At 56.3% G+C, this 57,671-nt stretch carries 36 protein-coding genes (2 of these 36 running past the window's edge); 12 read left to right on the forward strand and 24 right to left on the reverse strand.

Going from position 1 to position 57,671, the window contains the following annotated elements:
• From FHS09_RS10170 to mpl, 4 genes are all read right to left on the reverse strand, one after another.
• Window positions 1–910, reverse strand: partial view of an efflux RND transporter permease subunit gene (locus FHS09_RS10170; protein WP_183459442.1) — the beginning only. 1,664 nt of this gene lie to the left of the window's left edge; only the first 910 of its 2,574 coding nucleotides appear in the window; its start codon is at window positions 908–910; its stop codon lies off the left edge, out of view.
• Between the two features lie 266 nt (window positions 911–1,176).
• Window positions 1,177–1,446, reverse strand: coding sequence for an Rdx family protein (locus tag FHS09_RS10175; RefSeq protein ID WP_183459444.1), 270 nt, complete (start codon window positions 1,444–1,446; stop codon window positions 1,177–1,179).
• Window positions 1,446–2,066 (reverse strand): UbiX family flavin prenyltransferase, encoded by a 621-nt coding sequence (locus FHS09_RS10180; RefSeq protein WP_183459446.1) that lies wholly within the window; start codon window positions 2,064–2,066, stop codon window positions 1,446–1,448. The genes FHS09_RS10175 and FHS09_RS10180 overlap by 1 nt, the downstream gene beginning before the upstream one ends.
• Window positions 2,067–2,094: 28 nt before the next feature.
• Window positions 2,095–3,483 carry a UDP-N-acetylmuramate:L-alanyl-gamma-D-glutamyl-meso-diaminopimelate ligase gene (gene mpl, locus FHS09_RS10185; protein WP_183459448.1) on the reverse strand — a complete coding sequence of 463 codons (1,389 nt, stop codon included), beginning with the start codon at window positions 3,481–3,483 and terminating at the stop codon, window positions 2,095–2,097.
• A 314-nt stretch (window positions 3,484–3,797) separates the two neighbouring features.
• On the opposite strand from mpl, the gene FHS09_RS10190 reads away from it, so the two are divergent.
• Window positions 3,798–5,060 (forward strand): 6-phosphofructokinase, encoded by a 1,263-nt coding sequence (locus FHS09_RS10190; protein WP_183459450.1) that lies wholly within the window; start codon window positions 3,798–3,800, stop codon window positions 5,058–5,060.
• A 43-nt stretch (window positions 5,061–5,103) separates the two neighbouring features.
• Here FHS09_RS10190 and FHS09_RS10195 read toward each other — a convergent pair whose 3' ends face one another.
• The 16 genes from FHS09_RS10195 to FHS09_RS10270 all read right to left on the reverse strand — a co-directional run bounded on the left by FHS09_RS10195 (window position 5,104) and on the right by FHS09_RS10270 (window position 33,772).
• On the reverse strand, window positions 5,104–6,831 hold the full coding sequence (locus tag FHS09_RS10195) for a purine-cytosine permease family protein (protein ID WP_183459452.1): 1,728 nt from the start codon (window positions 6,829–6,831) through the stop codon (window positions 5,104–5,106).
• A gap of 324 nt (window positions 6,832–7,155) precedes the next feature.
• Entirely contained in the window at window positions 7,156–8,958 is a 1,803-nt protein-coding gene (locus tag FHS09_RS10200) for a glycoside hydrolase family 2 protein (protein ID WP_183459454.1), read from the reverse strand.
• Between the two features lie 171 nt (window positions 8,959–9,129).
• Window positions 9,130–9,495, reverse strand: coding sequence for an L-rhamnose mutarotase (gene rhaM, locus FHS09_RS10205; RefSeq protein WP_246394825.1), 366 nt, complete (start codon window positions 9,493–9,495; stop codon window positions 9,130–9,132).
• 108 nt (window positions 9,496–9,603) lie between these two features.
• Window positions 9,604–12,597 (reverse strand): TonB-dependent receptor, encoded by a 2,994-nt coding sequence (locus tag FHS09_RS10210; protein WP_183459456.1) that lies wholly within the window; start codon window positions 12,595–12,597, stop codon window positions 9,604–9,606.
• Between the two features lie 679 nt (window positions 12,598–13,276).
• Entirely contained in the window at window positions 13,277–14,980 is a 1,704-nt protein-coding gene (locus FHS09_RS10215) for a rhamnogalacturonan lyase B N-terminal domain-containing protein (protein WP_221191928.1), read from the reverse strand.
• Window positions 14,981–15,148: 168 nt separating this feature from the next.
• On the reverse strand, window positions 15,149–16,852 hold the full coding sequence (locus FHS09_RS10220; RefSeq protein WP_183459458.1) for a rhamnogalacturonan lyase B N-terminal domain-containing protein: 1,704 nt from the start codon (window positions 16,850–16,852) through the stop codon (window positions 15,149–15,151).
• A gap of 54 nt (window positions 16,853–16,906) precedes the next feature.
• Window positions 16,907–17,221: an L-rhamnose mutarotase gene (gene rhaM / locus FHS09_RS10225; protein ID WP_183459461.1), complete on the reverse strand. Its 315-nt coding sequence runs from the start codon at window positions 17,219–17,221 to the stop codon at window positions 16,907–16,909.
• 135 nt (window positions 17,222–17,356) lie between these two features.
• A complete protein-coding gene (locus tag FHS09_RS10230; RefSeq protein ID WP_183459463.1) occupies window positions 17,357–20,374 on the reverse strand; it encodes a TonB-dependent receptor in 3,018 nt (1,005 codons plus the stop codon).
• Window positions 20,375–20,655: 281 nt separating this feature from the next.
• A complete protein-coding gene (locus FHS09_RS10235; protein WP_183459465.1) occupies window positions 20,656–21,873 on the reverse strand; it encodes a rhamnogalacturonan acetylesterase in 1,218 nt (405 codons plus the stop codon).
• 127 nt (window positions 21,874–22,000) lie between these two features.
• Complete coding sequence (locus FHS09_RS10240) at window positions 22,001–24,139, reverse strand: beta-galactosidase (RefSeq protein ID WP_183459467.1); 2,139 nt, start codon at window positions 24,137–24,139, stop codon at window positions 22,001–22,003.
• Window positions 24,140–24,148: 9 nt separating this feature from the next.
• Complete coding sequence (locus FHS09_RS10245) at window positions 24,149–24,895, reverse strand: DUF1961 family protein (protein WP_183459469.1); 747 nt, start codon at window positions 24,893–24,895, stop codon at window positions 24,149–24,151.
• 20 nt (window positions 24,896–24,915) lie between these two features.
• Entirely contained in the window at window positions 24,916–26,451 is a 1,536-nt protein-coding gene (locus FHS09_RS10250; protein WP_183459471.1) for a rhamnogalacturonan acetylesterase, read from the reverse strand.
• 244 nt (window positions 26,452–26,695) lie between these two features.
• Window positions 26,696–28,246: an MFS transporter gene (locus FHS09_RS10255; RefSeq protein WP_183459473.1), complete on the reverse strand. Its 1,551-nt coding sequence runs from the start codon at window positions 28,244–28,246 to the stop codon at window positions 26,696–26,698.
• A gap of 104 nt (window positions 28,247–28,350) precedes the next feature.
• On the reverse strand, window positions 28,351–29,457 hold the full coding sequence (gene bglB, locus FHS09_RS10260; protein WP_183459475.1) for a beta-galactosidase BglB: 1,107 nt from the start codon (window positions 29,455–29,457) through the stop codon (window positions 28,351–28,353).
• A gap of 28 nt (window positions 29,458–29,485) precedes the next feature.
• A complete protein-coding gene (locus FHS09_RS10265) occupies window positions 29,486–32,206 on the reverse strand; it encodes an exo-rhamnogalacturonan lyase family protein (protein WP_246394827.1) in 2,721 nt (906 codons plus the stop codon).
• Between the two features lie 162 nt (window positions 32,207–32,368).
• Window positions 32,369–33,772 carry an FGGY-family carbohydrate kinase gene (locus FHS09_RS10270; protein ID WP_183459477.1) on the reverse strand — a complete coding sequence of 468 codons (1,404 nt, stop codon included), beginning with the start codon at window positions 33,770–33,772 and terminating at the stop codon, window positions 32,369–32,371.
• 363 nt (window positions 33,773–34,135) lie between these two features.
• Between FHS09_RS10270 and FHS09_RS10275 the strand changes: the two genes are divergently transcribed.
• The 10 genes from FHS09_RS10275 (at window position 34,136) to FHS09_RS10320 (ending at window position 49,613) form a co-directional block, all read left to right on the forward strand.
• Complete coding sequence (locus FHS09_RS10275) at window positions 34,136–36,250, forward strand: bifunctional rhamnulose-1-phosphate aldolase/short-chain dehydrogenase (RefSeq protein ID WP_183459479.1); 2,115 nt, start codon at window positions 34,136–34,138, stop codon at window positions 36,248–36,250.
• A gap of 44 nt (window positions 36,251–36,294) precedes the next feature.
• Window positions 36,295–37,587: an L-rhamnose catabolism isomerase gene (gene rhaI, locus FHS09_RS10280; RefSeq protein ID WP_183459481.1), complete on the forward strand. Its 1,293-nt coding sequence runs from the start codon at window positions 36,295–36,297 to the stop codon at window positions 37,585–37,587.
• 395 nt (window positions 37,588–37,982) lie between these two features.
• A complete protein-coding gene (locus tag FHS09_RS10285; protein WP_183459483.1) occupies window positions 37,983–38,801 on the forward strand; it encodes a (Fe-S)-binding protein in 819 nt (272 codons plus the stop codon).
• Complete coding sequence (locus FHS09_RS10290; RefSeq protein WP_183459485.1) at window positions 38,794–40,254, forward strand: LutB/LldF family L-lactate oxidation iron-sulfur protein; 1,461 nt, start codon at window positions 38,794–38,796, stop codon at window positions 40,252–40,254. Before FHS09_RS10285 ends, FHS09_RS10290 begins: the two co-directional genes overlap by 8 nt.
• Window positions 40,255–40,444: 190 nt before the next feature.
• Entirely contained in the window at window positions 40,445–41,089 is a 645-nt protein-coding gene (locus tag FHS09_RS10295) for a LutC/YkgG family protein (RefSeq protein WP_183459487.1), read from the forward strand.
• Window positions 41,090–41,349: 260 nt separating this feature from the next.
• Window positions 41,350–42,174: a DeoR family transcriptional regulator gene (locus FHS09_RS10300; RefSeq protein WP_183459489.1), complete on the forward strand. Its 825-nt coding sequence runs from the start codon at window positions 41,350–41,352 to the stop codon at window positions 42,172–42,174.
• Window positions 42,175–42,587: 413 nt separating this feature from the next.
• Window positions 42,588–43,670, forward strand: a complete 1,083-nt coding sequence (locus tag FHS09_RS10305; RefSeq protein WP_183459491.1) for a hypothetical protein — start codon at window positions 42,588–42,590, stop codon at window positions 43,668–43,670.
• Between the two features lie 26 nt (window positions 43,671–43,696).
• Entirely contained in the window at window positions 43,697–44,506 is an 810-nt protein-coding gene (locus tag FHS09_RS10310) for a MotA/TolQ/ExbB proton channel family protein (RefSeq protein ID WP_183459493.1), read from the forward strand.
• The gene (locus tag FHS09_RS10315; RefSeq protein WP_183459495.1) at window positions 44,503–45,144 is read left to right on the forward strand and encodes an OmpA/MotB family protein; all 642 of its coding nucleotides are present in this window, start codon (window positions 44,503–44,505) and stop codon (window positions 45,142–45,144) included. The genes FHS09_RS10310 and FHS09_RS10315 overlap by 4 nt, the downstream gene beginning before the upstream one ends.
• Window positions 45,145–45,299: 155 nt before the next feature.
• On the forward strand, window positions 45,300–49,613 hold the full coding sequence (locus FHS09_RS10320) for an AAA domain-containing protein (protein WP_183459497.1): 4,314 nt from the start codon (window positions 45,300–45,302) through the stop codon (window positions 49,611–49,613).
• A 309-nt stretch (window positions 49,614–49,922) separates the two neighbouring features.
• Here the strand turns inward: FHS09_RS10320 and FHS09_RS10325 are convergent, their stop codons facing one another.
• Complete coding sequence (locus tag FHS09_RS10325; protein WP_183459498.1) at window positions 49,923–52,130, reverse strand: PQQ-dependent sugar dehydrogenase; 2,208 nt, start codon at window positions 52,128–52,130, stop codon at window positions 49,923–49,925.
• 252 nt (window positions 52,131–52,382) lie between these two features.
• Here FHS09_RS10325 and FHS09_RS10330 point away from each other — a divergent pair, with 252 nt between their 5' ends.
• Window positions 52,383–53,078 carry an esterase/lipase family protein gene (locus tag FHS09_RS10330; RefSeq protein ID WP_183459499.1) on the forward strand — a complete coding sequence of 232 codons (696 nt, stop codon included), beginning with the start codon at window positions 52,383–52,385 and terminating at the stop codon, window positions 53,076–53,078.
• A gap of 337 nt (window positions 53,079–53,415) precedes the next feature.
• Here FHS09_RS10330 and FHS09_RS10335 read toward each other — a convergent pair whose 3' ends face one another.
• From FHS09_RS10335 to FHS09_RS10345, 3 genes are all read right to left on the reverse strand, one after another.
• A complete protein-coding gene (locus tag FHS09_RS10335) occupies window positions 53,416–55,602 on the reverse strand; it encodes a TonB-dependent receptor (protein WP_183459500.1) in 2,187 nt (728 codons plus the stop codon).
• 54 nt (window positions 55,603–55,656) lie between these two features.
• Window positions 55,657–56,910 carry a serine hydrolase domain-containing protein gene (locus FHS09_RS10340; RefSeq protein ID WP_183459501.1) on the reverse strand — a complete coding sequence of 418 codons (1,254 nt, stop codon included), beginning with the start codon at window positions 56,908–56,910 and terminating at the stop codon, window positions 55,657–55,659.
• Window positions 56,911–57,107: 197 nt separating this feature from the next.
• Window positions 57,108–57,671, reverse strand: the end of a protein-coding gene (locus tag FHS09_RS10345; RefSeq protein ID WP_183459502.1) for a helix-turn-helix transcriptional regulator. It continues 585 nt past the right edge of the window; the window shows 564 of its 1,149 coding nt (coding positions 586–1,149); its start codon lies beyond the right edge, outside the window; its stop codon occupies window positions 57,108–57,110.

Here is a 57,671-nt window from a genome sequence, read left to right on the forward strand (position 1 = left end):
CCAGCATCGTCACCGCGGTGACCACGCAGGTAGTCAGGGGCAACAAAACCCAGCGCGCCTGCCGGAAAATAACCAGCAGGGTGACGATAATAAACAGCAGGATACCGCTGCCGAACACCACCAGGTCGCTCTTGATAAAGGAGACCATATCGGCGGTAATCATCGATACGCCGCCGAGGAACAGCTCGGCGTTGTCCTTGTAACCTGTGAGGATTTCGCGAACCTCTTCCACCCGCTCGCGGGAGCGCTGCTCCCCCTGGGTGCGATGCTGCAGGTAAGTGACACTTACTTCTTCCAGACGCGCGACTTCTTCTCCGCTCAGCCCTTCATCACTATTGCGTTTGCGGCGCAGGGCGTCACGCTCGCGCACCAGTTCCAGGCCGCGGCGGTCCAGTTCCAGGTTGAGCAGCAGCGCGGTGGTCTGGCCGTCCGGGCTCAGGATCAGTTCGCGGTAGATGGGGCTGGAGAGAAATTCCTGGCGCGCCAGCTTTCTGTCCGTACCTGGGGTGGAGAGGGTGCGGATGCCGTCGGCGATATCGGTGATCGCCGGTTTGGGGCTGTACAGCAACGGAACATCTAGAATGGTCTGTACACTGGTTATGCCTTCCACTTGCGCCAGTTCATCGCGCAGGCGACGCAGGGTGGCCAGGGAATCGTCGTCGAACAGGTCGCCGTTTTTGTAGCGGTAGGTGACCACCAGGAAGTCGCCGGAGGAATAGCGCTCGGCGATCTCGCGGAAGTAATCCAGGGAGTCGTCGGTTTCCAGGGTAAGGGAATCGGCGGAGGCGTCCAGCTTGAAGCGCGGCAACCCCGCGGCCGCGACCAGAGTGAGCAGCGCGACGATCACCAGCACGGTTTTCGGATGCTCAATTACCAGTTTTTCGTAGCAGGTCTTTAAAGCTGACAACATAGGATTTCGCTTTTATAAAACAAAAATTATTCAAAAATTCTTCGGGTTTTGATCGGCACGTCGCCGCGCTCTATTTAGTGCTGACCATCTCCCTGTAGGAGCGGCCCATGGCCGCGATCGATGTCCGATTTATTCTGCGAAGTCAGATCGCGGCCAAGGGCAAATTTTTGCTCCTGCAAAATCTGCATTTCCGCTGGGCGGCACCCCGCCATCCCTGGCGGTCGCCGCTCCTACAATGCGACCTTTGCACTTCGGAGCAATCCGCTTCAACGATCGATATGACCCAGGTCGCGTTCCGGAAACAGCAGGTCGCGCACGCGTTTTTTCAGTTCCTTGGGGCCGGGAAACCCCCCGTCTCGCTTGCGCTCCCAGATCAACTGGTCGTCGACGAAAATTTCAAACACACCGCCACTACCCGGCTTGAGCGCCACCTGCTCCAGGTCGTCGGCAAAAGTGTAGAGCAGTTCCTGGGCCATCCAACTGGCCCGCAGCATCCAGTTGCACTGCACGCAGTAATGAATCGTTACCGTAGCCATCAATCTTCCCCCCATTTGGGCAGCAGTTTCTGTTCGATACCCAGTTGGTCCAACAGCCGTGCGACCACGAAGTCCACCAAGTCCTCCACCGACTTCGGCTTTTGATAGAAGCCGGGGCTGGCCGGCAGTATCACCGCGCCCATGCGCGTGAGCTTGAGCATATTTTCCAGGTGGATTTCCGAGTAAGGCGCCTCCCTCGGCACCAGGATCAGCTGCCGGCGCTCTTTCAACGCCACATCCGCGGCGCGCTCGACCAGGTTGTTGGAGGCCCCGCAGGCGATCGCCGACAGGGTGCCGCCGCTGGCCGGGCAGATCACCATACTGGCGGCGCTGCCGGACCCGGAGGCTACCGGGGAAAACCAGTCCCGCTTGCCGAACAGCTGCAACTGGCCCTCCCGGGCGTCGAAGCGGCGGTGGAAGAATTCCTCCAGTTCCTCGTCCCCCTGCTGAGGCAATCGGCAGTCGGTCTCGGTGTCGATCACCACTTTGGCAGCATCGGAGAGCAACAGCCAGACCCGGCAGTCGGCGGCCAGCAGGCATTGCAGCAGACGCAGGCCGTACTGGGCGCCGGAGGCGCCGGTTATGGCCAGGGTGACTGTTTTGGCAAAAGGGGATGTCACCGATAGGCTTCCTGGTTCATATAGGGGGCTAGGCGTTCCGGCCGTACTTCTGTTCCAGAGCTCCCAGTAAGCGCTGGTGAATGCCGCCAAAACCGCCGTTGCTCATCACCACAATATGGCTGCCGGGGGCGGCCAGATTAACCGCGGATTCTACCCCAGCCTCGATATTGCCGAAAATCTTCGCCGGCACGGTGGAATGGTGAACCACTTCACCCAGGGACCAGTCCATCCCCTCCGGTTCGTACCAGAGCACCAGGTCGGCGCCGGCGCAGGCGTGGGCCAGCTGTTGACGGTGACACCCCATGCGCATGGTATTGGAACGCGGCTCGATCAGGGCGATGATCTTTTCGTCTCCCACCTTCGCGCGCAGGCCGTTGAGGGTGGATTCGATGGCGGTGGGATGGTGAGCGAAATCGTCGTAGACGCGGATTCCCCCAACCTCTCCCAAGCACTCCATGCGGCGCTTGACACCCTCGAACAACCCCAGCGCCTGCCCAGCCAAGCTGGGGGGGACACCCACGTGGCGCGCGGCAGCCATGGCGGAGAGTCCGTTGCGTACATTGTGGAGCCCGGTCTGCTGCCACTCCACCCGCGCCACCTCGGCGCCACGGAAGTTCACCGCAAAGCTGCCACCATCCGGGGCGATATCCACCGCGCACCAATCGGCCAGGTGGACGCCCTCCCCGCCCTCGGCAGAAACCCGCTGAAGTTCGCTCCAGCAGCCCTGTTCCAGCACCTCCTCCACCGGCCTGTCGGCGGCGGCCACGATCAGGCCGTTGCCCGGCACGGTGCGCACCAGGTGGTGGAACTGGTGCTGGATGTCCGCCAGGTCGCGGAAGATGTCTGCGTGGTCGAATTCCAGGTTATTGATGATCAGGGTGCGCGGCCGGTAGTGCACGAACTTGGAGCGCTTGTCGAAAAAAGCGGTGTCGTACTCGTCCGCCTCCACCACGAAGAAGGGAGTATCCCCCAGGCGCGCGGATACGCCGAAGTTGTTCGGCACGCCGCCGATCAGGAAACCGGGATGCATATCCGCATGCTCCAGTATCCAGGCCAGCATGCTCGCGGTAGTCGTCTTGCCGTGGGTGCCGGAAACCGCCAGTACCCAGCGGCCGCCGAGAAAGTGATCACAAAGCCACTGCGCGCCGGAGGTATAAGACAGGCCCCGCTCCAACACCGCCTCCACAGCCGGATTGCCGCGGGACAGGGCGTTGCCGATGATCACCAGGTCCGGTGCCGGCTCCAGTTGAGCCGGATCGTAGCCCTCGGTGAGCTGGATTCCGGCATGCTGCAACTGGGTACTCATGGGCGGATAGACATTGGCGTCACTGCCGGTGACCCGGTGCCCCTCGGCCACCGCCAACTGTGCCAGGCTGCCCATAAAAGTGCCGCAGATGCCTAGAATATGGATGTGCATGCCAGTTATGCCTACTCCTACTGATTGCGGCGCAAGCTTACCATGGCACTTAAGCGCAGTAATTGCCAAATCCCGCGTTTTCGGTGCAATTGCAACGTCATTCCATTAGACTGCGCGCCGAATTTGCCAGCCTCTAGGTAGTTCAGGCGGTAAATTCGGTGACAATGCTCACTGCCACAGATTCCAGGGTAAGACGAAAATGCGCAGGATTAGCAGGGCTAATTCAAGCTTTTTTCAACGTAGCACAGGGCCTGTGGAGAAGAGACCTGGTATCGAACTTACCGCTTGAACCACTAGCCCGCCATAGGATAGATATGTCGAAGAAGAACGCTTTTTATGCCCAATCCGGCGGCGTCACGGCCGTGATCAATGCCTCCGCCTGCGGTGTGATTGAGGCCGTACGCGAACACCACGACCGGATCGGCAACGTGTACGCGGGGCTGAACGGCATTGTGGGCGCACTGCGCGAAGAGCTGATCGACGTGAGCCAGGAGAGTGCGGACAACATCACCGCCTTGCGCCACACTCCCTCCGGTGCCTTCGGCTCCTGCCGCTACAAGCTGAAGAGCCTGGAAGAAAACCGGGCGGAATACGAACGCCTGATCGAGGTGTTCAAGGCTCACGATATCGGCTATTTTTTATACAATGGCGGTGGTGACTCCGCAGACACCTGCCTGAAGGTCTCCCAGTTATCGGAGAAGATGGGCTATCCCATCCAGGCCATCCATATTCCCAAAACCGTGGACAACGACCTGCCGCTGACCGACAACTGCCCCGGCTTCGGCTCGGTGGCCAAGTACATAGCGGTCTCTACCAGGGAGGCATCGCTGGACGTAGCCTCTATGTGCGCCACTTCCACCAAGGTCTTCGTCTTCGAAGTAATGGGCCGCCACGCCGGCTGGATCGCCGCCGCCAGCGCCCTGGCCCAGGACCAGCAGGGCGATGCCCCCCATATCATCCTGTTCCCGGAAGTGGCCTTCGACAAAGAGAAGTTCCTGGCCAAGGTACAACAGACCGTGGAGGAGAAAGGCCACTGCGTCGTCGTTGCCTCCGAGGGCACCCAGTACGCCGACGGCACTTTCCTCGCCGACTCCGGCACCACCGACGCCTTCGGCCACAAGCAGCTTGGCGGCGTGGCGCCGACCCTGGTCAATATGATCAAGCAGGAACTGGGCCTCAAATACCACTGGGCGCTGGCGGACTACCTGCAGCGTTCCGCGCGCCATATCGCCTCCGCCACCGACGTGGCCCAGGCCTATGCCGTGGGCCGGGCCGCGGTGGAAATGGCCGTGGCCGGTAAGAGCGGCGTGATGCCCATCATCGTGCGGGATTCCGGCCCGGAATACAGCTGGTCCGTAGGCGAGGCCCCGCTGATCGAAGTGGCCAATAGGGAAAAGATGATGCCTCGGGACTATATCAGCGAGGACGGCTTCGGCGTCACCCAGGCCGCGCTCGACTACCTGCTGCCACTGATCCAGGGCGAGGACTACCCGCCGTATAAGAATGGCGTGCCGCAGTATGCCCGCTTGAAGAAGGTGTTGGTGGAGAAGAAGCTGAAGGAAAATTTCGGCATGTAACCAGCCGGCCGACATGAGTCGGCCACGTCCCCGATCCAGAGCGTCAAGTATGCACGCCTTGCCGGTCAGCAGCCTCGCTGGCCGGCTCATCCTGCTCGGCCGCTGAGTCGAGTTTTTCCCTCTCCCCCGCCCAGATCGTTGCCGCCATAAAATAAATGACGGAAGGCAGGATCAGCCAATCCCGGAAAACCTCCAGTGAGCTGCCGACAAAGACCAGCAACGCCATGACCGCACAAGTCCCCAACGACAGCAACGCGATGCCGCGCGCCAGCTGCAACTTCAGGTGTGCAGCTCCCTTACTGCCCGGCTCGGGCCCCCGCGCCTCCAGTTGCTGAAGATAGCGCAGTTCCCGCTCACGCCGATCTGTTTCAGCCTGTTCGAAGCGCGCAGCCTGCCCGGCATAGTCGCGACGCGCACCCATCAGCGCAGCCAATGCCAGATACAAAACCGTGGCCACCAGCCAGGTAGGCAATAACAGGAAAAACAGGTGAAGACCCAGGCGCTCCAATATCCAGGCCGCCAACAGCGCACCACCCCACGCGATGACTGCGGGCCGGTTGAGGGGCAGCTGGCTGTACCTGACCCAATAGCGGGTCAGCCCCAGTTTCGGAAACATCCAGTGCTCGGCCACGATCACCGCGCCCACAGGCGCCAGAACCAGTCCCATAACGCCAACAAAATCCATCAACTTGCTGAACACAAACGGGAAACAGGCGACCAGGGTGGTTACAACACCTGTAATGGCGGTCACCAAGGTGCGATTCCAGCGCGGGTTGAGGGATTGAAAAGCCAGTCCGGCCCGGTAAATGGTGGGGTTGGACGTGGTCCAGCCGGCAATGATCACGGCCACGATGCCAGCCGCGCCCAGTGCCCGGTAAGCCACCTCCCCGGCATCGATCCGGGTGATCGGAGCCTGCAGCAGCAGGGCCGCGCCCGCCCCCATAATGCCGGCGAAAACCCAGGCCAGGTAGTGACCAATGAACATACCCAGAACCGAAAAGTAGCCGTAACTGGACTTGCGTGCGAAACGCAACAGGGTCATATCGGACAGGCCGCCGTGCATGGCGAGATTGCAGATCCAGGCGAAGGCGGCCACATGCCAAACGGTGAGCCCACTGCCGCCAACGCGCCAGATATGCGCATCGGCGACACGGATAAAGCCCTCAAACGCGCCTGCCTCCGCCGCACCCGGCGTGCTGCTATACAACACTGGCAGCAGGGCCAGGGCCCCTGCCGCAAACATCAGTATCATCCAGGGCGCGCAGACTTCGGCAAAGCGGGCCACCTGCCGGAAACCCTTAATGGCAACGAACGTCACCACGGCGCCCACCGCCAGTGCAATCAACACGAACCCGGGACTCGATGGGTACCAGTGAACCTGCGGTGGGATATCGAACAATATCCGCACCGCCGAGGCGGAAACCGTAATCATGGCGCCAGCGAGCACGCAAAATAGCGCACCGTTGACCACGCTATAGAGCTTGAGAATGCCCGGCCCGCCAATCCGGCTCAGGTAAGCGTACAGGGTAAGGCGGGTCTGGGTGGCGATGGGCGCACAGATCAGCCCCCAGGTGAGCACCGCCAATAAATTCCCCCACAGCAGTCCCCACAGAACATCGCCGGCGCTTACGCCCCAGGCGACAAACATGGCACCAATGACAAACTCGGTTCCCGCCACATGCTCACCGGCATAGCTTGCGGCAAACCGCCGCGCGGGCGCCAGTTGCTTCGGCCTTACCGGAACCGCCTCGAACTCATCTACGCCTGACATTCGACATCCTCTTTTCTATAAATATCGTTATTACCCGGCGAGATTGGCGGTCGGTGGAGGTATAAATTGGCGCTAAGGGCCTGGCTGGCCCTGTTACGGGGGCTTTTGCGGAACACGGGATGGGCGCCCCGCTTAATCCATCCCTGGATGGCTTGTCCGCGAGGTTCCTCTCGCAGAAAAACGGCAGGAGCCGCTTTGGACGCCGAAGGCGCCCGGAGGGCGAGGACCAGGGATGGTCCTGAATCATTGTCCCGCAAAAAGCTCCCGGCATCAGGCCCTTCGCATCACGGTTATTGCTTAACTTAGTGCCATTCGGTGGAGATATCAGTTCCCTGCGCGAAAAAGACTCTCCGAGTCTGAAGCCGGCTGTTTGGCCTTCTCCTCATACCAATCTTTCATAACATACCAAGCTTTCTTTTTTACACCATTTTCGGAAAGCAGGCCTTTACGATTCCAGTAGTCCTGGATGTTCGCCAGCGGCCGTCGGGGCGAAAGGAAGTCCTTCAGAATCCATGGCGACACGCCGCGAAGATCCTTCATGTTATCCAGCATCTCCAGATTGTAGCGGTAGACAAGTGCCTGATTTTCTTCAGTGAAAACCTGATGTTCGTCACCGTGGAATCCCTGCAGGGCACCCGCACCAAACTCGCTCACGATAACGGGTTTGTTGTAATCGGATACCCAGCGGTAGTTGGCGCATTCCTCCGGAGTATCTTCATACCATCCGCAATAGGTATTGATGCCAATCACATCCACCTTTTCTGCGAAGGGATCATCAATACGGCGACCGTATTCCGTGGTACTCTGGGTATTGATTGCAGCGGTCACCAGACGGGTCGGGTCCAAGCTGTGCACCTTATCCACCAGCTTTCCCAGGAATTCAGTGCGGACTTCGTCTTTCGGGGTTTCGTTGGCAATGGACCACAGAATAATAGCGGCGCGGTTCTTGTCCCGAGTCAGCATTTCCGTGTACTGGGTTTCCGCCTTTTTATAAACCTCTTCACTACCAAACTGGATATCCCAGTAAACCGGAATTTCCGCCCACACTAATAGCCCCATTTCATCGGCGATACGAAGCATGGCTTCATTGTGCGGATAGTGGGCCAGGCGCACGTAGTTACAGCCGAGCTCCTTGGCCCAGCTCAGCAGGGTTCGCGCATCTTCTTCACTCCAGGCTCGGCCGGCGCCTTTGGGGCTCTCCTCGTGGATGGAAATGCCACGTAGGAATACAGGCTCACCATTCAAGAGAATTTCTATACCGTCGATATCAACGGTACGGAAACCAATGCGATCGACAACCTCCCTACCTTTGAATGCAATCTCGATCCCATAGAGTTTGGGGTCTTCCGGCGTCCACAGTTTCGGATCAGCCGGAATGATTACTTCTGCCTTACCGTCTTTATCCAATGCAACGGTGGCGTTGATATCCAGCTCAGGAACCCGAAATTGCACTTTGGATTTTTTGCTATAGTCACCAGTCGCTTTGAAGTACGCCTTGATGGCAGGATCTGAACCCGGCCCATAAACTACGGAGTAGTCAGAAATATAACCATTCTCCAGCTCAAGCAGCTTGACGGAACGTGTGATACCGCCATAGTTCCACCAGTCAGTACTCATGGTTGGAATATAATCCGACTCCCTGCGATTGTTAACTTTTACCACCAGGGAGTTGTCGCCGCCTTTCAAATTGTCATTGACATCAAACTGGAATGGGGTAAATCCGCCTTCATGCTCACCAAGGAACTCGCCGTTGAGATATACTTTGGCAATATAGTTAACTGCCCCGAAGTAAAGTACGTAATTCTTGTTCTTACGCTTATCTACAGTAAATTTCCGGTGATACCAGACAGACCCCTCATATCTGAATAATTCTTTACCCTGAGTATTCCAGTCTCCCGGAACCTGTAGCTTCATACTGCTGGAAAAATTATATTCAACCAATTGTGAAGGACTTCTCGGGATAGTGTTTGTGAAGAACTTTCTTTTATCTCCGACATCAAACGCATCGATAATCACATCCCACTCGCCATTCAGGCTCTGGTAATCCCGGGATGCCGTATTCTGAACAAGCTCTACCGCAAACGCGGAAGGCAACCAGCCGATGAGCAAAATAATCCAGTACTTCATGTTCTCTCTCTACTTACTAAGTAAGACGGAAGGGAAGGACATCCATATCCCGGGACCGTACTAGACAGGAATACCGATTGCGAGTATACAAGGGTGTATATGCCGAAAGAGGTATCCCTTCGTTCCGACTGGTCGCAGGTATCCGCTCTCTTCCCAATTTGTCCAGCCCGGCTAATCCAGGTGAAAAACCGGCTGCAGTTGAGTCGTCTTCGGGCTCTTATCCGCCGCTGTATCCATGATATCGGCCATGTAGGCCCACCATTTTTGCATAGCCGTCCTTTGAGGAAGCTCATCCATTCCATGGTTTTCGGTGCGCTTTAGTACGGCGAACAATTGAAGTGTCTGCCGATGAAGATAAATGGAATAGTCTTCAATTCCAGCCGACTTTAATTCTTCGACCAGTTCAGGCCATATTTCGTCGTGCCGCTTCTTGTACTCCATTTCGAAGCCTGCTTTCAGCTGCATTACAAATGCAATTTTCTTCATAGCAATAAACCGAATAAATTCCAATAAATCCCTGACCAGGAAACCGCCCATAAATATTATGGCTGACAACAGCTTCTGGAAAAAATCCTATAGATGGCGCCGATAAATCCGGCCGGTGATACTTCACTGGCCGGCGAGATCCCTACCGGGACCGGGTCGTTACATCTTATAGGAAAACCCTAGCGCGAACTCTCGGCCAGAATACTGCAGGTCGGACAGGCGGCGTTCCCCGGCCGTTGCCACCTTAGCCTCCTTCAGAAGATTTCTTCCGTCGACAAAGAACTTGAGGTTAGTATTCGGCAGGGCGTAAGCCATTTTGGCATCCAGGTAGCCCGCATCCTCCACGAATACCGGGTTGCCAGATCGGTCAGAGGGGGCAGCCAGATACTCATCGCGATAGTTATAAGCCAGGCGGAAACTCACCGCCTCCCCTTCCCAAAACGTCGTCACGTTATAGCTGTCTTCGGACTGGGACGGGAAAGGCAACTCCTCACCGGTCAACTGGTTAAATAGGCCGACCTCTTCAGCGGTCATATGGGTGTAGTTGACGCTGCCACCCAGGCCGCTGAAAGGGTATGGCAACATGGAGAAAACCGTCGATGCCTGCAGCTCGACACCCTTGGTCGTTACGCCGCTGCCATTGATCTTCTGCCTGACATCCCACTGGCGACCATCGTCGAAGAAATCGGCGTTTTCACGTGTTTCCGCATCAAGTATCCAACTGGTAATGTCCTTGGCAAAGTAGGCGGCAGAAACAATCGAGTCCTGGTTCGGATACCAGTTCAAGGCAATATCCATCTGTTTGGCGCGATACGGATCGAGTGCCGGGTTGCCGCCTGAACAGACGTTTGACGTTTGATCGACTTGCGATTGGCGGGTTGTATAAATCGTACAGGTTGCATTAACGTTCAAGTCACCTGTTCTCGGCCTCGCCATAACCTTGGCCATGCCAAAATACAACACCAATTCACCGGGAACGATTTCCAGATTCATGTTGATGCTCGGCAGGAAGTCGCTGTACTCCCTGCTGACAGTTTTTCTGCCGACAAAGGCATCCGGATGGTCCGGATCTTCAACTCCCGGAAGATCTTGGCCGGTAACCGGATCGACGAGGATGTTGCCATCTTCGTCCACTTGATCGACAATGATCCGCTCCCGGACATCACCGTTAGTGTCGGTCTTTGTGACAACATAGCGCGCGCCGATATTGCCCCAGAATGGCATGCCGCCGAATTCCGTTTCAAAGTCCGATTGCAGATAAACAGCCTGGGTATCCACGCTGATATCGTAATTACCGGTGCGCACATCCAGGTCTTCGCGAGTAGTATTGTCTGCGCTGACTTCCCGGATGGCCGCAATAAAGTCGTCGGTATCAACCGCCTGGTAGTTTCCGATAGTGTTCACGCCCAGGTCGTAACCGGAAAATAGCCTTGGCGATCTATTGGTGTTTCCGCTAATAAGGGCGATCTGATCGGCCATTGTCCATTCAGCACCGTTATAAGTACTACCAACATCGCGAATGATGTTGTGTTGATAGTCGGCATTTTCTGTCGAATTGGAAGTCGCCTGAATACCGCTGCGAAGCGTTTTCACAAAGGCTGTATCGAAGTTGTACGTAACATCCAATTTAACGTTGGACTCAGATGCTTCATCCAAATGGGGCGCATACTTGAAGCGAGACCTGGATCGGTAGCTGGCCGGGCTGTTGACATCGAAGACGTCCGAGGTATTCGTGGGATCTTCCGCATTGTAAAAATAGCCGGTATTGAAATCCCATTCCGGCGCACCTCGATTGTCGAGCGCAACTTGAACACCGGCGATACCATCGGCGGTAATGTGTGTGTCGCGGGAATCTATCTCCTGCTCAGAGGTAGAATAGGCGGCCAAGCCACTGATATCCCAGGCTCCGCGACTGAATTCAAAGCCGGTATCGAAGATACTGGTCTCCTGGTCCCAGGCAAAATTGAGCGTTCGGTTGGTCACAGAGGCAAGCTGAGACTCGAAGTAAGTCACATTGTGATTTTCGTCCACTCGCACGGAATCCGCATTTACCCGTGCGGCAGAGTGGGTTTCCAAATGCAGGTTGAGATCCGTCGCCTCCTTGTCACGCTTGTTGTAGGTGTAGCCGGCGTGCACGGAAAGTTCATCACTGATATTGTACTGAAAGGTAGTATTTGCACTGAGACGCTTTTCATCGCGCGACCATATTCCATATCTCGGCAACCTGGGGGAATAATCCCACCACTGCATTTCACATTCCGCCTGCCCGCCGCAGTTTTCTATGTCAGTGATTGATGCGTAGTTCTCATCGACAACAGTCTTTTCAGGGGAGTTGTCATAATCGGCTACGCGGTGCCATTCGGTGTTGCGCAGCGCGTGGATCATAGTGGTCTTTTCAGAGCTGGTTACATTGACTAGTGCACCAAAATCCTCACTGAATTTCATTACGCCGGTCAAATTGACTCTGGGGTCCGAAGCATCGCTTAAGTCGTTGTACTGCTGTTCACCGGATACAGACAGAAAGTTGCTTTCAAATTCATTGGGTTTGCGCGTGTTGATTTTAATAGTACCGCCAATACCCCCTTCCGTATGGCGCGCCTCGGATCCCTTGATCACATCGAGAGACTTGACCAGCTCGGAAGCCATATCGCGGAAGTCGACCGCGCGGCTACCTCCCATGCCCATCGCCGATACGCCATTGACTTCCACCCGCGACAAGTCCGGATCTACACCCCGGATGCTGACCTGTGCGCCCTCACCGAAATCCCGGGCCAACTGTATGCCAGCTATTCTCTGCAAGGCCTCGCCGACGTTTTTATCGGGAAATTCACCGATATCTTCCGCAACCAGCGAGTCGCTCATGGTGCCGGCGGATTTTTTGCGCGCAATAGCGCTGCGCTGGCTGAAGCGATGGCCTGACACCACTACTTCCTCCATTGAGGCTTCTTCCATTGAGGCTTCTTCCACTGCCGCGCTGTCGGCCTGCCTCTCGTCCTTCTTGAGTTCCTCTTGGGCGAACGCCATGGGGGCCGCCAGAAGGCTCAAAGAGATTCCGGTAAGAGCCAAGGTGCGTATGCGTTTGGATAAAGGTGTGAAAATGAAGGGAAGCTTTTCTGTGGAGGCTCCTACCCCAGTGTGATTAATTAGTGTCATCTCACCAACTCCGTTTATCTTATTTATATTACGGAGAGAAAATACTAGGAGCATGCCCGCCCAGTGTCAATCATATTAAGTCATTTTTTTAAATAAATCAGTCACGATGTTGATCGAACCTGACTGATTCAGCTCTCTATTCTTGTAAGCAATAACTGGCATTGCTTTTATAACCCTTTTGCATCAGTTAGGACTAAAGCATATGTCATGGCCTCGTCCAGCTCGATGAAGCCAGATAGCCTTACACTGCTGTTCTCGTCCAGCATTTACCTGCATAGTTTCCGTTTCATACGCTAGGCGGCGTTTCAGGAGATCTCCAAGTGGCGGGCCAGTTTCATAATTAGAGACATCCTTTTTGTCTTGGGTGATGAGGTAGGTGGCCTGAAACCACACTGAGGGATAAGTAGCTGGAGTAGAATATCGTGCCAGCGGTGATCGAACTTCCGACGGCCTCCCGCTGTCAAGATATTCCATCTGCCGCAAACCTGACGAGGCGTAAGCTTGTTCATGGATAATTGCACTTAAGCTAAAGAACAGAGAAAATATCAATAATAAATTTATCGAAATTCGTATAGTTCGCATGGATTACACCCTCGGCTTTTATCAAGATAGCTATTGTTTTTACCGGCATGCGGTCTCCTGAAAAGCAAAGAGGGGTCAACTTCGGCTTCTAGGATCATCATTCGAGCAGATCAAGACTGTCGACACTGTAGCCGGCGGACAGGAAGCCCGAGGCCCCGGAGCCGCTGATCACGGTGATCATCAATGCATTCCATTCGCCCGGGTTCTGCTTCCAGGCGGAGGCGGGAATGTCGAAGGAGTAGATCGTATTGTTGCAGCGGTAGCTGCCGGTCGTCAGCGAGCGGGTCCTGGGTTGACTCGATGGCGGCTGGAAGTCGGACGTCCAGCCGTTGACCGAAATATTGGGCCGGCCGCCGGCATAGGCGCAGGTCAACCCTATGCGCAGGGTGTGGGCGGTGGCGATCTGATCGCTGTTCAACTTGAAGTAGACGATGTGATCGTTGTTGACGTCCTTCCACATATACGCGGGGAAGCCGGCGGCGGCGCTTACACCCACGATGTAATTGGATGGGTCCCAGGTATCGATCCGCACATCGGAAGGGTGCATCGTGGTCAGCTTGTCACCGTTGAGAAACTCCCGCGGTGCCCCGTCCCAGTCTCCGATACGCCAGATTGCGGGCGCCTCGCTGGGGTCGGCCCCCACGCCAAAGGAATTCAGAATCGTCGTCCCGCCGGCGGCTACCGTTACCTCCCGGACGTCCACCTCCAGTTCATTCTTATAGACGGTCATGGTATAGGTACCCGGGCGCATGCCGCCCCTGCTGTAGTAGCCACCATTTTGCGGATCGGCGTCGGCCCAGTACTGCGCCGTAGCGTTGGCGAAACCCACTGTGTAGTCGTAGCCCGAGTCCATGCCATTGAAGCCGACCCCAGCCACCCGGCCGCGCTCGGAGGGCGCGGCGTATCCCTGCAGCCCCATATCGGCAAACCAATCGGTATCGGGCCGGCTGCCGGGTGCTTCCCCTCCGGTCACCACGAAGGTGTAGCTGTTCAGGATGCCGGGCCTGAAAGCCTCCGTCTGGGCCTGGCCGTAATTGACGATATAGGTCAGCTCCTGATTGGTGCTCGTGGTCTGGTTGAGCAGGCTGCGGTAAAAGGGCCCGCCGGAACCGCCTTCATGATCGTCGCGAAAGATCCACATGCCGACGTTGTTTCCGGTAGCGCCTATATAGCTCCAGTCCTTGAGACGCTGGTTGGAGTAGTGCTTGGAGCGGGTCTCGCCGTTGGTCAGGGCAAAAATATCGCCCGACTCCACCGTTGAAACCGTGGTGCTAATGTCGGAAGGCTCGGGCCCATTAGGCAGCAGCGCGGAACTCAGGCGCATGATATAGCGCACCTGACCGTGGACGTCTGGCTGCGAGGTGAAATGGGTTGCCATATAGATATGCGGCTGGTCGCGACGGGCCATGTAGTAGTGGGTAAGATCGCCGGCCTCGACGGTGACCTTGATAGTGTCACTGCCGACGGTGTCAGCGCTCACCGTAACCGCGGAGACGCCGGAATAGAGCCAGTCGAAGCCCGAGTTGATCTGGGAGCCGCGCGACTGGTTCTGGTATTCCGCGCCCGCGTATACCAGCGAGGCGATATCGCCGGCGGACTGGGTACTGACGCCGTTGTCCGTCCGACGCACCTTGAAAACCAGGCCGGCACCGGTATCGACCGTATAGAAATCAGTGCTTGAACTCAGGCCAAAGTCCGCCCGGGAGAGACCGGAGAACAACAGCAGCATCGGGAGCAGTAGCTGCCAACGGGCTTTACCCTGTGAGGGAAAAGACACTTCGGGTACAGAGTATTTATTCATTATTTTTCTCCTTACCGTGGAGGGGTGGGTTTGCCCGCTTCGCAGGCCAAACAACAAAATTGTCTGGAACAATTTTGCACAGCCGGGGACTGCCCGCGAAGCGGATGAGGCACAGGGATGTGCCTCATAAAAAAAACCCCGCTTCGGCTTTGAGGCGGGGGCTTTTTGTCATTCAAGTAGATCGAGACTGTCGACACTGTAGCCGGCGGACAGGAACCCCGAGGCGCCGGAGCCGCTGATCGCCGTGATCGTCAGCTCATTCCATTCATCCGGGTCCGGCTTAAAGGCGGAAGCGGGAATGTCGAAGGAGTAGATCGTATTGTTGCAGCGGTAGGAGCCAGTCGTCAGAGAGCGGCTCCTGGGCTGGCTCGATGGCCACTGGAAGGTGGAGGTCCAGTCGTTGACCTTGATATTGGGCCGGCCGCCGGCAAAGGCGCAAGTCAACCCTATGCGCAGAATGTGGCCGGCAGCAATCTGTTCGCTATCCAGTTTGAACCGAACAACATGGTCATTGTTGATGTCCTTCCACATATACGCGGGGAAGTCAGCGGCAGTGCTTTCCCCGACGATATAGTCGGAAGGGTCCCAGGTCTCTATACGCACATCCGAGGGGTGCATTTTCGTCAGCTTGTCGCCGTTGAGAAATTCCAGCGGTGTGCCGTCCCAGTCTCCGATACGCCAGATTACGGGCGCCTCGCTGGGGTCGGCCTCGATGGAAATGGATGGGAGAACATTGGTTTCGCCTGCGGTTACCGTCACCTCCCGGATACCCACCTCCAGTTCATTCTTGTAGATGGTCATGGTATAGGTGCCCGGGCGCATGTCTTTCCGGCTGTAGTGGCCACCATTTATGGGATTGACATCGGCCCAATACTGCGCGGTGGCGTTGGCAAAGCCAACCGTATATTCATAGTCCGGATTCATGCCCTCAATTCCGACCCCGGCAATTCGGCCGCGCTCGGAGCGCGGGGCGTATCCCTTCAGTCCCATGTCGGCAAACCATTGGGTTTTGGGCCGGCCGTAGGGCGCCTCTCCCCCGGTCACCACGAAGGTATAGCTGTTCAGGATCCCGGGCCTGAAAGCCTCGGTCTGGGCCTGACCGTAATTGACGATATAGGTCAACTCCTGATCGTTATTCGTGGTCTGGTTGAGCAGGCTGCGGTAAAAGGGCCCGCCGGAACCGCCCTCATGATCGTCGCGAATAATCCACATGCCGACACCGCTCCCGGTGGCACCTATATGGGTCCAGTCCTTCAGGCGTTGGTTGGAGTAGTGCTTGGAGCGCGTTTCGCCATTGGGCAGAGCAAAGATATCCCGAGCCTCCACCGTGGAAACCGTACCGCGCAGATCCGAGGGCTCGGGTCCGTTCGGCAGCAGCGCCGAACTCAGGCGCATGATATAGCGCACCAAGCCGTGGACATTCGGCTCCGAAGTGAAATGGGTCCCCATATATATATGCGGGTAGCCGCGGCGGGCCATATAGTAGTGGGTGAGGTCACCAGCCTCGACTGTGACCTTGATAGTATCTTCGCCGACGGTTTCAGCGCTCACATCGACTGCAGAGACTCCGCGATAGAGCCAGTCGAAGCCCGAGTTGATCTGGGAGCCGCGCACCCAGTTCTGGTATTCGACGCCCTCGTATACCAGCGAGGAGATATCACCAGGGGACCAGGTGTTAACTCCAGGATCATTCCTGCGAACCGTGAAGACCAGGCCAGCACCGGTATCGACCGTATAGAAATCAGTGCTTTCGCTTAGGCCGAAGTCCGCCCGGGCGAGACCTGAGAATAACAGCAGGACTGCCGGCAGCAGGGGCTGCCAACGGATTTTGCCCCGAGAGGAAGGTATTTCGCTTGAAGTATTTCTGTTCATTATTTTTCCTTATCTTGAGTTGCGATTCCCCCGGAATTACTGGAGGGGTATCTGCTAATCCAAATGAAAAACCCGCTGTAGTTGAATTATCTTCGGGCTATTGCCCGGGTCCGTTTCCATGATATCGGCCATATGGCTCCACCACTTTTGCATAATCGCCTTTTGTGGCAGCTCATCCATAGTGTGGTTTTTCCTGCGTTTAAGCACGGCGAACAACTGCAGAGTCTCCGGATGAAGGTAGATGGAATAGTCCTCGATACCAGCGGCCTTCAGTTCTTCAACCAGTTCAGGCCATATCTCATCGTGCCGTTTTTCATACTCAGCTTCGCAGCCAGCTTTCAGCTGCATGACAAATGCGATTTTTTCCATAGTAATAAACCGGATATTTTCCGAGGAGTTCCAAAAAAACAGGGGAACGGAATAGAAAAAGGTAACTTGAAAAGTGCCAGAAGATGCCGGCCGGTGTCAGGCCACCGGCCGGCAGATTCCGGCAGGAATCAGCAGTTACATCTTATAGGAAACACCGAGCGCAAACTGACGACCGGAATAACTCAGGTCAGACAGGCGGTGTTCGCCGGCGGTAGCCACCTTTGCCTGTTCCAGCAGGTTCCTCGCGTCGAGGAAGAACCGTAGGTTGCTGTTCGGCAGGGTGTAGGACATCTTGGCGTCCAGGTAGCCCGCGTCCTCGACGAATACCGGGTTGCCGGAGCGGTCAGCGGGGTTGGCCAGATATTCATCCCGATAGTTGTAGGCCAGGCGCGCACTGAACCCATTACCCTCCCAGAAGGCGGTGACGTTATAGCTGTTCTCGGATTGGGAGGGCATGGGCAGCTCCTCACCGGTTAACTCGTTCAACAGGCCGACGTTGTCGGCGGTCATATGGGTGTAGTTGACGCTGCCGCCCAAGCCGTTGAAGGGGTAAGGCAGCATGGTAAAGAACGTTGACGCCTGCAGCTCAACTCCACGGGTTTTTACACCTTCGCCATTGACCGGCTGAGTGACATCCCAGACACGGCCGTCGCCCAGGAAATCCACATCGAGGCGCTCATCCCGGCCGAGGATCCAGCTCTCCATATTCTTGGCAAAGTAGGCGGCGGAGACGATGGAATCCTCGTTCGGATACCAGCTCAGGGCGATATCGCCCTGGTTGGCCCGATACGGATTCAGTGCCGGGTTGCCACCTTTGCAGAAGCTTTCCCAGCCAACTTGTTCCGCCCACAGGCTGTCATCCATCTGATAACAGACCCCGTTCACGTTCAGGTCTCGGTTCCGCGGCCGGCTCATCACCTTGGCGGCCCCCATATACAGCACCAGCTTTTCAGGAATCAGCTCCAGATTCATGTTGATGCTGGGCAGTGTGTCGCTGTACTCCCTGGAAACCGTTTTCCGGTCGTTGTACACATCCCATGCAATCTCAAGCAAGGCAATGCCGGTCTCCGGATTTACCAGAATATCGCCATCCTCATCCAACACATTACGGTACTCGTGTTCAACATAATCGCCGTTGGTTTCCGTATTGGTCACAATATAGCGAACGCCAAAGTTGCCCCAGAAAGGCATGCCGCCGACTTCGGTTGCAAAATCCGTCTGCAGATAAAGCGCCTCGGTTTCCACTGTGATATCGTAGTTACCGCTTTGTATTTCCAGATCTTCGCGGGTGGTATTGTCATTGCTGGCCTGGCGCATGGCCGCAATCAAACCGTTGGTATCAACCGCCTGATAGCTGCCGATGGTGCTTACGCCCAGGTCGTAGCCTTCAAACAACTCGGGAGACTCAAAGAAGTTGCCGGAAAGAAGGGCGAGGTGATCCTCCCTGGTCCACATTTGGCCGTTGTACTCCTCACCCACGTTGCGGAAGATGTTGTAGTTGTAGCCCTCTGTTTCCGCAGAGTTGGAGGTCGCCTGGATACCAGTGCGAAGGCGTTGGATAAAGCCATCCTCAAAGTTGTACACAACATCCAGTTTTACATTGGCCTCGGATGTCTCGTCGGCACTGGGTGCATACTTAAAGCGCGCCGTCGAGTAGCTCGCCGGACTGTTGACGTCGAAGGCCTGAGAAGTATCTGTGGGATCCGCCGCATTGTAAAAATAGCCGGTGCTGTAATCCCATGACGGTGCGCCGCGGTGATCCAGCGCAACCTGAATGCCGGCGATACCGTTCGCGGAAATACTGGTGTCGCGCGAGTCAATATCCTGTTCTGAGGCCGAATAGGCAGCCAAGCCGGTGATCTCCCAGGGACCGCTGCTGAACTCAAACCCGGTATCTACTATGCTGGTTTCCTGGTACCAGGCAAAGTTCAGGGTTCTGTTGCCCACGCTCGCCTGAGAGGACTCCAGGTAAGTCACATTGTGATTTTCGTCCACCTGCACGGAGTTGGCATCGATACGCGCTGCGGAATGTATGCCCACATCCAGGTTCAAGTCTGTCGCTTCCTTGTCACGCTCGTTATAGGTAAATCCGGCGTACGCACTAAAGTTATCGCTGAAGTTGTACTGGAAGATGGTATTCGCACTTAGGCGCTCCTCTTCGCGCCACCAGACACCAACCCTCGGCAACCTGGGCGCATAGTCCCACCACTGTTCTTCACAGTCTGCCTCGCCGTTACAGCCAGCCACATTGTCAATCGACGCGTAATCTTCATTGAGAACGGTCTTTTCCGGGGAGTTGTCGTAATCGGCGATGCGGTGCCATTCCGTGTTGCGCAGCGCATGGATCATGGCGGTGGTTTCAGAAGCAGTTACGTTCATCAACGCACCGAAATCCTCGTTGAATTTCCACACGCCGGTCACATTGATCCTGGGGTCCGATGCATCGCTCAGGTCGTTGTACTGCTGCTCGCCCGATACGGACAGGAAGTTGCTGTCGAATTCATTCGGCTTGCGCGTATTGATTTTGACAATTCCACCCAAACCACCTTCCGTAAAACGCGCCTCGGACCCCTTGATAACATCGAGAGATTTAACCAGTTCTGAAGCCATATCGCGGAAATCCACCGCGCGGCTGCCGCCCATACCCATCTGCGACACACCGTTGACTTCAACCCGCGACAAATCCGGGTCCACACCCCGGATACTGACCTGCGCCCCTTCGCCGAAATCGCGGGCCAGCTGTATGCCAGCTATTCGCTGCAGCGCCTCAGCGACATTTTTATCGGGAAATTCACCGATATCTTCCGCAACGAGCGAGTCGCTCATAGTGCCGGCATTTTTTTTCCGATCAATAGCGCTGCGCTGGCTGAAGCGGTGGCCCGACACCACGACTTCTTCCATCGATTCAGGGGGAACTTCTTTCTTAGACGTGGAAACCACTTTTTCGGCTGAAGCACCTTTGGCTTCTTTTTTGAGTTCCTCTTTAGGCTCTTCTTGAGAGTCACCCTGAGCAAACGCCACAGGGCCGACCAGGAAACTCAGAGAAATCCCGGTGAGAACCAGTGCCCGTATGCGCTTGGATAAAGGCGTGGCGGTGAAAGGAAGTTTTGCGGTGGAGGTTTCAAGCACATCGGATTGGTTAATTATTGTCATCTCATCATCTCCGATTATCTTTTTTATATTATGGAGAGATGATATTAGAAGCACGTACCCACATTGTCAATCATATTCAATCATAATTTTTATATATCAGTCACATTTATGAGCGATTATGACGATAATTGCCCGATGTTCTTGTGACCAATAATTGGTCATCTCCGTAAAATCAGCTCACGGCAGTTGGGACTTAAAGTACACGGCGGCTCGATCTGCTCCGCCGGGCATCGGGCGCATGAGTAACGGATCCGTGCATGACGGGCCTTCGGTCACATTCGTCACGATCCTGAAATTTCAACCGCCGCCGGTCGCATGTCCGGCCACAAATCCGGCGTAATGACGAGCTCCCCCGGCCTTGTTGGACTGGTTGAATCCAATAGCGTGTTTTCAGACTGTATCAGCTCCGGGTACAACGCCTGCAGGCTGTTCACCACCATATTGGCAATCATCCAGGCACCGTAATAATTATGATGGGTTCTGTCTTTACCATTTGCCGCAAAGGCTTGTTTGGCTTCATTCTGACCCAGCTGTTGATAAAAGCTGGTGGTTTGCGCGGTCAGGTCGATAACCGGGACCCCCGTTGCTCTGGCAACCTCTCTTACTGCTTCATCATAACCTTGGTGGGTGTTCAGAAGTTCTTCCTGTTCATTGTAAATACGCCTGGCGACAGGTGTGACCAGTACAGGTATAGCCTCTTTTTGCCTTACATCGGCAACAAAGGCACGCAAATATTCAGGAAATGCACCATCCGCTGCGGCGAAAGTGCGCGGCCATTGTTTTTTTTCATCGTTATGAGCAAACTGAATCAGTACGACATCTCCAGCCTGGGTCTGACTGAGCAATTTATCCCAACGCAGGGAGAATAAAAACGATTTCAATGTTTCACCGCCGCGCGCGTGATTTACAACCACGCGATTTCGGATCAGCCCAGGGACGAATTGCCCCCAACTGGCATAATCCTGAGATGCTTGATCTGCTACGGTGGAATCCCCAGCCAGCAGAACCTTAGGCTTCCTGCCCGGCTCGATTCGAATTTGACTAAACTGAACATCGTTGTTGGACAATGCTATGGTGAGCTTGTCGTCCCAGTTACGGGAGATGCCTTCATCGCCTCTCAGCCCCACCCGTGGGCCCGCCGCTGGATCCTGCTCTGCGGTTGCCAGCTGTGGATTTCTGACATTAACCAGAAAATCCAGGGTTTTGCTTTCGCCCCGCTCGATTTCCAAGATGTTGCTCATCACCCGTCTGTCTTCGCTGAAAACCAGAAACCGGGTGACATCCGGTACGCCTGTTACCTTTACCCGGACCTTATAGTCTCCCTCGGGGACTTTGACCGAAAAGGCATTTTCGCTACTGTTATGGAAACTATCCGTACCTAAACCTGTTTCAGAATTGTATTTTTTCTGTAATAGATCTGGCCGCTCTTCAAAGTTGTATTCATAGATGTGCTGCGCCACTGCCGGGCGCGAGTCTGCCAACGCAGGTACCATATTCATGGACTGCACTCCCAGCATCAGGGCACATACAATGTGCCGTTTGAACTTGTTCTCGTATAACATTGTTATCACATCATTCTGTTTTCACGCTAATTCCACAGGGATGGCGTACCTTACAAATTATTAATTAGCCAAGGGTTTGGTTCAATTGAATAGCTCTCCACTGATAACGTTGTAGCGTTATCCGGATAGACTTTATGGATTTTGACGAAATAGCATCGATTACCCCCTTCGGCAACCTTAAGGCACGCTCCTGGTCACTCATATTGATGGCAATCCAAAACTTCTCACCCTTCTTATTATTCCGCGGACTTACCACCACACCGGGAGCGGCATCGTAACGTTCCTTTACTCCGGCCATATCCGCGTAATGGTTGATCAGGTTGTTAATGAGTATTTGGCCTTGCTCTCCATGGGGCTGAGCCCCGAGAACAACTACGCGGCCTTTCCCGATCTTACGCTCCGTGATAAACGCGTACCCTTTGGCAACTCCCGTCTCGATCGTGCCTATTCGTCTTACTCCATCTTTTACCTTCATCGCAGAGCACCAACCACTCAGTGGCGCAGTGACATCCAATGCACTACCTGTGGAATCCGTTTGGGTTAACGGCACCACGAATTCAGTACTGATTCCAGCCAACTCATCGAGCAACCCCAGACCGGCAGTGGTTGGTACCGTATGCTCAACTGAGCGGATGCCAGTGACAGGACCAGCGATCCAAACACCCCCTGCCTTGACAAACTTCAACACTCGGGAAATAAAGGCTTCGCTGACATACGGCATCGCCGGGGTGATCAGCAGTTTCAGGTTATCAAGCGCGGCATTTTCGAAGCGTACATCGCGATGGAAACCCAAATCACGCACGGTGGCATGCCACATCTCGATAACACCGCGATAGCGCGTGGGAAACCCCTCGCGTCTGTCCAGGGCTTCGGTTTCAATCATGGCCCTGGCGTGATCGGAATAAGTAATGGCCACCTCGGCCGGGGCAACGGTACTATCGACCAGTAAAGGTTCCAGTTGCTTCCTCGACGCGTTGAGTTTCTCCACTTCCTTATAGCCGATACTCGGCTTAAACCAGGCGCTCATTACCGCGCTGTGGGGGAGTTCGGCGCCCGTGCGCTGTTGCCGCCATAACCAATAACAGAATGCCTCACCACCCAAGGCGTATGTCAACACGGCTTCCGCTGGCAGGAATCCTTCGGGGTGTGGTGGCTGATGATTGCCCAGCCAGCCGTTGTGGGACACGCTGGTTTCCATTAGCCAGAAAGGGCGGCCGGGAATAGCCGCCCGGTATAAATCAGAACGAAATACCAGGGCACCCCATTGTTCATCGGTTGGATAAGCATCATAAGAGGCGAAGTCCAGGGCCTCCATGGAGCGCTCGTGGTGAATATTAAACGCCGGGTTGTCATTATGCGTTATGGGTGCACTGGAGTATTCCCGGATGATTCCACTCTGGTCCTTCATGAAATCCGAAATACTTTCGCGGTTGAACATACGATAAGCGGTACTTAACGATGCGTTATGGAGAAAAGGCGTTTTCAGTGGAGCAGGCACCTGCTCAAAGCTTTGGTAATATTGACTCCAGATATGGGTTCCCCAGGCCTGGTTAAGTCGATCTATGGTGCCGAAGCGCTTTCTTAACCAACGATGCCAGGAGGCGATAGCGGCATCGCTGAAATCCTCCGCCACATGGGCTTTCATCTCGTTGTCCAATTGCCAGGCTATCAACGCGGGATGTTGGCCCAGTTGCTGTGCCATGGCTTTGATGATGTTGAAGCAGGCCTCTTTTACATCAGGGTGTTCATAACTGGCGTGTTGGCGAGCTCCGTGGATTAAAATATCACCATCAGAATTTTTATGGCACCGTTCAGGGTGGTTGTGTGTCAGCCAAATGGGAGGTGTGGCGGTCGGAGTGCAAAGCACAACGTCAATACCGGCAGCATGGAACTTGTCCATAACCATCTCAAAAAAGTCGAGAGAAATTTTGCCGCGCGCCGGCTCCATGGTTGACCAGGAAAACTCACCCATACGGGCTACGTTGATATCCAACTTCTTCATTTCAATGATATCGCGATCAATATCTTCTTCGGGCCAAAGCTCCGGGTAGTAGGCAACACCGTGATACAGTTTTTTTATCCTGTAATCTGAGCGCCGCATGGATTTAGCGGGCGTGGCGGACAGCAATCCGGAGTGGGCGGCAAGACCCAGAGCGGCGACTGAACCGCCCAGGCGAAAAATATCACGGCGACTGCACTTCATAGGAATTCCTCAGTCTTGTGTTAAGTACGTATTGAGCGACCACACTTTGAAGTTTCGATATTGAAAGCGGGTCCATTTCATCTGTCGGAAACCTATCTTCCCAGCCCCCAGGACCGGCTTATTGCTGCCGTCATCGATGTAGTCAATGACCTTCCTTCCATCGACATACATGGCAATATGGGCCCTGTCCTTTATCAGACGGACTTTATGGATTTTTGTGGAGCGGGTGGGGATGCCATCGCCCCCCTCCTGAAGCAGCGTAAATGTATTGTTTTTACGCAGGTTCGCGTGGCCCCTGCCCGGGTTGTGCGCGGCATTGGCGTAGTAGGAGATATGGTAGCTGCGTATCTTCCCCTGCGTGTACTGGTCAAAGGTCCCATCTCTCGACGGCAGGCCGGGATCAAATATATCCTGCCCTCCCTCACCGCTGGCAGCGAGAAAGACTATAACCAGGCCTGCCTCCGGATTGAGGTTCTGCGCTTCCCACTCCGCCACAAAGGCGTCCGGAAAGTCTTCCGGGCACCAGAATACATGATGCATTTCCTCGCCTGGCGAGTACATCTGCATCCATCCATTGTCAAAGGCCAATACACCCGGGCCCTCCATCACCCAGCCGTCGACGCTTGCCGGCTCGCTCATATCTGCCCGGTAGAGAAGTTCACCCTTGTTGATGTATTCGCCGAAGTCACGAACGTTCTTTTGGGCCAACGCGGGTACGCAGATAAAGGCAAGGAACAAAAGGCTGAAGAAACGCATTTTTTGGTACTCCGGGCCTTCTACAGGGCCAGCAAGGGTTTCAGCTGCAGCGCCACCACTTCTGCATTCAGCTCAGCCCCGGATTTGCTGGTGTGCGTGTGCTTATCGGCAAACAGCTTTTCGACCTGGCGCCTGCCCAGGCGGTTGTATTTGTCTGAAACCAGTTGGTAGAGGTCGATAAAGGGGCTCTGGCTCTGGCGGGCAACCTGCAAGGCCCACTGGGGATAGCTGTCGGTGGCTTCCTGGATCAGCCCGTCGCGCCATGCTTTTCTCGGCACAGGCGAACAGACGATGGTGGTGATTCCCCGGGCTTTCGCCTGGCCGATCATCTGACGCAGATACCAGCCGTAACTGTGTACCCTTTCCGCTTCTCCGGTGAGCAGGTTGTCGATGTCTTCATACTCCTCCCCTACTCCAGGAATGGTGCCGCGCGCCCTGGTCTCGTCATTTAGCGGCGCTGCGTCGTTATGGCCGAACTGCAGCAGCACCACATCGCCTGCCTTCATCATATTCAGTGCCCGCTGCCAGTGGCCGCCGGTGACAAAGGTACGGCTGCTCAGCCCGCCGACGGCGCGATTGACAATGTTATGGCTTTTTGTACTCAGTTTTTCGTCCAGATAGTCCCCCCAGCCCCATTCCCCGTTGGCGCCATCGCCGGCACCATTGCGCACGGTGGAATCGCCAACGAGGAATATGCTCGACTTCCTGGCGTCGGCGGGGAATGGCAGTCTCAGCCACGCCCACTCCCGAGGCTCGATCTGCTGGCCCAGTTCGGAGAACCAGGCAGATTCCAAGCCCGGGCGCAGCCCCTTGAGGCCAGCGATGATGGTCTGCGCATGCAGGTGTGCCCCCTCGGTGGCAAAATGGGTGTGGTCCTTGGGGTAGAGTTCAGCGGCCTTTTCCGGGCCCATCTGTTCGAGCAGGTCGGCCATGGGGTTGGTCACATCAATAAATGCGATATCCAGTTCCCAGGCAAGTTGATAACTCCAGTAACCATACTGTCCCGATCCGCGTTCTATACGGCTTGACTTCCACCGGTTTCTGGCGGTTAGCGAAAGAAGTACAGGCACCGCGTTTTTTGCGCGGACATCGGCAATCATATGCCGGATATAGTGCCCGAAAGTATAAACCGTTTCCTCTTTGCCGGTTTGCAGGTTCAATATTTCTATACTGTCGTCGCCCACACCGGGCAGGCTTCCCCGGGCTTTCTCTTTATCGTTGATCTTTCCGGCATCGTTATGACCAAACTGTATCAGGACAATGTCGTCCTCTGCGAGATCATCTACCAGTTTCTGCCAATGTCCTTCCGTTATAAAAGTTCGACTGCTTCTTCCCCCACGCGCGCGATTGATAACATTGACTTTATTTACATCAAAATACCGCGATAATACTCCGCCCCAACCCTGGTGATTGGTATTTTCGTAGCTGGCAGCGGTTGAATCACCGGCGATGTAAATGCTCGGTAATTTACTCTCGTCGGCGCTGCTGACAGGGGAGAGCTGAGCGAGAATCAGGGAAAATATTGTCCCTATTATTCTTGAATAATTTTTTGACATGTGTGTCTACCCTGTCACGATTGTTTAAATAACCGGAATCGCGGAACTCATCTTGCCAACCAGCCGCCATCAATGGCGAGAACATGGCCATTCACATAGTCACTGGCTTCGCACCGGCGCCGGACCCTTCGCGGCCAGCACCCGTGGCCAATGTGGTTTTACCTTGCAGCGAAAAAACAGGTTGGCCAGAGACATATCGTTGTCCATTGTCAGTGTTACCTCTGATTTATCCGGCTTTCGAGGTTTATATCGGGGAGTCGGTGCGGGGTGCTCCATCGGCAGGCGCCCCGGCCTCGGAAACGCTCTTTCCCACAGAGTTGTTGCCCCACAGCATCTCATAGGGCCAACCGGACAGATCTTCGACAATCGCTTGATTCTCGCTGGTCGAAGGGGTGCTTTCGCCCTGCTTGAAGCGCTCTATCTCCGACATAAGTACTGCATGGGTCTCCTTGCTGATCTTGAATTTGGTCGATACCCAGAACCCCAGAAGTAGAACCAACATGGGCCCTATTACCAGGGTGGCTGCTATAGTCGTAATCGCTTGCTCGCTTTGTGTTTCGGCACCGGACACAAAGCCGCCGGCTTCGAGCACGATACCGACAAACATTACCGCGACCGCCTGGGTGGCCTTGCGGATAAAGGTCATTACCCCGGCAAAACTACCCTCACGCCGCCGCGCGGTCACAATTTGATCGACATCCGCCATGTAGTTGTAGGTATTCCAGGGGATGTAGTTGAGTGCGCCCCGGCCGAGGCCGGCGAAAATCAGAGCTCCGATCAGCCAGTATTGACTGAAGCCGTCACTCAGAAGATAGAGGGAAAGCAGCCCCAGGATACCCAGAATATAGAAGTAAATGGCAACCCGATAACTGGGCGCAGGCCCAAAACGAACAACCATTGGAATTGCTATAGCAACAGCGGCCAGTTGCGCAACGTAAGTTAATGCCATCATTTCGGAGGCGATCACTAATGTTCCACCGATGGCGAATACGACAAAGTAAGTGAAGGCTGCGTTAAAAATATCCTGGCTTATATAACCACCCAGGTACATACCAAGATGCAGACGGAAAGCGCGAATACGCAAGGTAGAACTTAAATTGAGAAAAAGGGATTTCAATGTTCCCGCTAGAGTCCAGTTCTCATCGGGTTGCTCTTCCTCCGGACGCTCTGCGGGGTCGCGCTCCCACGTATAGGCCCAGACGATGAAGACAACCACCATAAATGCGATGGAAAAAATAGTACCCATTACCAGGAAGGTCGATGCTGAATCCTTGCCTCCGGCAATGCCGACGATCCAGCTGGGAAGAATTCCGGCGAATATGGCCGATATCTGGCCAGTCAGTATTCGTGCTCCGGCAAGCTTTGCCTTCTTCTTATAGTCATCGGTCATTTCCGCAGCGAGGGTTTCATAGGGAATGATGACAGATGCATACAGCAGTTCGAAAAATACGTAGGTGACGAGGTAATAGAGATACTCCTGGCCACTGACCCACATTAACGCAAAGCTTGGCAGTAACGGGATTGACGACAGCAAGAAGACTCGCCTGCGGCCAAACCTTTTACCGATACGGGTTTTTCCCAAACCGTCGGATATGTGGCCAATCAGCGGACTGGCGACGGCGTCCAGAATACGGGCGATCGCAAAGATCGAGGCGGCCTGAACCGTCGTCAAACCACAGAAGGTGGTATAGAAAAACAGTATCCAGCCGCTGATCACGGCCATGGATCCGGCACCCAGAACGTCATTGAGCCCGTAGGCGACGTAGTTCACCGGCTTTAGTTCGCGCTTCGTCATCATCGCACCTATTAGGTATCGTGTTTTTATTGTCTATCGAACTTACGTTTTTATTATATGTAGTCAGTAGGGTGCGTACAGCGCACCCTACTGACTCCCGGTGATTAGATGTAGTAGTTCATAGTTTCAACCAGCGCCAGAATCGCCATCGACTGCCCGTAGGGCATGGAGGTCAGCGGAATATCCCGGTACCCCTGCAGGTCATCAAACACAGGTGTTCCAAAAGATACCTGCTGCAACTCTCCGCTTTCATCAATATTGTCCAGTACGGCTTTTACGGCCCTGATTCCGGGCTCCTCATATTTCTTCGGCAGATAGCCTTTGCGAACGGCTTTCAATATACCGTAGGCAAACCCTGCTGCGGCCGATGCCTCCAGGTAGGAGTCCCGGTCGTCGAGCAATGTATGCCACAGGCCGCTGTCATGCTGGCAACCGACCAGGGCCTTTACCTGTGATTCCAGTGTTTCAATAAGGAACTGCCTCAGACCATCGGACGGTTCCAGGTCGAGCAGTTCTATAAATTCGGGTATGGCGATGGTGACCCAGCAGTTGCCCCGTGCCCAGAGGGCATCGGCGAAGTTGTGCCGGCCGTCAAAGGTCCAGCCGTGATACCACAAACCGGTTTTCCGGTCCGCCAGGTATTTGATATGCAGCATAAATTGCCGCTTGGCTTCTTCGACATAGTGTGGGCGATCCAGCAGGAGGCCGATTTTGGCCAGCGGCAGCACGCTCATCATCAGCGTGTCGTCCCACAATTGCTGGTAGTTCTCCGAGTTGTAGACGATATGCTGCAGCCCGTTTTCCTCGGTGCGCGGCATATCCCGCATAATCCATTCGGCCCACACATCCAGGTAGGGCAGGTAACTCCGTTCACCGGTGCGTTCCTGCAGGTAGGCCAGGGTCAGGAAGGGAGCAACAGTATTGACATTTTTGGTCGTGGTTCCCTCGGCGAAGCGGTCCCTGAACCAAGCTTCAATGATGTCCTTCGACTTCTCGTTGCCGGTGATATCCCAGTATTTGAGCAGACCGTAGAGGCCGATACCGTGGGTCCACTCCCAGCCGCTCCACCCCTTGGTATCTATCACCCGGCCATCTTCCAGCTCAAGAAGAAATTCTCCACTTTCATCGGTGATATTGACGAGGTTTTCGATCAGTTTTTCAATGCTGTCTTGAACCGTATCGTAGGATATATCGTGCGCAATCTTTGGCATATTGTTCACTTCTCTTCGATCATTGCTTTTAGCCGTCGAGTTCGCCTGCTATCAGTGCGAGATTTTGAATGGCCGCCAGGCCCCATTGTGCCGTGTCATTGGTCGAAACCCAGGGCGCTTCGACGATGGGATTCAATACATCCGGCCCGGTAATTTCCTCTGTGGCGAGACTTCGGCCTGTCCAGTCGCGTGTGAACTCCCGCTGGCGGGTGAACTCCCTCCAGGCCCGCTGTGCCAGCTTTCTGTCACCTTCCTGCACCGCCACATAGGCGGTCAGGCGCGAGTGCGCTACCGTCAGGCTGTTATTGTGGAAAGGCCTGCCCAGCGCGGCCTTCTGCTCCTCGTCACTGGCACTGTAGTATCTGCCATAGCGCAGCCAGGCTGCCTTGAACTCGGGCACATCGATCAACTGATTCAATTCAGCGCATATTTCAATCAGGCCAAAGACCGCACTCAGATGTGAAAGACCCGGCCCGGTATCCGGAGGGGGAAGCAGTTTTTTGCTGTCGACATCAAAACCGAAGCCTCCAGCAAAAAATCCCTGGGGATGGCCGCCGATAGATCGCATGGCATTCTCGAGCCAGCTCCGATACTTCTCGTCTCCGGCGCGCTCCCACGCCGTCAGCCAGTTGGCCGCGGCGGAGCCCCAATCGGTACCGACGCCAATTCTGGCCTCGCCGGGCATCGGTTTCTCGTTAGGCAGTTTCCGGTGCGCATTGACTTCGGCGAGTTTCCTGTCAGCCTCTATGACTTCATTGAGCACATCACCAGTTCGCTCATCACCGGTCAGGAAATAGTGGAAACGTCGATACGCGGCCGTGCTGATGCGCAATTGTTTGGCACTGCATCCCCAATGCTGGACATTGTGGCGCGTACCCAGACCTTTGAAACGCCCCAGGTGATACATATCGACATCGCGGTTATGGCGGGTCATGGCTTCCGCTATCCGGAAAGTATCGGCATCGCCAGTTCGCAAGAAGGAGTACCACAACCACAAATCTGGTGACAGTTCCGAATTGTCCCAGGCATAGCCGCCGATATCGTACCGCCACACGTGACGGTCGGCGTCATAGGTGTGCATGACGTCACCGTAGTTCCAGAAGCCGTACCAGTGGTGCTGGTCAATCTGCTTCTTGTAGTACTGCACCGACCAGGCAAGCCTGTCCTCGATAGCCTTTTTCATCGGCGTGGACCTGTCGGGCAGGCTCCACAGGGAACCGAACACGCTCGCCTTGAGATAATCCTCGGGGGCGGCGACAACCTGGGCCGGTTTGCGGATGGTATCCGCCAGTGCGATGGTGTCGGCGCGCGATGGGGTGGCGCCCAGAACGCACAGGGTAAAGTCTGTGCTGCGGGCGACGCCGTAGGCACTTCCAAACCCCGGCTCGTAATCTTCGTAAGTGATATTGAGGGCGTCGAGCTGTTGCTCATAGGTCTCCTGCCCCATGCCGTCATGGTAGAAACGCACATCCATGGGGGGCGCTTCGGGCGACCAGAACCAGAGGGTGGCTTCAGACACGTCCGCGCCGGCATTGCGGATATCGATCTGCGTCGGGTGCAGCTGCCAGAAGTCCCGCATGCCGAAGAGCACACCGCCCGAAACTCCGCCCAGGTAGCCCACGCCGCTGGCCCGCTGTCCCTGAGCGGCGTCTATCCAGCCATGGCCGCTTTTGGTTCTCTTTTTGACGGAAAAACCATTCGCGTTCAGTTGCGAGAGGCTGTAGTCATTCCACACCGGAATCCAGTGCATGCGGCTGCTGACCCGGCTGTCCCACTCGCTGAGCGGGGGAGTCGCAACACCATCTATTTGCGCCTGCCTTACGGCCCGCCCGGGGTCTCTCCGCAAACCGGTGATTCCCTGCGGCGATTCACTCCAGAGACCGTTGTCTTCCCCCACAAAGCGGACATGCCGATTGTACGGCTCGTCGCGCTGAACCACTTCAAAGCGGAAACCCAATCCTCTGATAAAATCTTTTTGGTCATCGCCGTCAAAGACAAAGTTGTGGCTGATGCGGAGCGACTCTCCGCCCGCATAGAAATACAAACGCAGGCTAAAAGGCAGCCATTCGCGGCCCGCCTCCGTGCGATGCACACCTTCCAGTTTGATCACCGCGCGAACCGGCCCCTGTTGCTCCGCCGTGGCTCGGGTGATATGGGCCTGAAATGACTCTGTCTGGACCGCGGATTCGATTTCGACGCCGTCCTGTACAAGGCCGACAAGCCTGGCATTTTTTGCAATCAAACGATCATCGCGCAGCATTTCATAAATGATATGCGGGCCGCGTTTGGGGATAACCCAGCGCACAACACCCGTATCCACTTCGAACCTATCGCGGAGATTCTCGACGCGAACGGCCATCGCCGGCGCCGGGTCGGAGCCCTTCTCGACCCGGAACTGGCTGCCCAGTGAGGTGTTGGCGGCTATTGCGTGCGCCGTCCATTTAACACTGCCATCGGGCCAGTAGGCGGTGGGCCAGCTCTGCAGCGCCACTTTGCCGCCCCGCTCATTGACCAGGCAGAGCGCCTGCCCGGGCTCCATTGCCCCCTGGGGCCATGCCTGTCCCCAGGTCGCACCGGATTTGATGACGGGCTCCTCTCCCTCCAGCCAGCTCAAATGGCCTTCTTTGCGCATGGGAGAGATAGACGAAAGAGGCGCCGGCGCAGAAGCCAAAGCCTTATGCATGGCCTGCCCTGCCAACGGCAGGGAGGCGGCCAGTGCGCCTTTCTTGAGAAAATCGCGTCGATCCATCACTGTAATTCTTCGTTATTATTTGATCGGCCGACCCCAATGGAGCCGCATAAAACAGGTAGAGATTATTTATACCCCATGTGATCTATTATGACAATATATGATCATATATGATCATTAATATTGACAAGAGAGTCGGGTATTGCCGGAAACCCGCGCTGGTCAACCGGCTACCGACACCGCCTCGAGCTCCAGAGTCCTGCGCCATCGCTGCTTATAATGTTCAAATTTTTTCAGGCGTGTCGCCCCACCGCTTTGCGCCAATGGTCTGTTGACGCCCCCAACCCAGTCCACCAGAGATGCGCACCCCTGCACCGTGCCCGTGTCATCCGCGGACAGCCAGACTTGCTGATGGCCCCGCAACTGCGCCAGCAATGCGCACAGAATGGGGTTTTTGAGAAAAGCGCCCTCAACGAAAATATCGCCCCGCGCACCGAGCAGATCCAGCAGGTAATCCAGCATCAGGGCGCAGTACAGCGAGGCCAGCGCGGCCCCGCAGCCAGTGGGAACAACGCCTTCAAGCCTGCCATCCCGGCCCGGGAAAGGGCCACTGCCGCCGCTGAAATCCGGCAAGGCCATGGTGCCCGCATCGATCAGTTTCTGCAGTTCAGTTTCGCCGTATTGCTCATCGATTGCCGCTCCCGCCCGCTTGCAGACAGCCGCATATTCCCGCCCGCCCATAAAACGCGCGCAGGCCACCGGTTGTCCGGTGACATCCACGTTGGCCAACATATCGCGACCGGCTTTCAACCCCTCCAGCGGCGTACCCGACACCATCAGGATCGACCAGGTTCCGGTGGAAATTACCGTGAAAGGCTTATCGGCACAGGTGGCGCGGTAACGCAAAAAACTGGCGTTGCTGTCGTGAACACCGGCGAATACGCGACAGGAATCCGGGAGCCCGGTCAGCTTCCCGATCTCCGGCCTGATACATCCAAGCTGGGTCCACGCCGGCACCACCCGGGGGAACAGGTGCCGCCATCGCAGGTTTTCCACCAGCGAAGAGAAATCAGCCGTTGCCGGCGACCAGAGATCCGTATGGCATCCCAGTGACGTTACTTCCGAACAGCACTGCCCCGTTAATCGCCAAGCCCAGTATTGCGGATACATAAGGATATCCGTCGCCCGCGCGAATGCTTCGGGATACAGTTGCCGCTGCCAATAGAGTTGACGTCCCAGGTTCAGGCCGGCCGGCAGAGCCGGGGAATAAGTCTCGGAAAATTCGGGGCGCAAGCGGTCGTAGCGGGGATTACAGCTTTCGATACCGGTATATTCGTAGTCCAGGACGGGCAATACCAAACCCGCCTCTTCCCCATGGCGGTTGATCAGTGCAGCCGCCGCGCCGTGAGTGGTGATGCTGACGGCCGAAATCAAATACTCCTGCGCCGCCTCACCGATTCCCCTCAGCATCCACTGCCAAAGACCCTCGATATCGAAATGGGGATAGGGCGCACCACTCAATACCCGGTTGTCGGTCTGCCGGGAAAAAACCGACTCCCCGGCATTATTGAGAAGATGAAGTTTGACGTGGGTTTTCCCCACATCCAGAACCAGCTTGTAACTCATTGGCAGCCATTCTCATTCGATAGTCAGCGCATTGTGTGTAAGAGCCTCTGCTTAAAGTCTCGAATTTGAGCGCGACGGGGCGGGATAGCCCGTCTGGCAGCCTTATGAGAAGACTTTAAAACAGCCTCTAACGGTGACGCCGTGGCTTTGCCTGTCCAGGTGAAGTCACTCGCGGCACTCGGCCTCACCTCGATCAATATAAAGTACCGGTGATCTGTTTTGCAATATTTTAATCATAAAGCATCAAAACTCGTGTTTGACCACATCAAAACAATCACATACAATCATTATCAATCAACAAAAAGCCTATATGTCCCTTTGCGCATCGCAGCCGTTCAAATTAGTCAGATAGAGTGGATTTAGATGACCTCACCCCTTCAAAACCTTTGGGATGACCAGATAGCATCTCGCCTGAGCGAACCCGAACAACTGAAGTATCGCTCCAACCTTCTGGGATCCGATCTGCGCATCACCAACTACGGTGGCGGCAATACATCCGCCAAGATCTTTATGCGCGATCCGTTGACCGGCGAAGAGACCCAGGTGCTCTGGGTCAAGGGGTCCGGCGGCGATCTGGGCTCTATCGAACTGGACGGTTTTTCCACGCTGTATATGGATAAGCTGCAACAGCTGAAAGACCTTTACCGGGGCCTCGAACATGAAGACGAGATGGTGGGATACCTGCCCCACTGCACCTTTAACCTGAATCCCCGCGCAGCCAGTATCGACACCCCCCTGCACGCCTATATACCTCATCCCCATGTTGACCATATGCACCCGGATGCGGCTATCGCCGTCGCCTGCACGAAAAACAGCAGGGAGCTGACGGAGATGATCTTTGGCGGCGATATGGGCTGGCTGCCCTGGCAGCGTCCCGGCTACGATCTGGGCCTGAAACTGGAAAAAATGGCGGCCGGCAATTCGCACCTGAAAGGCATAGTCCTCGAAGGCCACGGCATTTTTACCTGGGGGCCCACGTCCAAAGACTGTTACCTCAACACCCTGGACATTATCCAGCGGGCCGCCGATTGGCTGGCGGACAACAATACAAATGAGGCGTTCGGCGGGAGCCGCTATGACGCCCCTCTTGATGCCCCCCCTCTCGATACAGAGAAACGCAAGTCCGTGGCCGCCAGGCTGATGCCCCTGATTCGCGGCAAGATCACCAATGCACAGCGCAAAATCGGTCACTTCGATGATTCCGCCACCATCCTGCAGTTTGTGAACTCCCGTGAACTGACAACCCTGGCGGCCCTGGGCACTTCCTGTCCCGATCATTTCCTGCGCACCAAAATACGCCCCCTGGTTATCGACTTCGATCCCACCGGCGCCGACCTGGACAGCGAGCTGGCGCGTTGCGTGGAACAACTGGATCAGCAGTTGGCGGCTTATCGCGAGGATTACACCGCTTATTATCAGCGCTGCAAACGCGACACCAGCCCGGCCATGCGCGACCCCAATGCCGTGGTCTACCTGATCCCCGGCGTAGGCATGATCACCTTCGCCAAGGACAAGGCCACCGCCCGCATCGCCGGCGAGTTCTATATCAACGCCATCAACGTGATGCGCGAAGCCAACGGCGTCGGCGAATATGTTGGCCTGGACGAGCAGGAAGCGTTTGATATCGAGTACTGGTTACTCGAAGAAGCGAAATTGCAGCGCATGCCCAAACCCAAGTCACTGGCTGGTCGCGTCGCCTTCATTACCGGTGGTGCCGGCGGCATCGGCAAAGCCAGTGCCGTGCGCATGCTGCACGAAGGCGCCTGTGTGGTGCTGGCCGATATCGACCGGGAGGCATTGGATACCGCCGTCGTCGAGCTCTCGGCGGTCTACGGCCCGGACGTAGTGCGCGGGACGCACTGCGATGTGACTAGCGAAGCGGCGGTCGCAGATGCCATGGCCGCCACATCACTCGCCTTTGGCGGACTGGATATCCTGGTCTCCAACGCCGGTATCGCCAGTTCCGCCGCACTGGATGAAACCAGCCTGGAATTGTGGAATCGGAATATCAGTATTCTGGCGACGGGCTACTTCCTGGTCAGTCGGGAAGGCTTCAAGCTGATGAAAGCGCAGCACACCGGCGGCGCCATGGTATTCGTGGCCAGCAAGAACGGGCTGGTGGCCTCGCCCAATGCCTCCGCCTACTGCACTGCCAAGGCAGCGGAACTCCAACTGGCGCGCGGCGTCGCCCTGGAAGGCGCACCGCTGGGTATTCGCTGCAATGTGGTCAACCCGGATGCGGTGCTGCGCGGCTCCAAGATATGGACTGGCAAGTGGCGGGAAGAACGTGCCGCAGCTTATCAAATGGAAGAAGATGATCTCGAGGGGCACTACCGCGAGCGCAGCCTGCTCAAGCGCGACGTCCTGCCGGAAGATATCGCCGAGGCCGTATACTTCCTGGCTTCCGACCTGTCGGCCAAGTCCACCGGCAATATAATCAATGTGGACGCGGGGCACGCGCCGTCGTTTACCCGCTGAGCCTGTCGCCCCAAAAGAGAGAAAACAGTAGAGGGAAGACAATAATGAAAGAAGCTATCCCATCAGCCCTGATCGCTGAGCAGAATGAGAAGCTCGCCCGCGACCTGCATAAAGACTACGACGCCCTCGGCGAGAAACTGTCCCGCACGGGCCTGGACATAGAGCAGCTTACGGCCCGTGCCCAGGCCTTTGAACTGGCCGTGCCCTCCTGGGGCGCCGGCACCGGCGGCACCCGCTTCGCCCGTTTTCCCGGCGTGGGCGAGCCACGCAATATCTTTGAAAAGGTCGAGGACTGCGCGGTGATTCACCAGCTCTCCGGCTGCACCCCGCTGATCTCACCGCACTTCCCCTGGGACCAGGTGGAGGACTTCTCCGAACTGAAGCAGTACGCCGACAGCTACGGCATGGGCTGGGGCTCGGTCAACTCCAATACCTTCCAGGACCAGCCCGGCCAAACGCATTCCTACAAATACGGCAGCCTCAGCCACACCGCGGAGGCTGTGCGCGAACAGGCCGTCGCCCACAACCTGGCGTGTATCGAGTGGGGCCGGCAACTGGATTCTAAGGCCCTGACAGTGTGGGTCGGGGACGGCTCCAACCACCCCGGCCAGCAGCATTTCCAGCGCGCCTTCGAGCGCTACCTGGACAGTGCGCGCACCATCTACAGCGCCCTGCCGGACGACTGGGAAATGCATATCGAACACAAGATGTTCGAGCCCGCCTTCTACTCCACAGTGATCCAGGATTGGGGCAGCAATATTCTCGCCGCCATGGAACTGGGGGACAAATGCAAATCGCTGGTGGATCTCGGCCACCACGCCCCCAACGTCAATATCGAAATGATCGTCTCGCGCCTGATTCAGTTCAAAAAGCTCGGTGGCTTTCACTTCAACGACAGCAAGTACGGCGACGATGACCTGGACAGCGGTTCGCTGCACCCCTACCAGCAGTTCCTGATTTTCAACGAACTGGTGGATGCCGAATACCGCCAGCAGGACGGCTTTGGGCCCGACTATATGCTGGATCAGTCGCACAACGTGACCGACCCGATTGAAAGCCTGATCAATTCCGCGGTCGAAGTGCAGCGCTCCTATATCAAGGCCCTGGTGGTCGATCGCGAGGCCTTGAACAGCTATCAGGAAAACAACGACGCGTTGATGGCCAGCAACACCCTGAAAGCCGCCTTCAATATCGACGTATCGCCGATCCTGGCGATGGCGCGTCTGCGCGGCAAAGGCGCCATAGATCCGATCGCTGTTTACAGGGCCTCCGGCTACCGCGCGGAAACCGGTAAAAAACGGCCCGCTTCGGGTGGCAGCAGTTCCGGTATTGTCTAGATTTTCTTCTCCTCATCTGCGCCGGTTTGCCGGCGCTTTTTTTAACTTTCGGCGTAACGACTCAGCTCTCGGAACTCGGAACTCGGAACTCGGAACTCGGAACTCGGGACTCGGGACTCGGGACTCGGGACTCGGGACTCGGAAAAGAATACCGGAGTTTGAGGCGAAGGCCTGATACCGGGATTCGTTTGCGGGACCGTCGGCGGCCATGGACGGCCGCCGCCGAGCGTGCAGGGACGTATTGAGGGGGGGCGCCTAGCCCGTGTCCCGCAAACGAATCCCGGTAGCAGGGCCGCCCCGGCCTCTCTTACTGGCAACTGGGGATGTCCCCCGATTGAGAAACCATCATCGGGCAGCAAATGCTAATAGGCAGCGTTTTAACGAGAGCAAAAAGTATGAACACTGCATTACCGGGCACCCCCCTCCATGTGGGCCTTTTCGCCACCTGTCCCGTGGACCTGCTTCGCCCCAGTGTCGGCTTCGCCACCGCCAAATTGCTGGAGCAGGCCGGTTGTCGCGTCAGCGTGCCGCCGCAGAGTTGCTGCGGCCAGGTCGCGTTCAATAATGGCGACCCGGACGCGACCCGAAAACTTGCCTGGCGCATCGTCAAAGATTTCGAACCCTTCGACTATATTGTGCTCCCCTCAGGGTCCTGCAGCGGCATGATCCGGCTTCATTACCCTGCGCTGTTTCGCGATGATCCCCGTTTCGATCGGGTTAACCGCTTCTGCAGCAAAGTCTATGAACTGACCACCTTCCTGGCAGAGGTAATCGACTATCGACCGGCGGCCCCCAACTGCAATCTGGCACAGCGCAATATCACCTACCACGACAGCTGCGCGGGCCTGCGCGAACTCAATATCCGCGACCAGCCCCGCCAGCTGCTCAAGCAGTGCGCCGGGGTCGACGTCACGGAAATGCGCGATACCGAAGCCTGCTGTGGATTCGGCGGTACCTTTTGCGTCAAGTTCCCGGCCGTCTCCAACCGCATGGTGGCCGACAAGGTGGACAATGCCCGCGATGCGGGCGCCGATCTGCTGCTGGGCGGTGATCTTTCCTGCCTGCTGAATATCGCCGGCAAAATCCAGCGGCAGCAAAACGAAAGCCCCCAGCTCTCCAAGGTGCAGGTGCGCCATGTGGCGGAAGTGTTGGCGGGCGATCTCGACGCTCCGGCCATCGGCGAAGGCGCAGAGGCGCAAATACCCCATGAGTAGCGTGCAACCCTACGTGCCAAACAAGGATTTTATCTATCGCGCCGCTGATGCACTCGCCGATTCCCACCTGCAGCAGGCACTGGCCAAGGCCGGGCGCGGTTTTGTCGACAAACGCTCCGCGGCGGTGACGCGGGTTCCCAATTTCGAAGCCATGCGCGATCGCGCCCGCGCGGTGCGGCAGAAGGCCCTGCAGGACCTGGATATCTACCTGCTGCACTTTGAGAAGAAGGTTACCGAAGCCGGCGGCCAGGTACACTGGGCCGAAACACCGGCGCAGATGCGGGAAATCGTCCTGCAACTATGCGCGCGACACAGCGCCACGCGGGTGACCAAAGGCAAGTCCATGGTGGGCGAAGAGGTCTACCTCAACGAGGCCCTGGAAAAAGCCGGCATCACCCCCTTCGAAACGGATCTGGGCGAATACATTCTGCAACTGGCCAAGGAACCGCCCAGCCATATCGTCGCCCCGGCGTTGCACAAGACGCGGGCCCAGATACAGGATCTGTTTCTGCATCACCACGCCCTGGGGGAGCGGGACCTGAGCGCCGTCGAAGCCATCGTCGACGAGGCACGACAGGTCATCCGCGACCGATTTCTCAGGGCCGATATCGGCATCACCGGGGCCAACCTGCTGATCGCCGAAACCGGTACCGTCGCCATCGCCACCAACGAAGGCAACGGCGACCTCACCGCCACCCTGCCCCGGGCCCATATCGTCACCACCACCATCGACAGAGTGGTGCCCACCTGGGAGGATGCCAGTGCAATTTTGCGGGTACTCGCCCGCAGCGCCACCGGCCAGCAGACCACCACATACACCTCCTTCTTTACCGGCGCCAGGGGCGACACCGACAAAGACGGGCCGGAAGCTTTTCATGTGGTGTTGCTCGACAACCGCCGCAGCCAGTTGTTAGGCAGCGAGTACCAGGAGATGCTCCACTGCATTCGCTGCGGTGCCTGTATGAACCATTGCCCGGTCTATCAGGCCGTCGGCGGCCACACTTACGACAGCGTCTACCCGGGGCCCATGGGTGCCGTTCTGACACCGCTGCTCCGCCACCGCGATGGCGATTACCAGCTGCCCAATGCCAGCACCTTCTGCGGGCGCTGTGAATCCGTATGCCCGGTCAAGATTCCCCTTCCCGACCTGATGCGCAAGCTGCGCAATCGGGAACAGCAGGAAGCGCGATTCAAGGGGGCCGGATACTGGATCACCAAAGTTTTTTGCGCGCTCGCCGCGTCGCCGCGGCTATACCGCGCCCTGACCAGTATCGGCACGAAGCTCGCCGCCGCGCTGGGGGCCAGACGAGGCCGCTTCAGCAAGCTGCCGCTGCTCGGCGGCTGGACGGCGCACCGGGATTTCCCCGCGCCCCAGGGAGGCAGCTTTCAGTCCCAATGGCGCCGCAACGGCAAGGCACAACCCCCTGTGGGAGCCTGCCCCGCAGGCGATTAATACGGTGCCGGTAGCAACACCGCTTTCGCCTTGCAGTTTTTTTTTGCTCCCGCAAAACCTGCATTTCCGCTGGGCGGCACTCCGCTGGGCGGCACTCCGCTGGGCGGCATTCCGCTGGGCGGCATTCCGCCGTCCATGGCGGTCACAAGCAGGCTGCCACATTGCTGGGGCCATAACGAAAGGAATAACAATGAGCAGTTGCCGCACGGCAATCCTCTCACGCATCCGCCAGGCCCTGAATAAACGGGGCACGCCGACGGATATTGACGAAGCCTTTGCGAACCTGACGCAACAGGTGCCTTCGCCTGTGCAACCGCCCCTATCCGCCGGAACGGTTGAAGCCTTCAGCCGCGCTGCCGCTGACAATGGCGCTGAGATGCATCGCATCGAGACGCTGGAGGAACTGCCCGGCTGGGTGGCGACGCGGGCGGCAGAACTGGGGCAAACGCCCAGCGTAGTTGTGGCCCCGCAATTCGCCGACACAGGCTTGCAGTGGACAGCCATTGAAACGCTCGACCAGGTTCGCCAGGCAACCGACTGGGGCCTGGCTTGGGGCTGCGCCGGCATTGCCGAAACGGGAACCGTCGTCTCCGTCAGCCGGGACTGCCCCAGCAGTTCGCTGTTTCTGGTACAGCGCCTGATTGTGGTTCTGGATCGCGCGGATATCGTCGCCTACCAGGAGGAGGTCTGGGACCGATTGCGTCAGCGATTCAGTGGCCGTATCCCCCGCACCGTCAACCTTATTACCGGCCCGTCCCGTACGGCGGACGTCGAACAACAGATTCAGATCGGCGCCCATGGCCCGAAATGGACTGACTATGTCATCGTTGATTAAGTCCATGATCCTCTTGGCGACCGGCTTGAAGGAACTTATGGCCCTCCCTGCCGCAAAACATGGACGATTTTTTCGCTCGCGGAATGCCCCAATTTGCTCGCTCAAGCCAACGAATCCATCATTTCTCGTCATATTTCATCAAACTGGCATTATTTTGCCCCTTTATTGGCTAATATGCGTTCAACCTACTGCAGATATGGTTAGATATGGATAAAATAGGTGACACATTGACCAGAGCCCCCCAAAAACAGGTAAATCCCGTGTTGGAAAAACAACGCCACCAGTTGATTCTCGATATCCTCGACGAGCAGCAGTTTGCCAGCGTGCGCAGCCTGTCGACCCAGCTGAGCGCCTCGGAAGCCACCATCCGCCGGGATCTCACCAAGATGGCGCAGGAGGGGCAGCTGAAGAAAATCCGCGGCGGTGCTGAAGCGCTGCCGTTGGGCGATAAAAAACTGAGGCGGCCGCACCTGACGGGTTCGGCGTTTCTGGTTGATAAAAAGAAACAGACTGACGTCAAACGGCTGATCGCCCGCAAAGCCGTTGAACTCTGCGAGGACGGTGAATCCATTATCATTAATGGAGGCAGTTCCACCTATATGATGGGGGAATTTCTGGTCAGCCGGCAGCTCAATATCCTCACCAACTCTTTCGTTCTGGCGCAAGAGCTTTCAGAGAACAGCGACAATCAGATCACCCTTCCCGGTGGAGAGATCTACCGCAAACAGGGCATTATCCTGAGCGCCTTTGAAAACGACACCATTCAGTATTACCACGGCAGCAAGATGTTTATGGGAACACCGGGTATTGGTGAATTTGGTGTTATGGAATCCGACCCCCTGCTGATTCGCGCGGAACAAAAACTCAGGAAACAGGCCGATCAACTGATTATTCTGGCGGACAGCTCCAAACTGGGGAAACGCAGCAATTTTATTTTCAGTACCCTTGCCGACGTTGACGTGCTGATTACCGACAGCCAGGCCGACCAGGATATGCTTCGTATGTTCGAAGCTCAGGGCATCAGGATTGTGACTGTGGAGGCGCCAGCCAGGGCCGGAGCGGAAGCTAACGAAGCTGCTATCTAAAACTCAGGTTTCGGAGTTCGCGGAACCAGCCTTAGTGCTATTGAGTCATGAACCGCACCCTGTGGGAGCCAGCCCTGCTGGCGAATAATAACGTTGCCATTTAGCACCGTCTTTTCGCCTGCTGGGCAGGCTCCCACAACAGACACAGTGCACGACCAAGCGGCATTTGCTGTATGTTTTTCCCGCAATAGTAAACGGCGACGCTCCTGGACCAGACTGCCCAGTGTGAACTGCTTCACGTTTACCCTGATTCTATCGCCCTGGCAGTAGCCAATCCTGCCCGGGCAATACTGCGTTCATATCCTTCAACCCCAAATCGTATATACTCGGCCAAACGCGAAAACATCGGTGCGACAGCGCTGGTAAACACTAAAACAAGCGTTTCCGCCGCCGGAATCCTGGGGTAGTGGCAAGTGGCAATCTTCGACAAAACGCAGCCAAAGGTAATCGCCGAAAAAGGCGAAGCGGAGTTCTCCAAGGCTTCCCTGAACAAAGACCTTTCCGCCGCCGGTTACGACCAGGACGGCAAGTTCTTTTATGTCACCATGGATAAGGTTCTGTTCGACGACCCGGTCAGCACCATCAAGACGGTGCTAGACGCCCACGGCTTTGTTCCCAACCTGGAAAACATGCTCGCCTGCCTCGATAGCTTCGCTTTTGCTGCCTATGCCAAAACCGCCACCAGTCGCGCGGGCTCGATCCTCAAGGTCAGCGAGTACAACGCCTGCATCCGCTTCGAGCTTCCGCAAAAAAACAGGATCGGCGCGATCCTGCAAAGCTTTTACGACGAGATTTCCAAATACGAGTCCCAGAGCGGAAACGAGACCTGGCGGCCCGATCCGGAACTGAAAAAGCTCAAGGACTTAAAAAGCGAAGCGGCTGAACTCAAACGGAAAAACAAGGAATTGCAGGAACAGGTCAGCGCGCTGACCCTCCAACTGAACAGGGAGCAGAAGTCACTGAGCCGGGCATCGCGAGCGCTGGACTCCCAGAAGGTGCTGCCGGACAACGTGCGCATCTGCAAAGTGGAACAGGTGGACCTGAAGCGCCGCACCGTGAAACTGAGCAGCCAGCGCAAGGTATTTGACGTTCCCACCCACCTGTTGGACCGGGTCCCCCAATTCCAGGCCCGCTGCCTGGCCATTTTCGATGAAGAGCAGGATGTACCGCTCGGTATCATCTTTCTGGACAACCAGGTGGCATCCGATGTGGAGCGGCGGACAGCGGAGCTGCTTTACGTGGAAGGTGACGCATTCAAGGCCAGGGATTCCCGGCGCAATGAACTCCAGGTAAAGGCCGTCAATGACCTGGAAGCGGATACCATCAAGAGCCTGCGGCGAGGCATGAAGGTGCTGGTATCCATGAGCGAAGGCCATGTGGTGCACTTCTCCGTGCTCAGCGAGTTACAACCGGGCGATTTTCTTGTCCGCGTACTTGAACAGTTTGTCGTCGGTGACATAGGCCGCAACCAGCTGGTCGCCGTGACCGACGATTAAATTCCAGCCATGAATCGGGAAAATCCGTGAACAGTCTGCTCAACAAAGAATACCTGACCGTATCGAAGAAGCGCTTTGATCCCATCACCGTAGTGTTCAGCGTCGGCCTCTTGGTGGCTGTGCTGTTCAATGCAGTGGGCATGGATCTCGGCGCGGGCACCGATTCCCAGGAACTTATTCTCTTCAACGATTTCCGCAGCTTCTTTTTTGTGGTGGGCGGCACTCTCGGTGTTCTCCTCTTCCAGTTCGATCTGGAAACACTGGTGAAAACCATCATCCTGGTATTGCGCTCCTTCTTTGCCAATCCGGTCAAGCACCTGAACCCGACCATTGAGGAGCTGGATGAAACCATCATCAAATCCCGCAGCATCATGGATCTGCGGGAGGGCAAGGAAATCACCGGCGAGCTGCTCAACGACATCATCTACATGATCCGGCAAAAGCTCTTCTATGAGGAGATCGAGGATTTTGTCGGCAACCGGATCGCCACTATTTTTATGGGCCGTAAAACCGCCGCGGCGCTGCTCAACAAAGGGGCCAAGGTCGCACCGGCGCTCGGCCTGCTGGGTACCGTCATCGGCCTGATCGAGGTGCTGCAGTCCCTGGACGATCCCGCCAGCATCGGTCCGGCCATGTCCCTGGCCCTGATGACCACCGCTTTCGGCTCGGTGCTGGGTTCACTGGTTTTCACGCCGCTCGCCGGCCGGCTGGAACATCACAACAGTATTTACGTGGAAACCCACAAGCTGCTCATGAACCGGATCAGCGTGCTGATCCGCCGGGAAGATCGCCTGTTGGACATGACCAAAATGAACAGGAAAGTCGACGAGACATGAAGCTGGAGCAGCTGACCGGGCAGGACGAAGAGGGGCTCGATTCCTTTTACATCAGTTTCGGCGACCTGATGGTGATTCTGTGCGTCTTCTTTGTCATGCTCCTGTCCATGAGCAAGGTGGACGTGGGTTCCTTTGAAAGACTTCGCAGCGTAATGACCGGGAGCACCGACGATACCCTGGTGGAACTGGCCGAATCGCTGCGGGTCATCGTTGAGGAATCCCCCGGCGTCCCCGGCGCCTCCGTCGAACTGGCGAAAGACGGTGTCAGGGTGAACCTGGATACCGCCGCCCTGTTCGCGCCGGGCAGTGCCGTGATCAAAAGCCGCGCCCTGGATTCCCTGGAGCCCCTGTTGGACGAGATTCACCAGACCGACTACCAAGTGGACATCGAGGGGCACAGCGACGACGTGCCCTACTACCGGGTGATTGACGGGGAAACAGAGACCAACTGGAGCCTCAGTGGCAAGCGGGCGAGCAGCGTGATTCTTCACCTTCTCTCCATGGGCTTTTCGTCCCAGCGCCTGCGCGCGGTAGGCTATGCGGATACGCGGCCGGTGGTGGATGTGACAGGTATAAGCGGTGCGGCACTGGCAGAGGCGCGGGCGCGCAATCGCAGGGTATCCCTGTTAATCCGCTAACGGTAACTACTCAGCCCCTGTAGGAGCGGCCGTTGGCCGCGATCAACCATTGGATCTCACCAGACATCGATCGCGGCCAACGGCCGCTCCTACAGGGAAAATCTGCGTCACGGCGTGAGTAGTTACCCGCTAACAATGTAAAAGTAGAAGGTAACATGGCTATACCGGCATTACGGCGGCAAGGCACCGAACTGAAGCTCACCAAACGCGCGGACCGGCGCAATGTGTTCCGCATCGAGCGTTTCAAGAACGACCACGGCCTCCAGGTTTACGCGCTGGAAAACACCGCCGAGGGACGAAAGATTTTTGTCCCGCGTTTTGTATTCGGTCGCTTTCGCGCCTGTATCCGCAATATCCTCAACGAAGAGATCAGCAAACCAAGCCCCCTGCCCTTCGAAAGCTCGGTAAGCTTCCTCAATCGCGACTATTACTATTTCAGATCTTCCGCGTCCGACATCGAAAACCTGATCATCCAGGATATCGAAGAGCGGGAGGGGTCCTCCGGCTATATAACCGTCAGCCGCAGCAGTCTCCAGGTACTCGATAAGCTCCTTTACAGCGACAGGCTCCAGCATCCCAACGACGTACTGGAGGAGATCATCGCCTACCACAAGCTGTTCCAGTTCAGCTTCGCAAAAGGCAGTAAGAGCATTACCAGCGACCTGATTCTCCGCAAGGACGTCCTCCAGTCCATTGAACGCTACACACCCAGTCTCGCGCAGAAGGTCGTGGCGGAAGAGCTGAAAGAGCAGGACAAGGAGCAGTCAAAACAGCAGCCCGGAAAAGCCGCGCCCAAACGCAAGGCGCAAGCCAGTCTTTACAAACCCAAGCTGGGTGAGCGCTTCAACGAGAAAGACATCAGGGTCGACTACGAGGAAATTTTTGACGGTAGCCGAGTCGCACTTACAAGCAGCTCAAAGGACCCGGATGGGGAGTCGGAAAAAAGCCAGAAGGGCGGAGCGCTTCTGTCCCAATTCCCCGCACCCCTGATGGCCACCGAAATCAAGGCCTTCGACAGTGGCAAGTTCTACTTCGAACTGAGCCCGGAACAAGCCAGTGAATTCAGGGAGCGCTTTATCAGCGATCGCGCCGCCGAGTTTTTTGTGGGCTTTGAAATCGTCGACGCGCTCTTCACTTACAACCGCTCCCTCAGGAGCTTCCGCTTTCCCCTGTACTACAGCAAGGTGCGCATCCGCGAATCCGGACGCGGTGTCTACCTGGAGTCCGTGAAAGACGGGCTATTTCACCTGAACTACCTCGCCCTGGCCCATCTGGTGGAAGAATTCAGCGAGACCCGGGCCGGCATCGATCCGGTGGACCGTTTCTTCAAGACCCTGCTGGCCCAGGATATCAGCGTGGACCGCCTCAATGACCGTATCCGGGTCTCCCGCTATCTTCCGGTCAAGGAAGCGGTTTTTGATCGTACCCGGGAAATTCTTTTCGGCTACCGGGACGAAAACGGCAAGGGCGGCATTTTCGCGGACCTGAATGTGAAGGGCATCGAATGCGACCTGCAGAGCGTTTACCTTTACCGTGCGCCCAGGCTGTTGAACCCCATCGACCAGGCGCTGGACCTGGATCTCGACCAGATAAACGCCGCGGCACACCGCTCAAGCAAACGCTTTTACAGTTCCCTCCTGGGCCGCTTCCTGACGCCGGAACAGGCACCGGCAACAACCGGCGCGGGTGACTTTGCAGCACAGACCTGGATGCCCGGTCCGCTACCCCAGAGCACCCGCAACCTGGTGGACAAACTGAATCACCACGACGTGGTGCTTCTCGAGGGGCCGCCTGGAACCGGCAAGACCTTCACCATCATGAACCTGGTGCTGCACTGTATCAACAGCGGGCAGAGAGTCCTTGTGGTCAGTGACCAGCAGGCGGCGATCGAAGCGCTTGTCGAGAAACTGGAGGACTACCTGATTGGCGACGAGCGGGGCAGCGCAGCCGAGCGCAAGTGGAAGGACCTGCTGTTCAGCGCCATCAAGGTGGTGGACAAGGTGGAAACCGGCGATCAAAGCCTGGAAACCCTGCTCAGCGGGTTATCGCGGACTTTCAAAGTGCAGGAGCCGGAACCCGCGCCAGCGCCCAGGGGAGAGAAACTGGAAAAGGAGATCCGCCAGCTGGGAGCCAGGATCGACAAGCTGAAAAGCCGCATAAGCGCCACCATGCTCGACCAGGTGGGCGAGCATGTGCCCTTTGATCGGCGTGTACTCGGGAAGACCGGGAGCAACGGCGACCTGAACAGCCTGCAGGAATTTCTGAGTCTGATTCTCGACAAGCAGGGCGCGCAGCGAAGGATCATTGAAGCCTTCGTAGAGAATCGCTGCCAACTGCGTATTGGTATGGCCGAGTGTTACAACTTCTTCAGGATTCCGGGCAGATCCAGGGGCCCGACTGCCGACTTCGACGCCGAAGTTCAGATACTCAGAGAAGACCTGCCGATCCTCGATCAACTCCTGAAGGCCAAGCCAAAGACCCTGGAGGAATTCGAGGCAATCACCCGGGACCATCCACGCCACGAGATCATCCGCCACCTGCACGAGCTGATGCAGAATCACCTGGCCAGGCGGGGAACCGGGCTGGGCCGCCTGCTCGAAAAAGTCCGCCAGCTCTTCCGGCAGCCGCTGCAAAAGAATGTCAGCACACTGCGCAAAATGGTGGCGGACCAGATCGAACTGCTCGAACAGGCACAAAGCTGGTCCGCGGAACTGCTGAACCTGCTGCGGGAACTGCACGAGTCCATCCGCCTGGGTGAAACCAATCGCGCACTGGGCCTTTACCGCAGTGTCTGCGGGCAGCGCCGGGTGGATATCGGCAGCGCGGGCGGAGCGTCCATCCAGGGCGACCTGGAGGAACTGAGTGATCTTTACCGGCGGCAGGATAAGATCGTGCGCGAGCGCCTGGTAGAGAAACTGCGCGGCATAGTGTCGGGGGCGACCACTGCAAAGCGACGCGCGGGCACCAACAGGATCACCAGCATCATGGCCCTGGTGGATGACCTGAAACAGTTCAGTACCCTAAAAGAGAGCGGCGCCGTATTCGAAGAGCTGCGCCGGAAACTGAGCGACACCTTTCCTGTGTGGCTGGTACGCAAGCAGGCGGTATCCTTTCTCCTGCCCTGCACGGAGCAGAGCTTCGACCTGGTGATCGTGGACGAAGCGACCCAATGCCGAGTGGACGACTCCCTCTCCCTGATGTTCCGCGCAAAGAAAATGCTGGTGGTGGGCGACGACAAGCAGACGGTATTGCAGAAAGATTCGGTGATCGACGATTACCTGTTCAAGGATCACGAGCTGGACGAACACCTGCGCTCCACCCAGGCCCGCGGATTCAAAAGCGGTGGCTCCCATATCTTTGCGCTGGTGAAGACCATCCGGGAAGCCTCCGTGCTACTCGACGAGCATTACCGCTGCCCGGCGGACATCATCGAGTTCTCCAACCGCTACGTGTACGGAAACGAGTTGAACATCATGCAATGGAGGCTCCCGGAGCATCCCCCGGCGGTGGCGGTGGATTACAGCGAGCAGGGAGTGAAAACCTCCAAGAAAGCGACCAGCGGAAAGTTCAAGGGTATCGAGACGGCCATGGTCGACCGCTTTATGGACTATGTGGTGAAGACGGTCAAGCAGATCGAAAAGAGCAGCGGCAAAAAGATCAATATGGAAACGGACGTGGCACTCTGCTACTTCCTGCTCAAGAACGAGCCCTACGTCAAAGCAATCAAGGACACCTACCTGCGCAAATTGAAGCGGGGCGAGGATGTGCTGGATGGTGCCGGCGCCGCCCTGCAGGGCAAGGAAAGGGACTATATTTTCTATCTCTGGGACATCACCCGCTACAACCTGGGCGCCTTCAAGCAGGGCGATGATGCGGACAAGCGCAAAGGCGAACTCAACGTACTCATGAGCCGCCCCAAGAAAAAAGCCTTCCATTTTCTGCACCGCAACTTCGAGCAACTGGAGCACAGCCGCACCAATATCACAAACTACCTGTGGGGCAGTCTCAAACGACAGGAAGAAGACGGGACGGCAAAGAACCACAACACCAGTGCACTGCAAGACTCCCTGCTCGGCGCCCTGCTGAAACTGACCCTGGGCATATCGAGCCAGCGCAGCATCCGCGAAACGCGGCAAAACGTCGAAGAGGAACTGATCGACTTTCGCAGCGAAATCCGCGTCGGGGACGCGGGCCGGGTCGTCGACATGATCGCCTTCCCGCGCGGCAACGCCAGCCAGGTCATTGGCCTGGTGGACCTGAGCGGTTTCGGCAGTGAGGCCGAGGTTGGCCAGAAGGTGGTAGACTATTACTTCCAGCTGAAGCGCGTCTCACCCCGTATCGAGCCGGTCTTTATTTTCCCCCACGAAGCCATCGACGAAAACGGCCAGACTTTCCGTTCCCTGCTGCACAAGCTGGAAAGTATGGATCTGAGTGAGAGCGCAGAGGCTCCAATGTTGGAGCTTGCCTGATTCGAATAGCGCCAGGTTATTTGTCTGTATCGCTACATGCCAACAGCTGAATTCAGCGGCATCCATCTACGAAAAATACCTCCTAAATTATTGATTTTTAAGGACCCCAGTATGATCAAAAGCACCTTTATAAAAGTATAAAGCCAACCTGTACGACCTATCTGTATCTGTTGAAAATAGCGGAAATTTATTTCCAAATGCTCAATATTCAGCCGATTACTACCAATTGCAGCACCTCTTTCAGGTTAAAAAATAGGCCTCCGAAGAGGCCCGCGCTTTTGTATAACTCCGTCACTTCTCATCAATATGCTATGGGCAAGTTTCCATACCCAATACCCAATCCGTCAAAACGCTCACAGCTTCATTGTCTACCAGCGACGTCGCCAGCGGCGGCATACGATGACCGCTTTCTACACTACTTTGCATTCTCGTCAGCAGAATCGAACCACTGGGATTACCGGGCACAATAAAACGCGCATCGGGATTACCCAGATCATCCTGCGGCACCACATTACAGATATTCATTTGAGCCAAAGGCGTTTCAAAGCGCAAGTCCATGCCGCCTTCTCCGGTACCACCGGGCTGATGGCACTGGGAACAATTACTGTGCAGATAACTTTTTGCCCGTAATTCCAAATCAGCACCCAGGTCGTCAAGCGCTACCATGCTGGTATCGTCCAGGTGTCCCGGCACAGGGTTGCTGAATACACCCACAGCTTCCAGGGTATCTACCTGATTGGCGCTGCGCCCCGTTTGCGGATAAGTGAAATCGTGATTCAACTGCAATACTTCAGGACCCAGGGCAACGTTTTTCACCTGTGTATGGCATTGCCGGCATTCGGCGCCGCTGGGAAAATGCCAGTTCAGGCCGGCCACGCTATCATCGTACGTACCGGGCAATAAATCGGCATCACTTTGATCCTCACGCCATTTGTAGCTGTAGCCCGCCCAACCGCTTTGGTGCCGCATCAGGAGGCGAGTCTCGATCATTATCCCCGTGTGATGAAAATCTTTTACCAGCACCGTCCCCATGGGAAAATCAAAATCTCCATTGGCACCTACCGTAACGGTCTCTCCATCAGGCAGTGCCATCCAGCGATCTTTTTCCGCGCCATCGGACCACAAAGGGCTGATCACGCTGAAGGGGATCAGACCGGCACTGACCTGATCCGGATTGTCCGGATCAACACAACCGGTTTCAGACAGGAGCGCCGGAATATTCGAATTGGGTGGCTCAGTACCCTGGGGTTGAAGCTTTAGGATACTACGGCCGTCACCGGGAAAAGCCAACAATACAAACACTTCACCGGCATGGTCCTGTGCGAAGGCGACGATAGAACCCGAGGCAGGCGAGGCAACTGTTGTCCGTACATAAGTATCACCCTCGGGCGTCAGGGTAAAAATATTGCCGGATCCGAAGTCGCCAAAAATATAAGCGCCATTCAGGCCCGGCACCTCGATACCGCGATAAACATAGCCGCCGGTAATGGAGGTACCCACGTCGCGTGGATAGTTATGGACGGGGGCGATAAAGGCACTGCAATCAGTTCCGGCATTGCAAAGGTTGCCCTCCATCTGATTCCAACCGTAATTGCCGCCATTGACAATATGGTTCACTTCTTCCCGCGATGACTGTCCTACATCCGCCAACCACAGGACATCAGACTCGCGATCAAAACTCCAGCGAAATGAGTTGCGTAGGCCATAGGCATAAATTTCCCCGGCACCGCCACCGCCGGCAAAGGGGTTGTCCGCCGGAATGTTGTAGCTGCCGCTAGCGGGATCGACATCAATGCGCAACATGGCACCCAACAGCGTATCGGTATTCTGGCCATGACCCAGGGGATCATTACTGCTGCCGCCATCACCGAAGCCGATATACAAGTGGCCGTCCGGGCCAAAAGCGATATCACCGCCATTGTGATTGCCGAAAGGCTGTTCTACCTGCAGAACAATCTGTTCCGAGTCAGGATCGATCTCTGCATCGCTGGTCATGGTGAACTGGGCAATAGTGGAAAGCCCTGCACCACTTCCACCAGGCGCGGTATAGTAAATATAAACCGCGCCGTTGCTCGCTACTTGGGGATGGAAGGCAAAACCCAGTAAACCGCCTTCGCTGGGGGAAGGCAATTGGCTGACGCGTGCCGATATATCCAACACTTCGATAGCGGTGTTTACAGCGGGATCATTATCAAAGCGCAGCACCCTTCCCTGCCGGGTGGTGACATAAAAATACGCATTGTTGTCCGGCAATTGGTACATGCCCATAGGAAAGTCGGGCATGGGAAGATCGGGGAATACATCTGTCAGGAGTAGGGAGTCAGGTGTACTGCCAGGTGTTGCCGGTGCAATACAGTCAGTATTGGTGGGACGATTATCCAGGCCTGATTCCTGCGTGACATCGTCATCAGGTGGAGGGGGGTTGTCGCCTCCATCCCCTCCGCCTCCCCCGCCGCCCCCACAGGCGGCCAGCAGCAACGATAGTACAACGAAACAGAGCCATTTGGCTGTTGCCATACTGCCTCCAATTGAACGTATAGAGGTGAGAATGTCCCGACTCTATCACACTTCAATATGGTGTTCTGCGAGCATGAGCATAAACGTACCGGCTGTCGCTCTATAACTACTTCATGGGCAGTCTTGGCGCACATTCCCTCACACTGTTACACGTTACAAAGCCCCCGGCAACTCAGTTCACAACGGTCTGGCCAATGCGGGCTAAAATCTGGTGAAGTCCCGGGATACAAGACAAGGATTGACAAGCAGGATATGAAAATTGTCGTTCTGGCTCTATTGATGTCCTTTCCCCTCGCGGCCGACGCCCGCTCCGCATGTGTAATACTGCTGCACGGACTGCTCCTCTCCGACGGCTGGATGGAGAAAATGGAAAAGGCGATTGCCAGGGCCGGCTTCGCGACGGTGAACGTGGACTATCCATCCACCAAATACCCCATCGAGGAACTGGCCGGGCCCGCCATAGCGCCGGCCCTGGACCGCTGCCGGGGCTACGATGAAATCCATTTTGTCGCTCATTCCCTGGGCAGCATCCTGGTGCGCTATTACCTGGGCCGGGTGCCGGTGGAAAACCTCGGCCGGGTGGTGATGCTGGGGCCGCCGAACAAAGGCAGCGAGGTAGCGGACAGGCTGGAAAAGTTACCCGGTTTTCACTTTGTCTTCGGCGATGCCGGCCAGCAACTGGGCACCGGCCGGCGAAGCCTCCCGAAGAGGCTCGGCGCGGCAAATTTTGACCTGGGAATTATTGCCGGCATCTGCAGTATCCACCCGTTTTTCTCCCGTATGATTCCCGCAGTCGACGACGGCATTGTCTCGGTGGAAAGCACTCGACTCCAAGGCATGCATGATCACTTGCAAATACCAGCAACCCACCTGTTTATGATCAAAAATAAAGAGGTGATCACCCAGGTGATCCACTATCTCAGGTGCGGGGAATTCAATCGGTCATAGAACTGCAACTACCAGACTCGACCGATAACAACTCTGCGGCTGGTACGGTCACTTTGTCTCACGCTGTCTCGCATGGTCAATGCAGGATTTGGGTTGCGGCGCCGGCGAATTTTCGACCCTCATAGGTAACTACTCCCTCCCCGTAGGAACGGCCCCTGGTCGCGATCAGGATTTGCCTCTGTAGAGAGCCTGATCGCAGTCATAAGCCGCCCCTACATGATGGGCGATGGTGGACGGGCCTGGAGCTCCGCGATCCCCGGTTCGGGATTACTGGCAGGATATCTTTCCCAGCGCCAGCCCATAGTCAACCAACTCAAGGAACTGGAATGATTGCTCGTTAGAACTGATACCCCAGGCGTATACCGTACTCGCGAGGTGCGCCGTAAAATTCATTAATATCGAATTGCCCCGCGACATACTCTTCGTCTGTCAGGTTCGTACCGTAAAGCTCAGCTTTCCAGGCCTCGTTTGTCAGGGTCAACGAGGCCGACAGCAAGCCGTAGCTCTCAATCAGGTCGGATACCGGTGAATACGAAAAATACGTGTACTGGTCGTCTATGTATGCGTAGTTGACCCGGGGCGTCACCCTCAGTTCATCAAGAGTAATATCATACTGTACGCCGAGACTGTAGGTCAGCTCCGGAGCGAACAGCGCGTCGCCACCTCCGTTCGTTTCGACAAAAGGCGTGTAATCAAAACAGGCAGGGGGAGACGATGGCATTCCGCCCGGACATTGTGGCCCCAGTGTACCCAGCGGCAACCGGCGAGTGTTGACAAACGTTAATGCCCCGAGCTTGGAATCGGAATAGCCGATATTGGCGTCGAACGACAGGCCGCCGAATACAGCCTGAACCTGGGCCTCGAGACCTTTGATTGTCATATCGTCAAGGTTCTCGACACCGACGAACCCCGTGCTGGTTTCGAGGATGTTGAACTGGAAGTCTTTGTAGTCGTTGTAATAAGCAGTGACCTGGGTCCTTATGCGGCCCTTGTAGAAGCTCGCTTTCCAGCCCGCTTCATAGCTGAGGACTTCCTCAGGGTCGAACTCGGACGTCGTGGAATTGAACCCGCCGGGCTTATAGCCACGCGAGGCCAGGCCATAGATCATATGGTCTTCTGAAATCGTCCAGTTCAGAGCCGCCTTGCCCGTGTTTCGATGATCGACGTGATCGCCGGATAGGTCAGCCACCTGAAGCCCACCCGGAGGGAATATCGGGATGCCTCGACCGATAAAGACACCGCCTGTGCCCTCCGTATCATATCCGGAATGCCGGCCTCCCAACTGAAACTCCAGGGCGGGTGTCAGATCATAATTGACCTGGGCGAAATACCCTGTGGTAATCCGCTCGTTCCTGGGCAGGATATCAGTCGGAAAACCGCCCTGGCTTTCCTGGATTTCCACCTCGATATCGTTCTTCTGGTAGTACACGCCCACAACCCAATCGAGCGCGCCGTCGGTTGGGGAAATAATATTGATTTCCTGGCTGAGTTGCTTCTCTCCCGCAAAATAGTCCTGGCTGATATCACCGCCGACAGATAGCGGCGCCGGCGATGCGTCGACGTCGTAGAGGTTGTTCAGGCGCTTGTGCTGGTAGCCGGTGAGCGAGCGCAGCACAACACCGTTATCCAGCTCGTAGCGCATCTCCAGGCTGGTTATTTCAGCCCGGTCACGGTTGGCTGTGGGTTCATCGTAATGAACGTTACGAAATCCCTCGGGCTGGAAAGTTGCGAACTGTGTGTCCGGCACCGGATGATACGGATAGCCACCTGTCTTGCGGTCGTTAAACTGGGATTTCAACAGCAGTTCGAAATTGCCGGGATTCCACAACACGCCCACACGGGCCCCGTACTCGTCAAGCTTGCCGGCGTCGTTGTCCAAAGGGCCGAGATCGTCGTAGTAGGTGTCCCTGCCCCGGGTGAAACCAGCAAGACGAATAGCCAGGTTTTCGGCTACGGGAATATTCAGGGCGCCCTCGGCTTCACGGTGTCCATAGTCGCCGGCGCCGATTTGGCCGTAGCCACCAAAGGTTCCGAGCTCCGGGTCGCGGGTGTTGAGAAAGATCGCGCCGCCGGTGGAATTACTCCCCACAAAGGTTCCCTGGGGTCCCCGGAAAACCTCAATGCTTTCCAGATCGTAGAAACTGTTTGCCTGCACAATCGGCGGCTGGAACAACCCATCGACATAGGTTGCCACGCCGGCGGTAACATTTGGTGAATTACTCGCGATACCTATGCCACGTATATTCACGTTCAACGTAATGCCGGCATCGGTGATGGATAGAGACGGTGCCACGTTCTGGAGATCGCTCACCCGCGCAATCGCCTTGGCCTTTAAAGCATCGGCATTAAACGCCGAGGCCGCCACCGATATGTCCTGGAGATTTTCGGTACGACGCTGCGCCGTGACTGCCACCTCTTCCAATATTGCAGTCTTGTCAACCCTCAATCCAGCAGGTTGAGCCAGCGCCGGAACACCGGCAACACCGGCGATACATACACAAAGCAATTTTCTCTGAAATATCATGCTAGCGTCTCCTCTTTACCCATTATTATTTTTTTGGAATTTTCCGTCCCCTTTTTACTGCGGACGCCAGGTCGACACTGCATCGAAGAACGCGAAGGCTTCCTCTAACAGATGCCGGTCATCGCCGGGCGGATAGTAACTGAGCTTTACAATCACGGTTTCCGTAGCCGGATGAACGTAAATATATTGACCCTGCAGACCGATCGCCGAATACGCCTCGCTGTCGGCGACTGTCCACCACTGGTATCCGTAACCGCCGGGACCAAAAGCCTCGTCTTCCGGGCCCACGGAAGTCGTCGATAGCTCCACCCATTCCGGTGACACGATCCGGTCGCCATTGATCCGCCCCTTGTTGAGCATCATGGTCCCGATTCGGGCGAAATCCCTCAAGGTGGCGTTAAAGCCCGCACCGCTGAATTCGCGACCGGCTCCCGGCTGCCCGTCCATGATGTAGAAACCATCGACCTCCGCTCCCAGCGGCTCCCAGAGGCGCGAGGTCGTGTAGGAGGCGACTGTACCGCCGTCGCTGATCCGCTCTATCAAAAGGCCCAACACGGCGGTATCGATGGTCTTGTAGGCAAAGACTTCCCCCGGCTCGTGGGCGCGCTTGATGTCCCTGGCCACATCGGCAAACCGCGCCACGTTCTTGACGAGCGCCAGGATATGATTGCGTGCTGCGATGCCGGGATTGTCAAAATCGTATCGCTCCTGGTAATCCACACCCGAACGCATGGCGAGAATCTGCCGGATGGTCACTCCCTTATAGGCACCCGCCTTCAGCTCCGGAAGATAGTCGGTGATATCATCATCCAGGGAGCGGATGCGTCCCTCATCCAACGCACGTCCGATCAGGATAGAAGTAATGGACTTGGTCATCGACCAACCGGTAAATCGGGTTCGAGCATCGGTATTGTTTCGATAGTTTTCGTAGACGATGCGCCCGTTTTTCATGATCAAAAGGGCGTTGGTGAAATTTCTATCCAGAAACGCTTCAGGCGTGTAGGTCTTGCCCCGAAAGTTGTAGGTGAAATCGAGAGCGGTATCGTCCGCCGGCAACGGCGAAACCTGGCCGGAGCGGGGGACCGTGCGAGTAGTGAAGAGAGTATCCATGCTGCGGAATGTCAGGGTGTTGAGGTCGGGTTGCAGCATTGCCCAGCGCGCGTTCTGGATAGCAACCGGAACCTCGGATTCGGGTCCCACCGCTGCCACGTACTCATTAAGTGTTTGCGACGCGACAGGACTGGCCCAAAGTGCGACGGTCAATATGCCAAGACTTATCCCCCACGAGGACTTGCGGTTATAAATCATATAAATTCAACCTGTTGTTATCGTCCAAAGTTGGCAAAGGCCAGTTTTCCCACCTGCGGTAAGGCCTATGAGCGGCTACGCACGTTTTCGCATGGCGGAAACTGGGAATAACGCTCCTTCTGGAGAGTAACCAGGGAGAAACCTCCGCTCAATATCCCATTTGGGATATAAAACGGCGCGAAAACAGAAAGTCGGAATTATAGAAGGGAAGCTTTCGCCGAAACGGACATACACAATAGTTTAATGAGGTCCGATTGGCGGGAGGTTTTGGTCTTGGAAAAAACGCTTTTAAGCTGGATACGTGTGGTACCGACCGAGATACCCTGCTGGTTGGCATAGTCGGCCAGCGAAGCGCCCTCTGTCAAAGCGGTTGCCAATCGCGCTTCGGCGGGCGTCAGACCGAACAATGTCGCGACATCCGCCGGTGACAACCCTAGCACATCATTTCGCTCTGAAAGATAGACCGGCACGATGACGCCCTTCTCCATTGACACCTCATCGGACAAGGACGGCGTGTAGGCCGGAGCGACCAGCAATTGCAACGGCCGGGAAGCCCCGTTGCCGATGGTCATGATACCGCGCCGGCCGTTCGGTTCACCCCGGACAGCGCATTCCAGCAAGCGGCAGAACTCTGCGTGAGTTTCCCCCGAGACACATTGAACCCGCTCCCGGCTCAATGTCAGGTGCGACGACCTGAGCAGAATCCTGCGCGCGTAATGATTGCTCCAACGTATTTTGCCGACGCTGTCCAGCAACAACAG

Source organism: Microbulbifer rhizosphaerae, from assembly GCF_014191725.1.
Taxonomy (GTDB): domain Bacteria; phylum Pseudomonadota; class Gammaproteobacteria; order Pseudomonadales; family Cellvibrionaceae; genus Microbulbifer; species Microbulbifer rhizosphaerae.

Excerpts from the sequence above, each read along its gene's own strand:
- FHS09_RS10175 (WP_183459444.1), bottom strand. The coding sequence starts at position 1,446 with ATGGCTACGGTAACGATTCATTACTGCGTGCAGTGCAACTGGATGCTG.
- mpl (WP_183459448.1), bottom strand. The coding sequence starts at position 3,483 with ATGCACATCCATATTCTAGGCATCTGCGGCACTTTTATGGGCAGCCTG.
- FHS09_RS10190 (WP_183459450.1), top strand. The coding sequence starts at position 3,798 with ATGTCGAAGAAGAACGCTTTTTATGCCCAATCCGGCGGCGTCACGGCC.
- FHS09_RS10195 (WP_183459452.1), bottom strand. The coding sequence starts at position 6,831 with ATGTCAGGCGTAGATGAGTTCGAGGCGGTTCCGGTAAGGCCGAAGCAA.
- FHS09_RS10200 (WP_183459454.1), bottom strand. The coding sequence starts at position 8,958 with ATGAAGTACTGGATTATTTTGCTCATCGGCTGGTTGCCTTCCGCGTTT.
- rhaM (WP_246394825.1), bottom strand. The coding sequence starts at position 9,495 with ATGGGCGGTTTCCTGGTCAGGGATTTATTGGAATTTATTCGGTTTATT.
- FHS09_RS10210 (WP_183459456.1), bottom strand. The coding sequence starts at position 12,597 with ATGACACTAATTAATCACACTGGGGTAGGAGCCTCCACAGAAAAGCTT.
- FHS09_RS10215 (WP_221191928.1), bottom strand. The coding sequence starts at position 14,980 with ATGAATAAATACTCTGTACCCGAAGTGTCTTTTCCCTCACAGGGTAAA.
- FHS09_RS10220 (WP_183459458.1), bottom strand. The coding sequence starts at position 16,852 with ATGAACAGAAATACTTCAAGCGAAATACCTTCCTCTCGGGGCAAAATC.
- rhaM (WP_183459461.1), bottom strand. The coding sequence starts at position 17,221 with ATGGAAAAAATCGCATTTGTCATGCAGCTGAAAGCTGGCTGCGAAGCT.
- FHS09_RS10230 (WP_183459463.1), bottom strand. The coding sequence starts at position 20,374 with ATGACAATAATTAACCAATCCGATGTGCTTGAAACCTCCACCGCAAAA.
- FHS09_RS10235 (WP_183459465.1), bottom strand. The coding sequence starts at position 21,873 with ATGAATATGGTACCTGCGTTGGCAGACTCGCGCCCGGCAGTGGCGCAG.
- FHS09_RS10240 (WP_183459467.1), bottom strand. The coding sequence starts at position 24,139 with ATGAAGTGCAGTCGCCGTGATATTTTTCGCCTGGGCGGTTCAGTCGCC.
- FHS09_RS10245 (WP_183459469.1), bottom strand. The coding sequence starts at position 24,895 with ATGCGTTTCTTCAGCCTTTTGTTCCTTGCCTTTATCTGCGTACCCGCG.
- FHS09_RS10250 (WP_183459471.1), bottom strand. The coding sequence starts at position 26,451 with ATGTCAAAAAATTATTCAAGAATAATAGGGACAATATTTTCCCTGATT.
- FHS09_RS10255 (WP_183459473.1), bottom strand. The coding sequence starts at position 28,246 with ATGACGAAGCGCGAACTAAAGCCGGTGAACTACGTCGCCTACGGGCTC.
- bglB (WP_183459475.1), bottom strand. The coding sequence starts at position 29,457 with ATGCCAAAGATTGCGCACGATATATCCTACGATACGGTTCAAGACAGC.
- FHS09_RS10265 (WP_246394827.1), bottom strand. The coding sequence starts at position 32,206 with ATGGATCGACGCGATTTTCTCAAGAAAGGCGCACTGGCCGCCTCCCTG.
- FHS09_RS10270 (WP_183459477.1), bottom strand. The coding sequence starts at position 33,772 with ATGAGTTACAAGCTGGTTCTGGATGTGGGGAAAACCCACGTCAAACTT.
- FHS09_RS10275 (WP_183459479.1), top strand. The coding sequence starts at position 34,136 with ATGACCTCACCCCTTCAAAACCTTTGGGATGACCAGATAGCATCTCGC.
- rhaI (WP_183459481.1), top strand. The coding sequence starts at position 36,295 with ATGAAAGAAGCTATCCCATCAGCCCTGATCGCTGAGCAGAATGAGAAG.
- FHS09_RS10285 (WP_183459483.1), top strand. The coding sequence starts at position 37,983 with ATGAACACTGCATTACCGGGCACCCCCCTCCATGTGGGCCTTTTCGCC.
- FHS09_RS10290 (WP_183459485.1), top strand. The coding sequence starts at position 38,794 with ATGAGTAGCGTGCAACCCTACGTGCCAAACAAGGATTTTATCTATCGC.
- FHS09_RS10295 (WP_183459487.1), top strand. The coding sequence starts at position 40,445 with ATGAGCAGTTGCCGCACGGCAATCCTCTCACGCATCCGCCAGGCCCTG.
- FHS09_RS10315 (WP_183459495.1), top strand. The coding sequence starts at position 44,503 with ATGAAGCTGGAGCAGCTGACCGGGCAGGACGAAGAGGGGCTCGATTCC.
- FHS09_RS10320 (WP_183459497.1), top strand. The coding sequence starts at position 45,300 with ATGGCTATACCGGCATTACGGCGGCAAGGCACCGAACTGAAGCTCACC.
- FHS09_RS10325 (WP_183459498.1), bottom strand. The coding sequence starts at position 52,130 with ATGGCAACAGCCAAATGGCTCTGTTTCGTTGTACTATCGTTGCTGCTG.
- FHS09_RS10330 (WP_183459499.1), top strand. The coding sequence starts at position 52,383 with ATGAAAATTGTCGTTCTGGCTCTATTGATGTCCTTTCCCCTCGCGGCC.
- FHS09_RS10335 (WP_183459500.1), bottom strand. The coding sequence starts at position 55,602 with ATGATATTTCAGAGAAAATTGCTTTGTGTATGTATCGCCGGTGTTGCC.
- FHS09_RS10340 (WP_183459501.1), bottom strand. The coding sequence starts at position 56,910 with ATGATTTATAACCGCAAGTCCTCGTGGGGGATAAGTCTTGGCATATTG.